The following is a 55,873-nucleotide window of genomic DNA, read 5'->3' as shown; positions in this document are numbered from 1 at the left end:
GCGGCCTCGGCCGCGGGCTGGAGGCCCTGCTGGGGCCGAAGGCGGCCGAGACCGCGCCGGCGCTGGAAGCGCGTCCGGGCGACACCCTGCAGACCCTGCCGATCGACGCGCTGGCGCCGGGCAAGTACCAGCCGCGCCGCACCATGAGCGAGGACAAGCTGGACGAGCTGGCCGAATCGATCAGGGCCCAGGGCGTGATCCAGCCGATCGTGGTGCGCGAGATCCGCTCGGGCAGCGGCCGCACCTGGGAGATCATCGCCGGCGAGCGCCGCTGGCGCGCCTCGCGGCGGGCCGGGCTGAGCGAAGTCCCGGCGGTGGTGCGCGACGTCGACGACCGCACCGTGGTCGCGATGGCGCTGATCGAGAACATCCAGCGCGAAGACCTCAACCCGCTGGAAGAGGCGCAGGCCCTGGCCCGCCTGATCGAGGAATTCATGCTCACCCACGCCCAGGCCGCCGAAGCGGTCGGGCGCTCGCGCGCGGCGGTGTCCAACCTGCTGCGCCTGCTGGAGCTGCCGCCGGCGATCCGCAAGCTGGTCGAGCAGCGCAGGCTGGAAATGGGCCACGCCCGCGCCCTGCTCACGCTGGCCCCGGAGCTGGCCGCCAAGCTGGCCGCCGAGGCCGCCGAGCACGGCTGGTCGGTGCGCGAGGTGGAGCACCGCGCCCAGCAGTTCGCCGACGGCCGGGTGCCTGCGCGCAAGGGCCGCGCCGCCGCCAAGCCGCGCCCGCAGCAGGCCGACATCGCAGCGCTGGAAAACGAACTGGCGCAAAGCCTGGGCGCCAAGGTCAGCATCGCCCACGGCCGCGGCGGCAAGGGCCGGCTGGTGATCCACTACAGCGACCTGGACACCCTGGACGGCGTACTCGAGCGCCTGCGCCGGTAGGAGCGCGCCACGCGGCTTCGCGCGCATGGCGCGCTCCTACGGGACATCACGGGCATCCGGGCGCCGCGCGTGGTCGGTGCGATAATGCGCGTCCCGCCATCGCCGCCAGATCCCGACACGTGACCCGATTGCTGACCGCCTGCCTGCTCGCCCTGCTCCTGTCCACGCCCGCCGCGTGGGCGCAAACCAACGCCGACGCCGCCTTCCAGGCCATCCACGAGAAGGAATGGGCCTGGCGCCAGGCCGAGTACGGCCGCGGCGGCAGCGAGGACGACGACCCCAATTCCAGCGCCCGCAGCATGCCCGACGTCGGCCCCGGGGCGCAGGCGCGGCGCCTGGCCATGTGGGAGGACGTGCTCGCCCAGCTCGACGCCATCGACGCCTCGCAGCTTTCCGCCGACAACCAGGTCAACCTGGCCGTGTACCGCCCGCAGGTGGAAGCGCTGGCGGCCAACGTGCGCCTGCGCAGCTACGAGATGCCGTTCAACTCGGACAGCTCGTTCTGGGCCTCGCTGGGCTTCATGACCCGCGGCGATTTCAGCCGTGCCGATGACTACAGCACCTACGCCGCACGCCTGCGCGACGTGCCGCGCTACTTCGACCAGCAGATCGCCAACATGCGCGCCGGCCTGGCCCGCGGCTTCAGCGTGCCGCGCGCGGTGCTGGACGGGCGCGACGTGTCGATCGCCGCGGTGGCCGAGCTGGACGACCCGGAGCTGGCCGCGCTGTGGAGCCCCTACGCGCGCATGCCGGCCTCGATCCCCGCCGCCGAGCAGGAGGCCCTGCGCGAGGAAGGCCGCGCCGCGATCGCCGAGGCGGTCATTCCCGCCTTCGCCACCCTGCTCGCCTTCTACCGCGATGAATACATGCCGCAGGCGCGCACCACCCTGGCCGCCGAGGCGATGCCGGACGGCGAGGCGTTCTACCGCGCCCAGATCCGCGAATACACCACCCTCGACCTGACCCCGCAGCAGATCCACGACATCGGCCTGGAAGAAGTGGCCCGGATCCGCGCCGAGATGGACGAGGTGATCGCCGACACCGGCTTTGAAGGCGACTTCGACGCCTTCCTGCACTTTTTGCGCACCGACCCGCAGTTCTACGCCGACACCCCGCAGGAGCTGCTCAACCACGCCGCCTGGATCGCCAAGCGCGTGGACGCGGTGATCGGCCGCTACTTCAACCCGCTGCCGCGCGGCCGCTTCACCATCATCCCGGTGCCCGACGACATCGCCCCGTTCTGGACGGCCGGCCGCGGCGGCCTGGGCACCTACTGGGTGAACACCTACGACCTGCCCTCGCGCCCGCTGTACAACCTGCCCGCGCTGACCCTGCACGAGGCCGACCCGGGCCACGCCTTCCAGGCCGCCCTGGCGCGCGAGCAGGACGAGCAGCCCGACTTCCGCCGCCACAGCTACATCTCCGCCTACGGCGAGGGCTGGGGCCTGTACGTGGAGAAGCTGGGCAAGGAAATGGGCATCTACGAAACCCCCTACCAGGACTTCGGCCGCCTGACCTACGAAATGTGGCGCGCCGCGCGGCTGGTGATCGACACCGGCGTGCACCACCTGGGCTGGAGCCGCGAGCAGGCGCTGGCGTTCCTGCGCGACAACACGGCGCTCTCTGAGCACGAGGTCACCACCGAGGTCGACCGCTACATCTCCTGGCCGGCGCAGGCGCTGAGCTACAAGCTGGGCGAGCTGAAGATCTGGGAGCTGCGGCGCGAAGCCGAAGCCGCCCTGGGCGACGGCTTCGACCTGCCCGCCTTCCACCACGCCGTCCTCAGCCTGGGCTCCGTGCCCCTGCCGGTGCTGGAGGAGCAGATCCGCGGTTTCATCGCCGAAAGCAAGGCTGCCGCGCAGGCCCCCTGACGGGTTGCGGGCGGACAGGCGGGGCGCGGCCCTTGGCGGGACACGCCGTAAACCCATCCATGGGGGCTTGTCCGCGCCATCCATGGCGCAGACAGTCCCGCCAAGGGCCGCGCCCCGCCTGTCCCTCATCTTCGTAGGCAGTTGCCCGGATCCCCCCCTTGGGCGATAATGCCCGGCTCGCTGTGCCCTGCCGGTCGTCAAGACCGGCACGGTCGGCTCCCGGAAGCGCGATTCCGGGGCCTCCTGGGCCCAGCCGCCGCATCCCGCGGCACCCTTCCCGAATCGCGCGCCGGCCGTGGATGTCCACGTCGCGGCGGGGCCGAACGCTTTCCTGGCCAAGGAAAGCCCCCATGCGGAGCGATCCGCGACCCACTGAGGTGCTTTATGTCCAGAGTCTGCCAGGTCACCGGCAAGCGCACGACGAGCGGAAACAACGTCTCGCATGCGATGAACAAGACCCGCCGCCGTTTCATGCCCAACCTCCACGAGCGCCGCTTCTGGGTCGCTTCCGAGAACCGCTGGGTGAAGCTGCGCGTTTCCACCAAGGGCCTGCGTACGATCGACAAGAACGGCATCGACGCCGTCCTGGCCGACCTGCGCAAGCGCGGCGAAAAGATCTGAGGAGGATCGAACCATGGCTTCCAAGCGCGACAAGATCCGCCTGATTTCGTCGGCCAACACCGGCCACTTCTACACCACCGACAAGAACAAGAAGAACACCCCGGGCAAGATGGAGATCAAGAAGTACGATCCCGTCGTCCGCAAGCACGTGATCTACAAGGAAGGCAAGATCAAGTGATTTGCAGGCCGCAACGCGGCCAGCCGATGTGTTCCGGGAACCCGCCGCAAGGCGGGTTTCTGCTTTTCAGGCACCAAGAAAATCCGGCCAATGGCCGCAATTCCGATTCCGCGGGCCCGCCGCAATTCACGCGGCTTCGCGCGCATGGCGCGCTCCTACAGAAGAAGCGGCGGCAACCACCGTTGGGGTGAGCCGTGCCCTGGTGCCGGGGGTATCGCGACAAGCAATACAAGGACGTATTGCGCGCGCGTCGGGACACGACGTCCCGCCGCGCGAAAAGCGATACCCCCGGCATCAGGGCACGGCGCCAGCCCGAAGGAGCAGCCCCGACACCGGCGCACGGCATCAGCCCGAACGAGCAGCCCCGGCGCCGAGTCACCCTGCCAGCCCGACGACAAGCCTCCGCCGCGATGGCGCGTTCATCCCCGACCCACCAGAATCGGGCAGATGGAAGGGCATGACTCCCACCTGGGCCTCTGGCTGCTGGCGATCGACTGGCTGATCCGCATCGCCGCCCTGTTCTGGATCCCCACCCGCACCACCCCCGCCGCCGCCCGCAGCTGGCTGCTCCTGGTCGGCTTCCTTCCCCTCGTCGGCCTCCCCCTCTACCTCCTGTTCGGCCACCCCTGGCTCTCGCGCGAACGCGTCCGCCGCCAGGCCGAAGCCTCCAGCGCCATCCGCGAAGGCCAGGAACCCCAGGCCGGCGTGCGCTGGGCCCCCGCCGGCACCGACGCCGACAGCGAAATCGTCCCCCTGGTCGAACGCCTGGGCGGCTTCATGCCCGTGCGCGGCAACGCCGTCGAACTGCTCGACGACTACGACGGCTCCATCCAGGCCCTCATCGACGCCATCGACCGCGCCTCCCACCGCGCCCACCTGCTGTACTACCTCATGTTCGACGACCCCGTCGGCGACGCCGTCACCCGGGCCCTCGTGCGCGCCGCCGGCCGCGGCGTGCAGTGCCGCCTGCTGCTGGACGCCGTGGGCGCCAAGCGCGGACTGCGCGCCTACCGGGACACCCTGCGCAAGGCCGGCGTGGAAGTGCACGACATGCTCCCCGGCGGCCTGCGCTGGCGCCGCAGCGGACGCATCGACCTGCGCAACCATCGCAAGCTGGCGGTGATCGACGACGACATCGCCTTCGTCGGCTCGCAGAACCTGGCCGGCCCCGACTTCGTCGCCGGACACCCCAACCGCGAACTGGTCGCATGCGTGCGCGGCCCCGCCGTGGCCCACGTGGAGGCCATGTTCGCCGTCGACTGGTACATGGAGACCGGCGAAACACTCGGCGTCTCGCCCACCCGCCCGCAGCAGGACGAGGACGTCGCCGTCCAGCTGCTGCCCAGCGGCCCCGCGTTCCCGTTCCCCAACGCCCGCGACACCGTCCAGACCCTGATCCACCTGGCCCAGCGCCGGCTGGTCATCACCACCCCCTACTTCGTGCCCGACGACGGCACCATCGACGCCCTGCGCATCGCCGCCCTGTCCGGCGTGGACGTGCAGCTGATCCTCTCCGCCCGCGACAACAAGTGGCTGGCGCGACTGGCCCAGCAGGCCTGCTACGAGGAACTGCTGGCCTGCGGGGTGAAGATCGCCCTGTACCGGCCGCACTTCCTGCACGCCAAGCACATGAGCGTGGACGAGGACATCGCCCTGGTCGGCTCGCTCAACCTGGACATCCGCTCCTTCGCCCTCAACGCCGAGATCGGCCTGATCTGCTACGACCGGCGGGTGGTGGCGCGCATGCGCGGGATCGAGGCCGGCTACCTGGCCAACGCCGACAGGCTGTCCGCGGACGAGTGGCGCAGGCGCCCGCAGTACAAGCACAGCCTGGAAGGCATCGCCCGCCTGGCCGACTCCTTCCTCTGACCCGCCTGCCGCCACGGCGCCCGTTGCGTACACTGGCCGGGTCCGCGCCGGGGAGGCCGCGCATTGTCGAACCTGGTTCTGCTGCTGGTATCGCTGGGCTACGCCGCGCTGCTGTTCGCGGTGGCGTGGTGGGGTGACCGCAACCCGGGCTTCACCCAGCGCCCGGCGCTGCGGCCAGTGGTCTACAGCCTGGCGCTGGCGGTGTACTGCTCGTCCTGGACGTTCTACGGCGCCGTCGGCACCGCCGCGCGCAACGGCATCGGCTACCTGCCGATCTACCTGGGCCCGCTGCTGTTGCTGCTGTTCGGCTGGCGGATCCTGGAGCGGCTGGCGCTGATCGCGCAGTCGCAGAACACGGTCTCCATCGCCGACTTCATCGGCGCCCGCTACGGCCGCTCGCAGCGGCTGGCGGCGATGGTGGCGCTGATCGCACTGATCGCCGCGGTGCCCTACCTGGCGCTGCAGTACAAGGCGGTGGCGCTGAGCCTGCAGGTGCTGGGCGACGAGATCATGCCGGCCGGCACCTTCGGCGACCCGGCGCTGTACGTGGCGCTGCTGATGGCGCTGTTCGCCGGCCTGTTCGGCACCCGCCAGGTCGACGCCACCGAGCACCGGCCGGGGATGATGCTGGCGATCGCACTGGAGTCGCTGGTCAAGCTGGTGGCGCTGGTGACGGTGGGCGTGTTCGCGGTGTTCTGGTTCAACGGCCGCGAACTCGCCCTGGCCGAGGCCACCCGCGAACTCATGGTCAACACGCCCTCGGTCGGGTTCGCCGGCCAGATGCTGCTCGCGTTCACCGCGATCATCTGCCTGCCGCGCCAGTTCCACGTGGCGGTGGTGGAATGCGTGGACGTGCGCGACATCCGCCGCGCGCGCTGGCTGTTCGGCGGCTACCTGGTGCTGATCAGCCTGATGGTGCTGCCGATCGCCGCCGCCGGCTCCGCCCTGTTCGCCGGTGAGGGCTCGGTGCTGGCCGACACCTACGTGCTGGCGCTGCCGCTGGCCGAGCACCGGGACGCGCTGGCGCTGTTCGCCTACGTCGGCGGGTTTTCGGCCGCCACCGGCATGGTGATCGTGGCCAGCGTGGCGCTGGCGATCATGGTCAGCAACGACCTGGTGATGCCGATGCTGCTGCGGCGCGGCTGGGCCCAGCGCCATGGAGGCGACGTCGCCTCCACGGTGCTGTGGATCCGGCGCATCGCGATCCTGAGCTTCGCCCTGCTCGCCTACGGCTACTACCGCGCCAGCGGCACCGACACCGCGCTGGCCGCCTTCGGGCTGATGGCGTTCGCGGCGGTGGCGCAGTTCGCCCCGGCGCTGATCGGCGGGCTGTACTGGCGCGGCGCCAGCCGCCAGGGCGTGGAGGCGGGGCTGCTGATCGGCTTCGGGGTGTGGATCTACACCCTGCTGCTGCCGACACTGACCGACGCCGGCTGGCTCGCAACGGGCTGGTTGGAACGCGGCCCGTTCGGCATCGGCTGGCTGCGCCCGCGCCAGCTGTTCGGCATCGAGGGCTGGGATCCGCTCACACACGGCACCTTCTGGTCGCTGCTGTTCAACATCGGCGCGCTGCTGCTGGTCTCGGCACGCTGGCGGCCGGGGCTGGAGGAGCGGCTGCGGGCGGCGCCGTTCCTGGATCCGTACGCACAGCGGCGCGCGCTGGGCGCCAGCGACTGGCGCGGGGTGCCGATCGCGGACCTGCAGGCCCTGGCGCGGCGGGTGGTGGGCGCTTCGGCCGCCAAGCGCGCGTTCGCCGATTTCGCCGACAGCCAGGGCATCGAGCTCACCCCCGGCACGCTCGCCGACCGCAGCTGGATCCAGTTCACCGAGCGCCTGCTGGCGGCCGCCATCGGCGCGGCCTCATCGCGCCTGGTGATGACCAGCACCCTGCGCGGCTCGGGCATGGAGCTGGCCGAGGTGATGGCGGTGCTGGACGAGGCCGGCCAGGAGCTGCGCTTCAACCGCGAGATCCTCTCCAGCACCCTGGAGAACATCGACCCGGGCGTGAGCGTGGTCGACCACGACATGCGTCTGGTGGCCTGGAACCGCCGCTACCAGGAGCTGTTCGACTACCCCGACGGCATGCTCTACGTGGGCCGTCCCGTGGCCGACCTGATCCGCTACAACGCCGAGCGCGGCGAGCTGGGCGAGCTCAGCCCCGAGGAGATCCAGGAGGAGATCGACAAGCGCATCGCCTACATGGCCGCCGGCTCGCCGCACTCGTCCGAGCGCACCATCGGCCGGGGCGTGGTGACCGACGTGCGCGGACAGGCGCTGCCCGGCGGCGGCTACGTGACCAGCTACAGCGACGTCACCGACTACAAGCGCGTGGAGCAGGCGCTGCGCGAGATCAATGAGACGCTGGAACAGCGGGTCACCGAACGCACCCGCGAGGCCGAGGCCGCGCAGCAGTCGCGCACGCGCTTTCTGGCCGCGCTCAGCCACGACGTGCTGCAGCCGCTCAACGCCGCGCGCCTGTTCGCCTCCGCCCTGCGCGAGACCGACGAGCCGGCCGAGCAGGAGCGCCTGGCCGAGCGCGTGGACACCTCGCTGCGCGCGGCCGAGGAACTGCTGGACGGCCTGCTGGACGTGTCGCGCCTGGACGCCGGCGCGCTGAACCCGGAGCTGACCAACTTCGACGCCGGCGAGCTGCTGCGCGAGCTGGCGGCGCAGTACGCGCCGATGGCCGCCGCGCGCGGGATCGAGGTGAAGGTGCGCGCGGGCGACCTTGTCGTGCGCAGCGACCGCAGGCTGCTGCGCCGGGTGCTGCAGAACTTCCTCGCCAACGCGCTGCGCTACACCCCCAAGGGCAGGATCCTGATGGCCGCGCGCCCGCGCGGGGACGAGGTCGCGCTGCAGGTCTGGGACACCGGCCCGGGCATCCCCGAGCACCACATGCGCCAGATCTACGACGAGTTCCACCGCTTCCGCCAGCCGTTCGACTGGGACGAGCGCGGGCTGGGCCTGGGGCTGTCGATCTGCCAGCGCATCTCGCGCCTGCTCGACCATCGCCTGGACGCGCACTCGCGGGTGGGCGAGGGCAGCATGTTCTCGATCCTGGTCGAACGCGCCGGGCAGGCCGATCCGGCGCCCGGGCAGCCCGACAGCCTGGACATGGCCGAGCCGCTGGCCGGCCTGCGGGTGCTGTGCGTGGACAACGACCCCGACATCCTGGCCGGGATGGAGGAACTGCTCAAGCGCTGGCAGGTGGAGGTGGCCTGCGCGGCGACGGTGGACCAGGCGGTGGACGGGCTGGCATCCGATCCCCAGGTGCTGCTGGTGGACTACCACCTGCACGACCGCTTCAACGGCCTGCAGACGCTGGAGCTGCTGCGCGCGGCCCGCCCCGGGCTGGCCAGCGCGCTGGTCACCGCCGACGGCAGCGACCGGCTCAAACAGGAGGCCCGCGAACACGGCTACCGGGTGCTGACCAAGCCGGTCAAGCCGGCCTCGCTGCGCGCGTTCCTGGCCGCCCAGGCGCGCCGGCGCTGAGTCCGCGCCGCGTCCGGCCACGCCTGCACGCCCCGGCGACTGCGCCTTAAGGCGGGGTTCCCCCGCACCGGGGCCCGTCGCAGAATGCTGGCATGGATCCGATTCCCGGCCTCGACCTCGACCAGCCGCCGTTCGACCTGCTCGACGCGCCCAGCCGCGAGCGCCTGCAGGCCTCGGTCGACCTGAGCCTGCACCCGCCGGGCAGCACCCTGATCGAGGCCGGGCAGTCCTCGCCGCACGTGTTCGTGATCCTCAAGGGGCTGGTGCATGCCTACCAGCCCGGCGGCCGCGAGGGGCAGCGTCCGTTCGGCGACTACGGCCCCGGCGACCTGTTCGGGGTATGGGCGGTGACGGTCGGGCGCGCGCGCCTGAGCTACCGGGCCGAGGCAGACACCCTGTGTTTTTTGATCCCGGCCGCGCTGTTCCATCGCCTGCTGGCCGACAACCCGGCCTTCGCCGGCTATTTCAGCGAGGGCATGGCCAGCAAGGGGCGGCTGGCCGCGGGCGGGCCCGACCACGGAGAGGCGGCCGAGCTGATGATCACCCAGGTCGCGGACGCGCGGCCGACGCCGCCAGTGCGGGTGAACGCGGACATCACCATCGCCGACGCCACCGCCCAGCTGCACGAGCGCCGGGTGGACTGCCTGCTGGTGGAGGATCCCGCGTATCCGGAGCCGGGCATCGTCACCCGCACCGACCTGCTGGAGGCGCTGGCGCTGGCGCGCGCGCCGCTGGAGGCGCCGGTTGCCCCGCTGGCCAACCGCCCGCTGGTGACGGTGGACACCGGGCAGGCGCTGTTCGAGGCCCTGATCGCGATGACCGAGCGGCGCATCGAGCGGGTGGTGGTCAAGGATCGCGACGTCATTACCGGCACCCTGGGCCTGGCCGAGGTGCTCTCGCACTTCACCAGCCATTCGCACCTGATCGGCCTGCGCCTGGGGCGCGCGCGCACCCTGGAGCAGGTGACCGAAGCCGCACAGGGCATGGAGCAGCTGATCCGCGCCCTGCACGCGCACGGCGCGCGCATGTCCTACGTGATGCGGCTGGTGAGCGCGCTCAACAGCCGGGTGATGGGACGGATCTTCGAGCTGCTGGTGCCGCGCGAGGTGCGCCCGCACCTGTGCCTGCTGGTGATGGGCAGCGAGGGCCGGCGCGAGCAGCTGCTCAAGACCGACCAGGACAACGCGCTGGTGATCGCCGACGACCTGCAGTGGGACGGGCTGGAAGAAGCCATGGAGCGCTTCAGCCAGACCCTGATGGAGGTCGGCTACCCGCCCTGCCCGGGCAAGGTGATGGTCAACAACCCGGCCTGGCGGATGACGGTGAGCGGCTGGCACGAACGCACCGTGCGCTGGCAACGGCAGACCGACGGCCAGGCCTCGCTGGATCTGTCGATCGCGCTGGACGCGCGGCCGGTGGCCGGCAACGCCGAGCTGTTCACCCCGGTCAAGCAGGGCCTGATGGCGCTGGGCGAGGACGAGATCCTGCTCCACCACCTGGCCCGGGCGACGCTCAACTTCGACACCCAGCTGACCTTCTTCGGCCGGGTCAAGACCGTGGAGGAGGGCGTGGACATCAAGAAGGGCGGCATCTTCCCGGTGGTGCACGGGGTGCGCTGCCTGGCCCTGCGCCACGGCATCGCCGAGACCGGCACCTTCGAGCGCTGCCGGCTGCTGGTCGAACGCGGACACCTGGCCGAAGCGCTGGGACGCGACCTGCAGCAGGCGCTGAGCGCGCTGCAGCGCATGCGCCTGCGCACCCAGCTGGCGGCGATCGACGCCGGGGACACCCCCGGCAACTTCATCGACACCGGCAGCCTGGGGCGGCTGGATCGCGAGATGCTGCGCGACGCGCTGCACGTGATCAAGGACTTCCGCGAGTCCATCGCCCGCAGCTTCCGCCTGTCGGCGTGAGCGTGCGCGAGCTCAGGCGCCGGTGGCTGCTCAGGCGGCACCGCGGCAGCGAATGGGAAGGCCTGCTGCAGCCTCCGCCCGAAGGCGAGTGGGTCAGCCTGGACCTGGAGACCACCGGCCTGGAACCCGGCCGCGACCACATCCTCAGCCTGGCGGCGGTGCCGGTGCGCGGGTCGCGGGTGCTGCTTTCGGAGCGGTTCGAGCGCAGGATCCGGCCCGACCGTGCGTTCGGCATCGAGTCCGTGCGCCACCACATGATCACCCCGGACGAGGCCGCCGCCGGCATCCAGGTCACCCGCGCGGTGCGCGAGTTCCTGCACTGGCTGGGCAGCCGCACCATCCTCGGCTACCACATCGGCTTCGACCTGGAGATGCTGGCCCCGCACGTGAAGGCGATCACCGGATTCGGCCTGCCCAACGCGCGGGTGGAGCTGGCCGACGCCTTCGCCAGCCACGTCGCCCGCGCCCGCCCCAACGATCCGCACAACCTGGCCTTCACCCACATCGCCCGCACCCTGGGCGTGCCGGTGCTGGGCCGCCACACCGCGCTGGGCGACGCCACCACGGTGGGGCTGTGCTGGCTGGCGCTGCAGCCGCGGCCGGCACCCCGCAGGTAGGAGCGCGCCATGCGTGCTCCTACCCGGCTGCGTGGTCTTCGAACTCGGTGGGATCGGGCGGGTCGACAGCCAGCCGCCCGGCCACCAGCACCGCCTGGGTGCGGTTGGACGCGCCGAGCTTGCGCAGGATCGCGCTCATGTGGGCCTTGACCGTGGCCTCGGCCACGCCCAGCTCATAGGCGATCTGCTTGTTGAGCAGGCCGGTGCCCAGCATCTGCAGCACCCGGAACTGCTGCGGGGTGAGTTCGCGGATGCGTTCGGCCACGTCCTGTTCGTTGGCGCTGGCGGCCGGGGCCGCGCCCGCCGCGGCCGGTGCCCAGCGGTTGCCGTCGAGCACCTGCCCGACCGCCTCGCCCAGTTCCCGGGCGTCCACCGACTTGGGAATGAAGCCCATCGCGCCGTGATCCAGCGCGCGCCGCATCACCGCCGGCTCCTCGCGCGCGGACACCACCACCACCGGCAGCTCCGGATACTGCGCGCGCAGGTACACCAGGGCGCTGAAGCCGTGGGCACCGGGCATGTTGAGGTCGAGCAGCAGCAGGTCGGCGTCGGGGTCGGCCTCGACCATCGCGTACAGGCCGTCGGTATCCTCCGCCTCGCGCAGCGTGGCGGATGGAAGCAGGCGCTTGATCGCGCCGCGCAGGGCTTCGCGGAACAGGGGGTGATCGTCGGCGATCAGCAGGGTCGGCATCCGCAACGCTTGCTCGGCTGAACGGAGCCCGAGTGTGCACCATGGCGCCGCGCCCGTCACGCCGGCGCCCTTCCCCGGGTGGCGGGGAAGGGCTTGCGATGCCCGGATCAGCCGGGCTGGCGGCGATCCCTGACCAGCGCGTCCACCACCGAAGGATCGGCCAGGGTGGTGGTGTCGCCCAGCTGCTCGGGCGCGTTCTCGGCGATCTTGCGCAGGATGCGGCGCATGATCTTGCCCGAGCGGGTCTTGGGCAGGCCGGGGGCCCACTGCAGGTAGTCGGGCGTGGCGATCGGCCCGATCTCCTTGCGCACGTGCGCCACCAGCTCCTTGCGCAGTTCCTCGGTGCCTTCCTCGTCGCCGATCAGGGTCACGTAGGCGTAGATGCCCTGGCCCTTGATGTCGTGCGGGAAGCCCACCACCGCCGCCTCGGCCACCTTGTCGTGGGCCACCAGCGCGCTCTCCACCTCGGCGGTGCCGATGCGGTGGCCGGAGACGTTGATCACGTCGTCCACCCGGCCGGTGATCCAGTAGTAGCCGTCGGCGTCGCGGCGGCAGCCGTCGCCGGTGAAGTAGGTGCCTGGATAGGTCTTGAAGTAGGTGTCGATGAAGCGCTCGTGGTCGCCGTAGACCGTGCGCATCATCCCCGGCCAGGCATCGGTGATGACCAGGTTGCCCTCGCCCTCGCCTTCCACCGCGTTGCCGTTGGCGTCCACCAGCTCCGGCTTGACGCCGAAGAACGGGAGCGTGGCCGAGCCGGGCTTGAGGTCGAACGCACCCGGCAGCGGCGCGATCAGGATGCCGCCGTTCTCGGTCTGCCACCAGGTATCCACGATCGGGCAGCGGCCCTCGCCGACGACATCGAAGTACCAGCGCCAGGCCTCCGGGTTGATCGGCTCGCCCACCGTGCCCAGCAGGCGCAGCGACTTGCGCGAGGTCTTCTTCACCGGCTCCTCGCCCTCGCGCATCAGCGCGCGGATCGCGGTCGGGGCGGTGTAGAAGACGGTGACCTGGTGCTTGTCCACGACTTCCCAGAAGCGCGAGAAGTCCGGATAGCTGGGCACGCCCTCGAACACCAGGCTGGTGGCGCCATTGGCCAGCGGCCCGTAGACGATGTAGCTGTGGCCGGTGACCCAGCCCACGTCGGCGGTGCACCAGTAGACGTCGTCGTCGCGGATGTCGAAGATCATCTCGTGGGTGTAGGCCGCGTACAGCAGGTAGCCGCCGGTGGTGTGCAGCACCCCCTTGGGCTTGCCGGTGGACCCGGACGTATAGAGGATGAACAGCGGATCCTCCGCGTTCATGCGCTCGGGCTCGCACTCGGCCGGCTGGCTGTCCACCACGGCGTCGTACCAGCGGTCGCGCGGCATCTGCATGTCGACCGCGCCGCCGGTGTGGCGCACCACCAGCACCGTCTCGACGGTCTCGGTGCCGGGCATCTTGAGGGCGGCATCCACGTTGGCCTTCAGCGGCACCTTTTTGGTGCCGCGCAGGCCCTCGTCGGCGGTGATGATCAGCTTGGCACCGCAGTTGCCGACCCGGTCGGCGATGGAGTTGGGCGCAAAGCCGCCGAAGACCACCATGTGGATCGCGCCGATGCGCGCGCAGGCCAGCATCGCGATCGCGGCCTCGGGGATCATCGGCAGATAGATGGTGACCCGGTCACCCTTCCTGATCCCCAGCGCGCGCAGCGCGTTGGCCAGCTTGCACACGCGCTCATGCAGTTCGCGGTAGCTGATGTTCTGCGCCGGGGTGTCGGGCGAGTCCGGCTCGAAGACGATCGCGGTCTTGTCGCCGCGCTCGGCCAGGTGCCGATCCAGGCAGTTGACGCTGACGTTGAGCTCGCCGTCGTCGAACCAGCGGATCCGGAAGTCGTCCAGGTCGAAGCTGGTGTCCTTGATCCGCGTCGGCTTCTTCATCCAGTCCAGGCGCTCGGCGGCCCTGGCCCAGAACGCATCCGGATCGGCCAGCGACTGCTCGTACAGGCGCTGGTACCCGTCCTTGTCGATGCGGGCTTTGGCGGCGAAATCCGCCGGTACCGGATAGATCTCCCGGGGCGTGGTCATGCGTGGATCCTCCCGAAAAAATGGCTCTTCCCCAGTGTGCCGCATCCACCGGGAGCGGGGCGACCTACCTTGGTCTTACCGGCGGCTATTCGACCAATGGCGAATTGGCCCGACTGCGCGCTGCACGCAGTCTCGGCAGGCAGGCCATCTTTCGGCCGCATCTCTTGGGAGGGAGCATGCAGCAGTCCTTGACGTGTCAGACGTCGGCGCCCGCGCGCCGTCCGCTTGCCGCCGCGCTACTGGTCGCCCTGCTGGCGCCCGGGTTGGCGCTTGCCCAGACCCCGCGCGAAGCCGAGCTCGAAGCCCGCGTGGCCGAGCTCGAACGGGTCGTCCAACAGTTGCTTTCACAGCAGGAGCAGACCACCAGCCAGGTCGAGGAGGTACGCACCACCCAGGCGCGGCTCGACCAGACCCGGGTGGCCGGCGCCGATGACGCGCCACGGGCGCAGTCCAAGCCGATCCTGGGCAATCCGGACGCGACCTTCAGCTACGGCGGCTTCATCAAGTTCGACGCCATGGTCACCGACACCAGCGACGGCGCGATCGCCGAGGGCTCGGCGGGTCGCCTGTTCTACGTGCCCTCCACGATCCCGGTGGTCGCCGACGGCGCCGAGCCGGACGTGGATCCCTACACCGACTTCCACGCCGCGTTCTCGCGCTTCTGGTTCGCCGCCGACCACACCACCGACGGCGGCGACAAGTTCCGCGCCTTCATCGAAGCCGACATGTACGGCGGCGGCAGCTCGAACCTGGGCAACGAGGTCAACACCAACACCCACGGCCTGACCGTGCGCCACGCCTACGTGAGCTGGAACCAGTGGCTGGCCGGCCAGACCTGGTCGAACTTCCAGGACGTCGCCGCGCTGCCAGAAGCGGTGGATTTCGTCGGCGTCACCGAAGGCACCACCTTCGTCCGCCAGGCCCAGATCCGCTACACCAACGGGCCGTTCTCGGTCGCGCTGGAAAACCCGCACACCACGGTCGGCAACGTGGCCACGGGCGCGCGCAACAACGCCGGCGGCAACGACTGGATGCCCGACGTGACCGCACGCTACGTGATGAACGGCGACTGGGGCCACTTCAGCGCCGCCGGCCTGCTGCGCCAGCTCAAGTCCGGCGACGAGAGCGAGACCGGCATCGCGGTCAGCCTGTCGGGCAAGTTCAACATCGGCGCCAACGACGACATCCGCTGGATGGCCAGCTACGGCAGCGGCATCGGCCGCTACCTCGGCTTCGGCGTGGGCCCGGACTCGGTGGTGGACGCCAACGGCAACCTGCACGCGCAGGACGGCGGCGGCGGCTTCGTGGCCTGGCGCCATGCCTTCAGCGACAAGCTGCGCAGCAACCTCATGTACGCCGTCGCCGAGTTCGACAACGACCGCAGCCTGGCGGGCTGGGGCAGCGTCGTCGATGGCAACGGCTACCTGCAGAGCTTCGGCGTGACCGAGCGCTCGCAGTCCTTCCACGCCAACCTGATCTATTCGCCGTTCCCCAAGCTCGACATCGGTGCGGAGATCGGCTGGGCCCAGCGTGAACTTGAAGACAACCGCAAGGGCGACCTCAAGCGCATCCAGACCACCGTCAAGTACAGCTTCTGACCAAGGGGAAGACAGACATGTCCGAGAAATCACCCGCCAACTACTGGAAAGCGAATCTCAGGATCATCTTCATATGCATGGGCATATGGGCGCTGGTCTCCTACGGCTTCGGCATCATCCTGCGCCCGCTGCTGGCAGGCATCCGCATCGGCGGCACGGATCTGGGCTTCTGGTTCGCCCAACAGGGCTCGATCCTGACCTTCATCGTGCTGATCTTCTACTACACCTGGTACATGAACCGGCTCGATCGCGAGTACGACGTGCACGAAGACTAAGGGGCCGACCATGGATCAGTTCACTCTCAATCTCATTTTCGTCGGCGGCTCCTTCCTGCTCTATATCGCGATCGCGATCTGGGCCAAGGCGGGTTCGACCTCCGAGTTCTACGCCGCCGGGCGCAGCGTGCACCCGGTCACCAACGGCATGGCCATCGCCGCGGACTGGATGTCGGCGGCCTCGTTCATCTCGATGGCGGGCCTGATCGCCTTCGTCGGTTACGGCAACTCGGCCTACCTCATGGGCTGGACAGGCGGCTACGTGCTGCTGGCGATGCTGCTGGCGCCCTACCTGCGCAAATTCGGCCGCTTCACCGTGCCCGACTTCATCGGCGACCGCTACTACAGCCGCACCGCGCGCCTGGTGGCGGTGACGTCGCTGCTGATGATCTCGATCACCTACGTGATCGGGCAGATGACCGGCGCCGGCGTGGCGTTCTCGCGCTTCCTGGAGGTGGACACCAACACCGGCCTGCTGATCGCCTCGGCGGTGGTGTTCGTGTACGCGGTGCTGGGCGGCATGAAGGGCATCACCTACACCCAGGTGGCGCAGTACATCGTGCTGATCATCGCCTACACCATCCCGGCGATATTCATCTCGCTGCAGCTGACCGGCAACCCGATCCCGCAGCTGGGCCTGTTCTCCACCCATACCGAATCGGGCATGCCGCTGCTGGCCAGGCTCGACCAGATCCTGGTGGACCTGGGCTTCAACGACTACACCGGGCTGCATGACTCCACCCTCAACATGACCCTGTTCACGCTGTCGCTGATGGTCGGCACCGCGGGCCTGCCGCACGTGATCATCCGCTTCTTCACCGTGCCCAAGGTGTCCGACGCCCGCAAGTCGGCCGGCTGGGCGCTGGTGTTCATCGCCCTGCTGTATACGGTGGCCCCGGCGGTGGGATCGATGGCGCGCCTGAACATCCTGACCACCATCTATCCGGAGGGCACCCAGGCCACCCCGCTGGCCTACGACGAGCGCCCGGAGTGGATGCACACCTGGGAGGAGACGGGGCTGCTGGCGTTCGACGACAAGAACGGTGACGGCCTGATCCAGTCCTACAACGACACCAACCCCGAGTTCGCCGCGGTGGCGGCCGAGCGCGGCTGGCAGGGCAACGAGATGGTCACCTTCAACCAGGACATCCTGGTGCTGGCCAACCCGGAGATCGCGCAGCTGCCCGGATGGGTGATCGGCCTGATCGCCGCCGGCGGCCTTGCGGCGGCGCTGTCAACTGCCGCGGGCCTGCTATTGGCGATCTCCTCGGCAGTCAGCCATGACCTGATCAAACGGACATTCAAGCCCGACATCAGCGACAAGGGGGAGCTGCTGGCCGCGCGCGTGTCCATGGCGGTCGCGATCGTGGTGGCCACCTGGCTGGGCATGAATCCACCCGGATTCGCGGCGCAGACGGTGGCCTTCGCCTTCGGACTGGCGGCAAGCTCGCTGTTCCCGGCGATCATGATGGGCATCTTCTCCACGAGGATGAACTCCACCGGCGCCATCGTGGGCATGCTGGTCGGCCTGATCTCCACCAGCGTCTACCTGTTCACCTACAAGGGCTGGTTCTTCATCTCCGGCACCAACATGCTGGCCGACACGCCGGACAACTGGCTGTTCGGGATCTCGCCGCTGAGCTTCGGCGCGGTCGGCGCGATCCTGAACTTCGCCGCCGCCTACATCACGATGAAGATGACCAAACCGGTGCCCGAGAACATCCGGCACCTGGTCGAGGACATCCGCGTCCCGCGCGGCGCGGGGGAGGCCACGGGTCACCATTGACCGCGGCCCTGTGCTGACCACGGCCCGCTCCCCCCGGGGGGCGGGCCGTTTTCTTTCCACCCGGTGGAACGGCCGGCCGGCAGCCCGGCATACAATCGCCGCTCCGCTCCATCACCGCCCCGACGGGAGCCCCGATGTTCCTTGAACTGATCGCCATCTTCGCCGCCGGCTTCGGCCTGGCCGGCATCGCGCTCTCGCTCAACCTGCTGCTGCGCAAGCGGCTCCCCAAGTGGATCATCCCGGCCTCGGCCGGCGCCGGCATGCTGCTCATGGCGATCTGGCTGGAGTACTCGTGGCTGGAGCGCACCACGGGCGCCTTCCCGGAAGGCGTGGAGGTCGCCTCCACCAACCAGACCCGCTCCTGGTACCGGCCCTGGACGTACGTGGTGCCGCTGACCACCCGCCTGGTCGCCATCGACCGCCGCTTCAACCGCGAACATGACGACATGCCCGGCCAGGTCATGGCCCAGGTGCTGCTGGCCGGGCGCTGGGAGCCGACCCGGCAGTTCAGCGCGGTCTTCGACTGCCGGGGCCACCGCCGCGCCGACCTCGTCGGCGACGTCGTGCTCAACGACGACGGCCAGCTGGAGAACGCGCGCTGGGTGAGCCTGGCGGCCGACGACCCGCTGCTGCACATGGCCTGCACCCCGCTGGCAGGTACCTGACGGCGGGGCCGGTCACGCGCCGACCCGCTACCATGGGCTGACCACCCGAGGGGAGTGAATCACATGTACAAGCACATCCTGATCGCCACCGACGGCTCCGAGCTGGCCTCCAAGGGCCTGGAACACGGCCTGCGCGTGGCCGCGGCCACCGGCGCGGAGGCGACCATCGTCACCGTGTCCGAGCCCTGGCAGTCGGTCGACGCCGGCCAGGTCTGGGGCGGCTCGGCCAGCCTGCTGGACGAGTACCGCACCCACGCCCGCGAAGCCTCCACGAAGATCCTGGGTGCGGCCGCCCAGCGCGCCAGCGCCCTGGGCGTGGAGCACCGGACGCAATACGTCGCCGACGCCTATCCGGCCGACGCGATCCTCGCCACCGCCCAGGAACACGGCGCCGACCTGATCGTCATGGCCAGCCACGGCCGCCGCGGACTCAACCGCCTGCTGCTGGGCAGCCAGGCCAACGCGGTGATCACCCACAGCGAGATCCCGGTGCTGGTGGTGCGCTGACAGCCGCACGGGATGCGTTGATACGGCGCCGGGCACCTCCACCCGGCGCTCCGGATCTCGCGGGCGCAAGCCAGGGGACATGGAGCGCAAACGCCTCCCGACCACGGCGGGGCCCGTCAGGTCACCGCAAGCCAAAGCAAAGCGAAGATCCAGCCCGGGCCTGGGAAAAGAACCAGGATGCCGGGCCGCCACGAAAAGGCCGGCCGGGGAACCCAGTCGACCCAGGTCTTAGGGGTCTTGCTTGCAACTTCAGGAAATCACTGGATTTTTCAGCGCGGCGGGGCGGCCAGCTCGCGGGCATCCAGAAACCCGTCGCCGTTGGCGTCCTGGCGGTTGAAACGGTCGGTCAGCCGCGCGCGGTGCTCGGCCAGCGTCACCGGCCTGCCCTTGCCGCCGGGCAGCTCGGCGCTGTCGAGCACGCCGTTGCCGTTGCGATCCATGCGTTCGAACGCATAGCCCATCCAGGCCAGGTATTCGTCCAGCGAAACCCGGCCGTCGCCGTCGCTGTCCATCAGCGCCAGGTAGTCGCCGCTGGCGGCCACCTGTGCCGGCGCATCGGGCGGCACCCCGGCCAGCAGCAGCAGGCCGAGCACGCATCCGGCCGCGTCAGGCCTGCAGCGCATAGCCCTTCAGGCGGGCCGAGTAGTCCTGCAGCGCGCGGATGCCGCTGGCCTCGGCCTCCTGGCACCAGGCCTGCAGCTGGCGCAGCCGCTCCGAAGCGTCGTGGCCGCGCGTCTCCAGCACCGCCCGCAGGCGGGCGCGGTACTCGATGAGGGTGCGGATCCGCGGCCGCTGCTCCACCCACTGCTCCAGCTGCGCGCGGGCCTCGGGCTTGAGCCAGCGGCCATCATCCGCCAGACCCTTGCGCAGCTTGCGCGGCAGCAGCGCGCGCATCTTCTCGCCCGCCTGCCTGGCTTCCTCGCGCAGCGCCGGCTTGAGCACCCTGCGCTGGTAGTCGGTCATGGCCTGGAAGCGGTGCGCCAGCAGCGCCTTGACGGTGTCGGTGTCGGGCACGTTGATGTTGGGCCGCACGTCCAGCGAGGGCGCCACCCGCAGCACCCTGGCCAGGCCGATCTTTTCCAGCCCCTTGATCACCGTCCAGCCGATGTCGAACTCCCAGCGGCGCAGGGCGAACTTCGCCGAGCTCGGGAACGCGTGGTGGTTGTTGTGCAGCTCTTCGCCGCCGATCCACACCGCCCACGGGGTGAGGTTGGTGGCGGTGTCGGTGGTCTGGAAGTTGCGGTAGCCCCACCAGTGACCCAGGCCGTTGACCACGCCGGCGGCCCAGAACGGGATCCACGCCATCTGGATCGCCCACATCGCCACGCCCCAGGAACCGAACAGGGCGAACTGGATTACCAGCAGCACCACCGGGCCCAGGGTGGCCAGCGGCGTGTACAGGCGCCGCTCGATCCAGTCGTCCGGCGCGCCCCGGCCGTACTGTTCGATGTCCGCGCGCATCCGGCGCGCGTCGCGATACAGCTCCACCCCGCGCCAGAACACGGTACCGATGCCCTTGTGCATGGGGCTGTGCGGGTCTTCCTCGGTCTCGCACTTGGCGTGGTGCTTGCGGTGGATGGCCACCCACTCGCGGGTGATCATCGAAGTGGTCAGCCACGTCCAGAAGCGGAAAAAGTGGGCGATCACCGGGTGGAAATCGACGCCGCGATGGGCCTGGCTGCGGTGCAGGTACAGGGTGACCGCGAAGATCGTGAGCTGGGTGCACACCAGCAGGACAAGGCCAAGCTGCCAGAGGCTGGCCTGGAGCAGGCCGCCGGCAAGGAAATCGAGCAGGGAGGAGGGCATCAGCGGCGGAACCGGGAAGACATGACGGCCATCCATGATGGCGGCTGCGGATGTCGATTGCCATCCTGCGGCGGCCGCGCGGCGCAGCGCATTCAGCGGCGGCCTTGCGCTGGCGCGCCGGCGCCACCACCTTGCTCCCATGCCCGAGCTGCCCGAAGTCGAAACCACCCGCCGCGGCCTGGCCCCGCACGTGGCCGGCCGCGAAGTCGGCCAGGTGGTGCTGCGCCGCCCCGACCTGCGCTGGCCAATCCCCGGCGAGCTGGGCGCGCTGCTTCCCGGCCAGCGCATCGACGCCGTGCGCCGGCGCGCGAAGTACCTGTTGTTCGATACCGCCGCCGGCAGCGCGCTGGTGCACCTGGGCATGTCCGGCAGCCTGCGCCTGGTGCCCGCGGCGACCCCGGTGCGCGCGCACGACCACTTCGACCTGGTCATGGACGACGGCCGCGCCCTGCGCTTCAACGACCCCAGGCGCTTCGGCTGCCTGCTGTGGCAGCCGCCGGACGAAACCCACCCGCTGCTGCAGTCGCTGGGGCCCGAGCCGCTGTCGGACGATTTCGACGGCGCCTGGCTCTGGCACCGCTCGCGTGGGCGGCGGGCGCCGGTCAAGACCTTCCTGATGGATCAGGCGGTGGTGGTCGGGGTGGGCAACATCTACGCCGCCGAGGCGCTGTTCATGGCCGGGATCTCGCCCCTGCGCGCCGCCGGCCGGGTGTCACGCGCGCGCTATGACGCGCTGGCCGATGCGGTCAAGGCGATCCTGCTGGCGGCGATCGAGCGCGGCGGCACCACCCTGCGCGACTTCCTTGCCCCCGACGGCGCCCCCGGCTACTTCGAGCAGGAGCTGTCCACCTACGGCCGCGGCGGCCAGCCCTGCCAGCGCTGCGGCACCCCGCTCAGGCAGGGCCTGGTCGGCCAGCGCACCAGCGTGTGGTGCGGCCGCTGCCAGCGTTGACGCACCGCAACGTGGCGCACGCTTCCGGTATATAGTGGCCGATCACCGCGGGGGAAAACGATGGCGGATACCGCAGACATCACCCGGTGGCTGGACGCGGCGCGGGAAGGGGATCGCGCGGCGCTCGACCAGGTACTGGCCACCCTTTACCAGGAACTGCACGCGATGGCCCGGCGCCAGCTGTCCGGCCAGTACGGGCAGACCCTGGACGCGACCGCGCTTGTCCACGAGGCCTACCTGAAGCTGATCGGCGGACGCGGCGCCAAGTTCGAAGACCGCACCCACTTCTTCGCCTATGCCGCCTCGGCCATGCGCTCGGTGGTGGTGGACTACGCCCGCCAGCGCATGGCCCGCAAGCGCGGCGGCGACCAGCACCGGGTCACCGACCTGCCCGAAGACCTGCCCGGCGGCCTGCACCTGGACGAGAACATGCTGGCGCTGGACGCGGCCCTCAACAACCTGGCCCAGGCCGATGAGCGGCTGGCCCGGGTGGTGGAGCTGCGCTACTTCGCCGGCCTGTCCGAACTGGAGATCGCCAGCCTGATGGAACGATCCGAGCGCAGCGTGCGCCGGGACTGGCAGAAGGCCAGGATGTTCCTGCTGGCGGCGCTGCAGGATGAACCGGCCGACTGAGCCGCGGCCCTGCGCCGGCGGCCGTCGCGGCGGCTGAGCGCACATGGACGCCGACCGCTGGCGCAGGCTGTCACCGCTGCTCGATGCGCTGCTTGAGCTCGAGCCGGCGGTACGCCGGGCCAGCCTCGCCTCCACCCGCGAAGAAGACCCCGCCCTGGCGGACGAACTGGAGGCCCTGCTGGCGCTGGAGGAGCAGGACGGCTTCCTCGACACGCCGCTGGTCGCCCCGCTCCCCGGCGCGCGCCCGGGCAACGAGGTCGGGCCCTACCGGCTCGAGCGCATGCTCGGCGAGGGCGGCATGGGCCAGGTCTGGCTGGCCAGCCGCGCCGACGGCCTGTACCAGCGCCGGGTGGCGCTCAAGCTGCTGCGCCCGGGCCTGGCCGATCCCGGCCTGCGCCTGCGCTTCACCCGCGAGCGCGAGATCCTGGCCCGGCTCGAGCACGCCCACATCGCCCGCCTGCTGGACGCCGGCATCAGCGCCGACAACCAGCCCTACCTGGCCCTGGACTACGTCGACGGCGAGCCGATCAGCGACTGGTGCACCCGCCTCAACCCGGACGTGCCGCCGCTGGTGCGGCTGTTCCTGCAGGTCTGCGACGCGGTCAGCCACGCCCACGCCAACCTCATCGTCCACCGCGACCTGAAGCCCTCCAACATCCTGGTCACGCCGCTGGACGAAGTGCGCCTGCTCGACTTCGGCATCGCCAAGCTGCTCGACAGCGCCGAGATGCCCGACCACACCCGCACCGGATCGCGCGCCTTCACCCTGCACTACGCGGCGCCCGAGCAGATCCGCGGCGAACCGGTCTCCACCCTCACCGACGTCTATTCGCTGGGCGTGGTGCTGTACGAGCTGCTGGCCGGAACCAAGCCGTACCAGCCCAGGCGCAAGAGCGATGCGCAGTGGGAGGAGGCGATCCTGCACGGCGACCCGGTGCGCCCCTCGCTGGCGCTGCAGCGGCGCGTGGAGGGCGCCGCACCCGACGAAGCGGCCGCCATGCGGCGGCGCGCGCGCGCCGTGGCCGGCGACCTGGACAGGATCGTGCTCAAGGCGCTGTCCAAGCGCTACGAACAGCGCTACGCCTCGGTCGAGGCGATGGCCCAGGACCTGCAGCGCTACCTGGACGGCAAGCCCGTGCTGGCCCGCCCGCAGCGGCTGGCCTACCGCGCCGGCAAGTACCTGCGCCGGCACCGCTGGCCGCTGGCCACCGCCGCGCTGGTGGTCGCGGTGCTGGCAACCGCGCTGGGACTGGTGGCGTGGCAGTCGCGGCAGTCGCTGCAGGACGCCGAGCGCGCCCAGGCCATGCAGAACTTCGTGATCAGCCTGTTCCAGGATGCCGGCAACAGGCCGGGCGAGGAGGCGCTGGACATGCGCCAGCTGCTGGAGGCGGGCGTGGAGCGCGGCGAGGTGGAGCTGGAGCGGCAGCCGGTCGCGCGCGCGGCGCTGCTGGGCGTGATCGGACGCCTGCGCCTGGGGCTGGGCGACCATGCCCAGGCGCTGGAGCTGCTCAGCCGCCAGTCACGGCTGCTGGACGGGGTGGATCGCGCCCCCGCCGGCCTGCGCCTGGACTCGGCCGCCGACCTGGGCCACGCCCTGCGCCTGGACAGCCGCGCCGGGGAGTGCGTGGCGCACATGCGCCCGGCCCAGCCGCTGGCCCGCCAGCAGGAACGGCGCCTGCCGCGCCAGGCGGCCGGGTTCTACTCCGAGCTGGGCCGCTGCCACCGCGCGCTGGGCGAGCGCGAACAGGCCGCTGTACAGTTCCGGCGCGCGCTGGCCGTGCGCCGCGACCGCCTGCCCGGCACCTCCGGGATCGCCGAGAACCTGGTCGACCTGGCCGGGCTGGACGCCGACGCCGGCCGGCCCCTGGCCGCCCTGCAGGGCCTGCAGGCCGCCCACGCCCAGCTGCAGGACACGGTGGGCGAGCGCAACCCGCTCACCATCCGCGTGCTGCGCGAAACCTGCGCCCTGCGCGCCGGCACCGGACAGCTGCAGGCCGCCTCGGAAGCATGCGCCGATGCGCTCTCGACGGCGGCGGGCCTGCTCGGCCCCGGGCACCGCACCACCCTGGAAGTCCGCGACGAACATGCGGCCGTGCTGGCCCGGCTCGCGTCCCCCGCCGACGATGCGGCCGCGCCGGCGTCCGACGAGGCGCAGGATGCCGACGCCGGCCTCAGCCCAGCGGAAGATCCGGCTGCAGCGGCTCGATCCGCCCCTCGCCCCGCATCACCTTCTTGAACTCGGCCCGGCTCACCGACACATAGCGCTCGTTGCCGCCGATCTCCACCTGCGGCCCGTCCTGGACGGCAAAGCCATTTTCATCCACCCGCACCGTCATCGTCGCCTTGCTGCCGGTGTGGCAGATGGTCTTGATCTCCGCCAGCTCGTCCGCCCAGGCCAGCAGGTAGCGGCTGCCTTCGAACAGCTCGCCGCGAAAATCCGTGCGCAGCCCGTAGCACAGCACCGGGATGCGCAGCGCGTCGACCACCTCGCTCAGCTGCCACACCTGCGGGCGCGACAGGAACTGCGACTCGTCCACCAGCACGCAGTGCAGCGGCCCGCAGGCGGCGATGTCGGCCTCCACCAGCCGCTGCAGGTCGGTATCGGCATCGAAGCCCACGCCCTCGGCCTGCAGCCCGATCCGCGAGGCCACCTTGCCGCCGGCGCGATCGTCCAGGCGCGGGGTCAGGATCAGCGTGCGCATGCCGCGCTCGCGATAGTTGTGCGCCGACTGCAGCAGGGTGGTGGTCTTGCCGGCATTCATCGCCGAATAGTAGAAATAGAGCTTGGCCATGGGCGCATTCTAGGCGCCCCGGCCATCGCCACGTCAGTCGTCGTCGTCCGGCACATCGCGGCGCATCGGCTCCACGTCGCCGATGCTCACCCGCCCCTCGTTGGGCTCCATCCATACCGCGTCGTGCCAGGCCTGGTAGAGCTCCGGGTCCCAGAACTTCCTGTCGTAGAAGCGGGTGCCGTCGATCGACTGCATCTGCCCGCCGGGCCCGGGGATGTGGACGGTGAGGAACCCCACGTACCCGAGCCGGCTGCCGGTCGTGCGCCGCTTTTCACGGCGCAACACGTTGGCGATCCGCGGCTTTGCGACTTCGTCGCCGAACTCGGCATAGACCGCTTCGCCGCGCGCCACCGCCGCTTCGCGCTCGCGCTCGTCCAACTGCGCCCAGTAGCGCTCGCGCAGCACGGTGAAGCCGGGGTAGCCGCGCTCGGCCGCCAGGTCCATCCAGGCATAGGCCAGGGGCCGATCCTGCGGGCCACCCTCGCCCTTCCACAGCATCTCGGCCACCATCGCCTGGGACGCCTTGTCCGCGTAGCGCGCCCCGCGGCGGAAGTAGCTCATCGCTTCGGGGTAGCGCCCGTCCTCATAGGCCTGCATGCCACGGTGCCGGTTGTTGAGGTCCGGGTGCGCGGCCAGGAACCCCTCCGAGCTGATCACCAGGTCTTCGTCGACTCCCCCTGCACTCTGGGCAAGTGCGGGCGAGGCACCCGTCGTGAGCGCAAGGGCCAGCGCGCCAGCCAGAATCATTGTCCGCATCTCAGATCTCCATCCGTGTTTGCCGGGCGAGCGCGCTCACTTGTCTCTGTCACCGTGCGGCACCGTGACCGGCGCGCCTACATCCACATGGCCCTCCCGGTTTGGGGCCTCCCACATCTCGTCCTGCATGCGCCAGTAGGCCTCGGGCTTCCAGTACTCGTCTGCGAAGTACTCGTCGCCGCGGATGAAGTTCGCGGCCTGGAGGTTCAACTCGCCGAATCCGGCGTTCTTGCCAGGGCCCGTCATCGGGATGACCCGCAACATGCCCAGCGAGGCGCCGGTGCGGCTGCCGGTCCCGCGTCGGCGCTCGCGGGCCATGACCCTCTCCAGCCGCGGCTTGGCCACGGCGTCGCCGTACTCGTGGAGGATCTCGCGCCCCCGGACCAGCGCATCTTCGCGCTCACCCCGGTCCAGTTCCGCCCAGTACACCTCACGGAACCGTACCAGCGACGGGTACGCCCGCTCGGCTGCGATGTCCATCCACGCATAGGCGAGCGGTCGGTCGACGGCCACGCCGTGTCCCTCCCAGTACATGTTGGCGATCATGGCCTGGGACAGCTTGTCGGCGTGCAGGGCAGCACGCCGGAACTGCTTCATTGCCATCTCGTAGCGACCCAGTTCGAAAGAATTCATGCCTTCACGTTGCCAGCGGATGTCCGGGTGGGCGACCAGGAACCCCTCGGTCAGCATGTGCCGGTCGAGTTTCATCTGCAGACCCGCCTCCTGCGCGCCCACGACCTGCACGCATGCCAGCAGACCCGCCAACAACCATGTCCGCTTCATTTCGCTCTCCAGGCATCCTGTTGGCGACAGGGTACGGTACGGCAGGGCGGATCGTCGCAGCCTGTACACTTGCCCGGCCCCGTGGCCGCCGTACCGCCTTGAACACCCTCAACCCCCAACAACAGGCCGCCGTCCTGCACTGCGACGGCCCGCTGCTGGTGCTGGCCGGCGCCGGCAGCGGCAAGACCCGGGTGATCGTGGAGAAGATCGCGCACCTGGTCTCATCCGGCCGCTACCCGGCCCGGCGCATCGCCGCGATCACCTTCACCAACAAGTCGGCGAAGGAAATGCGCGAGCGGGTGGCGCGGCGGATCCGCGGTGACGGCGCCGAAGGGCTGACCGTTTGCACCTTCCACGCGCTGGGGCTGCGCCTGCTGCAGATTGAACACGCCAAAGTGGGCCTGCGGCGCGGATTCTCGGTGTTCGACAGCGACGACTGCATGGCCCAGTTCCGCGACCTGATGCCCGGCGCCAAGCCCGACGCGGTGCAGGCGATGGTGCAGCTGGTATCGCGGGCCAAGAACGGCGGGCTGTCGCCGGAAGAAGCCCAGGCCGCCGCGCGCAGCACCCGCGAGCTGGAGGCGGCCGGGCTGTACGCGCGCTACCAGGCGCGGCTGCAGGCCTTCAACGCGGTCGATTTCGACGACCTGATCCGGCTGCCGGTGCAGCTGCTGGAAGCCGACGAGGACGCGCGCCTGGCGTGGCGCGAGCGCATCGGCTACCTGCTGGTGGACGAATGCCAGGACACCAACGACGCCCAGTACCGGCTGCTCAAGGCGCTGGCCGGGCCGGCCGGCAACTTCACCTGCGTGGGCGACGACGACCAGAGCATCTACGCCTGGCGCGGCGCCAACCCGGAGAACCTGTCGCAGCTGGGCCAGGACTACCCGGCGCTGCGGGTGGTCAAGCTGGAACAGAACTACCGCTGCTCCAGCCGGGTACTGCGCGCGGCCAACGCGCTGATCGCCAACAATCCGCACGAGCACCCCAAGACCCTGTGGAGCGCGCAGCCGGACGGCGAGCGGATCCGGGTGTGGGAGTGCCGCGACGCCGCCCACGAGGCCGAGCGCGTGGCCGCCGAGATCGACTTCCTGCATACCGCGAAGGAAATCCCCTGGAGCGACTTCTGCGTGCTGTTCCGCAGCAACTTCCAGTCGCGGGCGCTGGAGAAGGCGCTGCAGATGATCCGGGTCCCCTACCACCTGTCCGGCGGCACCGCGTTCCTGGAGCGCGCGGAGGTCAAGGACGCGCTGAGCTGGCTGCGGCTGGTGGCCAACCCGGATGACGACGCCGCGTTCCTGCGCGCGGTGCAGTCGCCGCGGCGCGAGGTCGGCGCAACCACGCTGGCCAGGCTGGCCGAGCTCAGCCGCCACGCCAACGTGCCGATGTCGCGGGCGATCGAATCGATCAGCCTGCTCAAGCAGCTGCCGGCGCGTGCGGCCAACGCGCTGGGCGGCTTCGCCGATATCCTGCGCCGGCTGCGCGCCGACGCCGCGCGGCTGCCGCCGGCCGAGCTGGTGCGCGCGCTCAACGAGCGTTCCGGGCTGCTGGCGGCGCTGCGCGCGCAGTGCAGGAACGAGGCCCAGTTCGCGATGCGCCGCGGCAACCTGGACGAGCTGGCCGACTGGTTCGACGGCCCGCGCGGCGGCGCCGGGCCGGGCGAGCTGGCCGCGCAGCTGGCCCTGCTCACCCACGCCGACCGCGACGAGGGCGGCAACCAGGTGCGGCTGATGAGCATGCACGCGGCCAAGGGTCTGGAGTTTCGCTGCGTGTTCGTGATCGGGGTGGCCGAGGGCACCCTGCCGCACGAGGCCAGCGTGGACGAGGGCAGCCTGGACGAGGAGCGGCGCCTGCTCTACGTGGGCATTACCCGGGCCAAGGAGCGGCTGTGGCTGTCGTACCCGCGCGAAGTGCAGAAGTGGGGCAGCCGGATGCGGCTGGAGCCCAGCCGCTTCATCGACGAGCTGCCGGCCGCCGAGCTGCAGCGTGACGGCGCCGACCCCGCGGCCGACGCGGAGCGCAAGCAGGAGCGTGCCAGCGCCGGCTTCGCCGCGATCCAGGCCCTGCTCGGCGACTGAGCAGGGGCTGGATCGCAATCCGGGTTGGGTACACTCGGCGACCCGACCCGACCCGGAGCACGCGATGGACATGCAACCGCCCACCCGGCGCCTGTTGCCCGCATTGGCAATGGCGCTGTCGTTCGCCCTTGCCGGCTGCGCCACCTCGCCCGCCGTCGCGCCCGCGGCGCCGGCCGCCGCGCCAGCCGCCCACGCCGCCGACGACAACCTCAACGCGGTGCTGTGGGTGCAGCGCTCGCAGGAATACCGGGCCAGCGCGGTGTCGCTGTACCGCGGCGCGATCGCCCACCTGGACGCCGCCCTGGCCGACCCGCAGTGGGACGCGCTGGTGCCCGCCGAGCGTGACAACGCCGGCGCCTGGAACGCGCTGCCGCCTGCGGTGATCCTGGACATCGACGAGACCGTGCTGGACAACTCGATCTACCAGGCCCGGCTGGTGCGCGACGGCCTGGAATACGACGACGATACCTGGGCCGACTGGGTCGCCGAGCGCCGGGCGACCCCGGTGCCGGGCGTGGCCGAGTTCGCCCGCGCCGCGACCGAGCGCGGCATCACCCTGTACTACGTGACCAACCGCGAGCAGCGGCTGGAGGAAGACACCCTGGCCAACCTGCGCGCGTTGGGCCTGCCGGTGGCGCACGAGGGCGTGTTCCTGGGCAAGGGCACCCGGGTGGAAGGCTGTGAGCAGCCGGGCAGCAGCAGCGGCAAGCTGTGCCGCCGCCAGCTGGTCGGGCGCAGCCACCGGGTGCTGATGCAGTTCGGCGACCAGCTCGGCGACTTCGCCCAGCTGCCGGCCAATACCGCCGCAGATCGCAACGCGGCGGTCGGCGAGCACGGCGGCTGGTTCGGCCAGCGCTGGTGGATGCTGCCCAACCCGACCTACGGCGGCTGGGAGCCGGCGCTGTTCGACAACCAGTGGGATCGGTCGCGCGAGCAGCGGCGGGCCGCGAAGCGGGCTATTCTGGTGACCGGAAATTGATTTAATTCAATTACTTGGATCATAGTTCCTCAGGTATTGCATCAGCTTCATCGGCGGGGTAACCTTGCTCCGCCACAACATGGTCCTCCCGGCTCCGGCCGGTTCAACGGGAAATCCACGGATTTCCCGTTTTTTATTGCCGGATCGAGGCCGGGTCGTACCTAGGGTCAACCCCAGCTTCCTCACTGTGACAGACGGTGTAGCGTGGGAACTCGGCGCAAACGGGGAGCGCCACCGGTCCCATTGGAGCCCCGCGTGCCCCCCTCGTTACCAGGAATCGGTCATCCAAGCCCACCGTTTCCCAGCTTCGGGCGCGGAAACGGCAGCCCATTGCTGGATCTGCGCGCGTCCCTGACCTCGCCGCTCTTCCTGCACATCCAGCGCGGTGGCGGCCCGGATATCCCCAGGTCGGCCGCAGCCCTGCTGTCAGGGAACGGAACCGGCCCGCCGGGATTCGTGCCGCCCGGCCAGCTCGTCGCCGCCAGCGCCGTTCCATTCAATGCCTCCGGACAGGCCGCGCAGTCCGCTCCGAACCCGCCACTGGCGAACTTTGCCATCCCTGCGCCGCCGGTGGCCGCGCATCCGCCAGGCCCGGCCTTTCCGCCAGGCGCGCCCACCGAAGGGCGGCCCGCGCATGCCGGCGGCCCCCACGCCGGGAGGCCCTTCTCCGGAAACGGCCATCATCCGGTGCACGGGGGCCATCACCCGGCACACGGGGCGCAGCATCCGGGACACGGAGCCCAGCATCCGGCCAGTGCCACAACCGGTACCGGCCTGGCAGCCGCGCCCCATGGCCCGCTCGGCCACGTGGTGTCGACCGTGGCCTCGACGGCTGGACACACCGTCGCGGTTGCCGCGACCGTTGCCCAGGCGTTGCTTGGCCGCAGCTCCTCCCCCGCATCCCAGCTTCCGGCGCAGGCACAGGCCCAGGCCTCCGGTGAAGCGCAGGCGCAGCAGGCCGGCCGGGCCCCTGTTGCAGGCTCTCCCCATTCCGCTGGCCAGCCAACCCAGGCGGGCACTCTCCATTCCATCGGCCAGCCGATCCAGGCAAGCATCCCCAATGCGCCGCCGTCGGGCCGTCCGGCAGCATTCGGGCAACCCGCAGCCGGACTGCCCGTATACCCGGGCGGAGCGGCAGTGGCGGCCGGCCCGGCCGCAACGGCATCGCTGGCGCTGGCCGCAGGCCCGGCCGGGACGGCCCAGCCGATGGCGGCAACCCCTGGCGCGCCGCTGTCGCCGTCGGCGGCCGCAGCCACGAACACCCCGCTTTCGTCAGCCACATCCTTGCCGCAGCCGCCGGTCGCGGTCAGGGCCGAAGGCATGGCGATCGCCGACCGCGCGGCGCTGCAATCCCCCGCAGCAATGCCGGTCACCGCGGCCACCCCGCAATCCCCCGCAGCGATGCCGGCCAACCCGGCCGCCCCGCAAACCACCGCGCCGGCCCCGGCCACCGCGGCGGCGCCGGCACTGTCGGCCCCGGGCAATCCGCAGGCCACCAACGCATCGATGAACCCGGCAGCCCAGCAGGTCGTCCCGGCGACCCAGGGCGCGGAGGCCCGCGGCAACACCATGCTCACCGGCACCGGCGCTGACCGGAGCCACGTGCGCAGCGATGGGCCGCTGCCGCAGGGCCACACCGTGGAGCGCGCCCAACGCGGCCGCATGCGTACCCTCGGCGCCACCATCCTGGCTGCGCTGGGTCAGGCCCGTGATGAGGAAACCCGGATCAGGGAGCAGGCCGACGCCACATTCCGCTGGCTGTACTGGGCCCTGACCATCACCGCATGGCTGTGCGTCGTGCTGCTGGTGGCGGCTGTGGTTCCGACCTTCAGCACATCCGGCATGGCGCCGGCGCCCTGGCAAACAGCACCCCGCACCTTTGCCGGCGTGATCGGCCTGGGCATTTGCACAGGATTCGCGGCCTGGCTGATGACACGCCGCCGTAAATAAGCGGGCCGGATAAACCGGCCCCGCTACGCCGCTGCGCGAACGGGCAATCCTTTCCAGGCCGGGCCTTCGCGGGCCACCACGGCTCTTCTGTACCGGTTTCGATGCCAGCAGACGGGCAGCGGGCAATGACCCCGCATTTCAAACCGGCCCGGTCGCGGCGGCCGATGAACCAGCACGACCCAAGGCCGCTGCCTTCTTCAGCAGCCGTAGCGGTTTCCAACCGGCCGGCCTGCCCGTGCGCCTGCACGATGATTCGCCCAAACGAAAGAGCCCCGGACAAGTCCGGGGCTCCTTCGTGGAGCGGAGGCAATCCGCTCCGGCGTTGTCCGCAGCGCTTACTGCTTGCGGGCCACCGAGGAGTTGCCTTCACCAATCGCCTTGACCACGGTGCTCGTGGTCTCCGACTGGATCTTGAACATCTGGGCCTCGCCCTGCAGGCGGGCGTTGAGCACGTTCGCCTCGGCCGCAAGGGCCTGCCGCTTGTTGTTGTCGGACGGGCTGTCACCCAGCTTCGCGGTGGCGCGCGCGTTGGCGTCCAGCTTGTCCGTGATGTTCATCATGTTCGCCGCGGTCTGACCCTGGATCTTGCCCAGGGCGATGGCGATGGCCGCGAGCCACGAGGTCTTGCCGCCATTGGTGCTCTCAATGGCGTGGTTCATGGCGCGCTCGACGTTCGCAACGTGGGAAAATTCAAAAGACATGATTTGGATTCCTTGAGGTTGTATGAAACAGCATCTGTATGAAGACTGGAAAATCTGCAGCGTAAAACCGGTCTTCAGCCTCTGGGCGGGCCTCGCAGACGCCGGGACTTCGACCTTGTGATCGAATGAGGCGCGATTTCCGCCATTCCCTGCTCATTGACCTGGGCGGAAACCTTTGCCGTTTCCTTCTCCGCCTGCCGGCTTGCAAGCCAAGCCACGGCGGCTTCTTCACCATGTTCCTGCAGGCGCTGGACGTACTCCAGCGCAACCTGAAGGTCATGGTTCTGGAACGAATTCTTCAGATCCCCGATCTGACGGAGCAGCGCGTTGCGCTCGTCCTCCTCCGACGCGTCCTGGTCAGCCAGGATGGTGTCTTCCAGAACCTGGATCCAGCTGAGCATGTCAACCGGCGTCGTGGCACTCGGCTCCAGCGATGCATCTGCGATCGCGGCACGGAAGTGCTCCATCACCTGGTCGATTTCACCGCTGTCGAGCGATTTCTGATCCTTCAGCTGCCCGTGGATGTCCTTGAGCAGGTCTTCGCGCGTGTCCTGCACGGCAGAGGCCGAAGGGGCCTGGCCCTCTTCAGTCGGGACGTCGCCCGGCACGGTGCCAGCCACCAGCTGCGCGACTCCGCCCGAGGGGGCGTTGCGCTTGCGGGATGCTACCGGGCGGCGAATGGACGACATCGGAACAAGGTCTCCAGTGATCAGGCAACCGGGGGTGGGAAAGCTGTCACCCGGTTGTGTCTTGCCAACGACTCTAGGGGATCGGCGGGCGGGTCGACACTAGGGCGTACCCTAGGAATTCATCCGTGGAACTGCGAATCGATCTCGAGCGTGCCCAGGTTGCGCTCGGCAAAGCGCTTCGCCAGCTCCGGCGCCGCCTCGCGGATCGCGTCGTAGCTGTCGCGCGAGCGCACGTCGGCGCGCAGCATCCAGCCATCTGCGGTCTTGCTGAGCATCAGGTCGGTGCCGGGCAGGGTGGCGTCGGCCATGCGCAGCAGCACCTGGCCGTCGCGCTCGTCCACGCCGTTGCCGCCAACCGCCAGCTGGCGCACGTGGCGCTCGATCAGCTCGGTGAAGGCGGCCGGGTTGGCCGGCGCCGGAGCGGCAGGCGCGGCCTGGGCCATGTGGGCGCCGTCGCGCAGCGCCGACTGCGCCTGCATCATCGCCAGCAGCTCGGCCGGGTCGGTCTTCATCTGCATGCCGGTGCCGGGGTCGTCGGCGGGCTGCCGGCCGGCATCGACCGCCTCGGCGGTGACTGCCTGGCGCGCCGCGGCCTGGGTTTCCTCGCGCTGCTGCCCCCCCAGCTCGCCGGCACCCTTGCCACGCGCGGCGGCGAACTCGTCGCGCGCCTCCTGCCGCGCCTGCATCACGTTGCGGAACTGCTCGATGTCCTCGCGCGCGGGCGGCTCGCGCCCGGTGCGGGAGGCGTCGGCCTTGCGGGTTTCCTGCACCGAGTCCGACAGCTGGCTGCGATCAATGCTCATGGCTCACCTCATCCTGGTTCGTGCATCATCCGCGCGGCCCTGGCCTGGACCAGGTCCGCGGCGGCTTCCTCTTCCCTGCGTCCTTCCAGCGCCACCTGCTCGCCGCGCCACGCGTCCCGGCGCTTTGACAGGGCGTCCTCGCGGGCCTGTGCGCGCACCCAGGCCTGGCGGGCCTGGTCGAGTTCCAGCTCGGCGGCGCGCAGCTGCTCGTTCGCCTTCTGCAGGTTCGCCTGCTCGATGACGATGCGCTCGCCCAGCAGTTCGACATGCGCCTCGCGCTGCTCCATCGCCACCGGCCACGGCTGGCCGGCGGGCGGCGGGTCGAGCAGGCGCCGGCGCTGCGCGGCACGCTCCTCGCCCAGCGCCTGGATGCCCGCCTCGATCCGCGCGCACTGCTCGCGGCAGGCACGCGCGGCCGCCTGCTTCTCCAGCATATGCGTACGCGCCAGCTCGGTGCGGTGGGCGCGCAGCTTGACCAGCGTCTGCAGGGGATAGCGCTTCATCGGAACAGCCTGCGCAGGGATTCGGAGGACTTGTTGAAATCGGCCAGCTCGGTCGAGCCCTGCTGCAGCAGCTTGCGGATCGGCCCGATCTTCTCGATCGCCACGTCGGCCTCGGGATCGCTGCCGCGCTTGTACTCGCCCAGCTGCAGCAGCATCTCGATGTCGTCGTACTTGGCCAGGTACTTGCGCAGCTGGCCGGCCGCGCGCAGATGGGCCTCGTCCACCACCCGCGGCATGGTGCGGCTGAGGCTGGTGAGCACGTCGATGGCCGGGTAGTGGTAGGCGGCGGCGAGCTTGCGCGAGAGCACGATGTGGCCGTCCAGGATCGAGCGCACCTCTTCCACGATCGGGTCGCCGCCATCCTCGTCCTCGGCCAGCACGGTGTAGAAGGCGGTGATCGAACCGTGCTCGTTGTTGCCGGCGCGCTCGAACAGCCGCGGCAGCGCGCTGAACACCGACGGCGGGAAGCCGCGCCGCGCCGGCGGCTCGCCGATCGCCAGGCCGACGTCGCGCAGCGCGCGGGCGAAGCGGGTGACCGAATCGACCAGCAGCAGCACGCGCCTGCCGCGGTCGCGGAAGTGCTCGGCGATCGCGGTGCCCACCCAGGCCGCGCGGCTGCGCTCCAGCGCCGGCCGATCCGAGGTGGCCACCACCACCACCGAGCGGGCCAGGCCCTCGTCGCCAAGGTTGTCGTAGATGAATTCGTTGACCTCGCGGCCGCGCTCGCCGACCAGCACGATCACGTTGACGTCGGCGTCGCCGCCGCGCGCAAGCATGCCCAGCAGGGTGCTCTTGCCGCCGCCGGCCACGGCGAAGATGCCCAGCCGCTGGCCTTCGCCGGCGGTCATCACCGCGTCGATCGCGCGCACGCCGGTGGCGAAGGGGCGTTCGATCAGGCTGCGGGTGAGCGGGTTGGGCGAGGCGGCGTAGATCGGCGCCTCCACCGTATGCCCCAGCGGGCCCTTGTCGTCGATCGGCTCGCCGTGGGCGTCGAGCACCCGGCCCAGCAGGCCGTCTCCGGCGCGCACCGCGGCCTGGCGGCCGGTCGCGTAGACCTCGGTGGTGGCGGAAATGCCGTCCAGCGCGCCCAGCGGGGTCAGCAGGGTGTGCTGCCGGGACACGCCGACCACTTCTGCCGCCAGGCTGAAGCCCGGATCGCCGGTGCCCGGCGGGTTGCGCAGGTGGCACAGCTCGCCGATGGAGGCCTTCAGCCCGGTGGCGCGGATCATGGTGCCGTAGGCATCGGCGACCTTGCCCACGCGCTGCACGCTGGTGACCGACGACAGCGCGCTGAGCAGCGGGTCGTTGGCAGGCGCGCTCATGACAGCTCCCCGCCCCTGGCCCCGGCCAGCGCGGTGCGGATGGCCTCGATCTGCTGGGCCACGCCGGCACGCACTTCGCCGGCCTCGGACACCACCACGCAGCTGAGCGGATCCAGGCTCTCGTCATCCACCAGTTCGATGACGCCCACCGCCGGATGCGCCTGGCGCACCGCGCCCAGGCCCTGCTCCACCGTGGCGCGGGCCTTGGGGTGCACCCGGATCAGCAGGAACTGCTCGGCCTGGGCCGCTTCCACCGCCTGCATCACCAGCGGCGGCACCACGCTGGCGGCGTCGAAGCCGGGGGCGATGCGGGCGACGATCGCGCAGGCCAGGTCCGAGACCCGGCTGGCGGCATCGGCCAGCACCCGGGCGCGGCGCTCGTTGAGCGCGGCCAGGTTCTCGGTCATCTGCTGCTGCGCGCGCGCCAGGCCTTCGGCGAAACCGGCCGCCTGGCCTTCTTCGCGGGCGCGGGCGACTTCCTGTCCGGCCTGCTCATGCAGGGCGTTGACCTGCTCCAGCAGGTCGTCCAGTTCTTCCAGCCGGGCCCAGGCGCTTGCCTGCACCACCGGCGCGGTAACCGCGCGCGCGAAGGCGCGCCTGTCGGTCACCACCACCGCATCGGCGGCGACCCGCGTGGACTGGCGGCGTGGGGGCGATCCCGCCTGCGTGCTCATGCCGCCTCCCGGCTGGTTTCATGATGGGTGGCCAGCAGCAACACCGGCTTTTCCGGCAGGTGCGACGGGCCGGCGACTTCGGGCGGGTGCAGCAGCGCGACCCATTCGCCCAGCGGCGGATCCCGCCGTGCGGCCCAGTGGCGCAGTTCGTTGCGGCCCTGGCGCTCGAGCACCGCGTAAAGACGGGCATCGACCGGCGGGCCGTCCCGGCCGCTCCACAGCGGTTCCCACTCCTGCGCCAGCCTGTGTTGCACGTCGCGCTCGACCCGTGCGTTCCAGATGGTCGGATCAAGCGCCAGCAGATAGCTTCCCGCCAGCGCCTGCTTGAGCCTGCGCACCGGTTCGCGCCGGACTTCGGCGCGGATCAGCGGGGCATAGGCCAGCACGCCCAGGTCCCTCACCAGCCGCGCCAGCTTGGCGCGCGGCCAGCGCAGGATCGCGGTGGGCGTGGCCGCGCCCGGACGCGGTGCCAGCAGCGTCTCGGCGCCGCCATCGCGCAGCAGGCTGCGCCCAAGCAGCCGCAGCCCCAGCCGTGAGCGGCGGGCGGCGTCCAGCAGGCGCGGATCCAGCGGCTCGCCGCTGCGCGCGTACCAGCCCGGGTCGACCTGGGTGAGCAGGGCCTGCAGCGGCATCGCCGGTCCTCAGCCCTTCCAGATCCGTTCGTCCGGCGCCTGCTTGCCCTGCAGCCGGACCCGCAGCCGGTTGCCGAATGCCACCAGCAAGGCCAGCACGGCGATCACCCCCGCCGCGATGACGAGCGTGACCGGGCTCATGGCCGACATGACGGGTGCCGGGCTGCGCTGTTCGGGGATCATTTCACCGGGAGCGGGGAGGGTCGCGAACTTGACCGACACCTGGTTGGGGCTCTCCAGCCCGCTCACGGCGTCCTTCACCATCACCTTGAAGTGATGCTCCTGGTTGCGCACGTTGGCGCCGGCCTGTTCGAAGATCAGCACCGCGGCCGATGCCTCGCCCGAGGTGCCGCCGATGGGATCGCGCTCGGCCAGGGCCAGGTGCACGCGCGCCTCGGCCACCCCCGGATACATCGACAGCGTGTGGGCCAGGCTTTCTTCCCACGCGCACTGCTGGCGCGAACGCTCCTCCGTGGCCGAGGACACGAAGCCCTTGCGCTCGAACACGTCACACAGCGTGTGCAGCTTGGGACGCGGCAGCCCGCGCGCCCTGAGCATGGCCATCGCGCGCGGCATGTCGGACTTGCCGACCCGGATCTGGTAGCCGGTATCGCTGGCGATGGAGTTGCGCTTGTCGGCGTCCACGCCGTTGGCAAGCAGCACCGCCAGAACGTCGTTGGCCTGTTGCTCGTCCAGGTTGGCCCACAGCTCTACGCGGCCGCAGGCGGCCAGCAGCAGGCAGGCCGCCACTACCAGCGCGATCCTGCCCGGCCCGACGGCGTGTTTCCTGCTCACGGTCATGGTCTCGTCCCCTGTGCCCGGGTCACGACTGCTGGCGGAACAGCTGCTGCACGCCATCGGAAGTCCGGTTGGCGACGTTGGAAGTCAGCTGCGACTGGAACAGGAACTTGTGTGCCTGCATGGTCATCTCGAACATCTGGCTGGGCATGAGCTCGCCGTTGGTGCTGCTGATCTCGCTCGCCAGCCGCTGCATGTTGGTGGCGTTGGCGTTGAGGTTGTCGAATGCCGAAGCCAGCATCTTCGCTCCCTCCGACGGCCCCGCCTCGGCGGCACCGGAGACCGCCTCGGCACCGCTGGCCTGCGGCGGCTGGGTGACCCCGGCCGCGCGCAGCTGCGCCTGGCCGAAATCGCGCACTTCGATCGCCGATGCCTGCGGCTGCGCCGCTGCGCCGGCCCCGGCACCGCCGGCGGCGCCGGTGGCTGCGTCGAGTCCGGCTACCTGGATGGCTTCCATCATTTTCGTTCTCCCGTGAACGTGGGCGCTTGCGGTTACTGGCGCTTGCCCAGGGTTTCCAGGGCCTGGCCGGTGGCGTTCTGCGAGGTGGCGGCGTTGTTGGACATGAACTGCATCTTCAGGCTCGCCGCGGTCAGCTGGACCATGTTGGAAGGCTGGTCGCCGCCGGTGCGGATGGCCGCCGACATCTCGGTGATCTGCGCCGCCTGGCCGTCAAGGGCCGAGCCCCAGGCGCGCGACATGGCTTCGTACCAGCTGTTGCCGGTGGACGAGGACACGCTGCCGCGGCCGTTGTTGGCGCCCGGGCCGTTGGCGAACGTGGCGTGGCCGATGAAGTTGTTGAGTGCGGACTGGTCGATGCTCATGGTGCTCTCCTTTCCTGGATGGATGCTGCTCTGGCGGCCGGGATTCCGGGCCTCGTACGTACTCGCTTTACTGGCGGTTGCCTGCGGCGCGCGCCTGTTCGGCGGCCCAGGCACGCGAGCGTGCCGGGGCCGGGGTGTCTTCGTTCTCCTGCGCGGCCGTTGCGGTTTCACGGCGCTTCTTTTCCTCGGCGGTGACCGGGCGGACCTCGACCGTCTTGATCGTGCCGTCTTCGGTCGCAACCATGGCGACCCTGCCCAGGGCGCTGAGCGTGCCCTCGCCGGGGATGAACTCGCCGGCGCGGTACTGCTTGCCGTCCTCGTCCACCAGATGCGGGTCGTCGCCGCGATGGTGGGCGACGATCCGCACCGCCTCCAGCTCCGGCGCCTCGGCTTCCTCCACCTCTTCGGCCAGGTTGATCGGCCGGATCAGCCGCACCCCGGTGTCCAGCACCGCGGGCGTGCGCACGTAGGCCTCGAAGGCCTGCATGTCTTCAAAATACCCGGTCGCTTCAACCTCGCCGCGGCCCAGGTAGCGGGTCTTGGCCGGGAATCCACCCGAGCGCAGCAGTTCGCCGACGTTGATCGCCATGTCCTCGCCGATCGACAGGGCCAGCGAGACCGGAAGCGCTTCCTCCTCGATCTGCTGCTGGATCTGCCTGCGGGTCGCGGCGTCGTTGACCATGCCCACCAGCACCGGCTGGTTGCTGACGTCGCGCTCGATCTTGCGCTCGGAGACGCCGTACTGGCGGGCGATCTCGAGCAGCCGGGCCTCCGGGTCGATCCGCGACTCGGCCTCCGGCACCACGGCGACGATGATCGCCAGCGAGGCCAGGCCCAGCACCGCGACCGCGGCGAACAGCGGCAGCCTGCGGGTGAGCGGCTCGATGAGCCGGCGCGCGCGCGACGCGGCGGGCTGGTCGCCGTCGGGTGCCAGCGCCAGCCAGGCCGGGTCGTCCTGGAGGCCGAACGCCAGCGCCGCCTCGCCCAGGCCGACCCGCTGCAGGCGATCCATTTCCACCGGGTCACCCGGGTGCAGCAGCCGACCTTCCAGCTGCAGCGGCGCATCCAGCGCGCGCAGCTGGAACTGGCCGTCGACCACGCTGATCAGGGCGTGGCGGGTGGCCACCCCGGCATCGGCCAGGACGATGTCGCAGTCGTCGCCGCTGCCGACCAGGATCATCTCGCGCTCGGCCAGCTCGCGGCTGGCGCCCGCGTGCAACCCGGACACGATGCGCAGCAGCCTGCGCTGTTCCGGTTCGTCCACGTTGGACATTGCGTCATTCATTCGCGACTCCATGGCCTCAGGCATTGACCTGCCCGGACTGGACGATGCGCAGGTCGGGAGCAAGCTCCTGATACGAGAGCACCGGCAGTTCGAAGAAATCGACTTCCATCAGCTTGCGCAGGTGGCGCCTCACGTCGAGTGAGCACAGCAGCACCGGGCGCACGCCCTGGCCCATGCGGCCAAGGTGTCCACGCACCTCGTTGCCCAGGCGCGCGGCCAGTTCGGGCGAGATGGCCAGTTGGCTGGCGCCGCCGGCAACCCTGACGGATTGACGCAGCTTGTCTTCCAGCTCTGGATGGATCAACAGTACGTGCAAGTTGCGGTCGCTGTCTGAATAGCGGTCGGCGATCTCGCGCTTGAGCGCCACGCGCACGTATTCGGTCAGCAGCACCACGTCCTTCTCGCGCCCGCCCACGTCGGTGATGGCCTCGAAGGCGTCGCGCAGGTTGCGGATCGGCACGCCCTCCTCGGCCAGCCGGCGCAGCACGTCGGCCACCCGCTGCGGCGCGACCACGCGCAGCATCTCCTTGACCAGATCCGGGTAGTCGCGCTGCATGCGGCCGAACAGGTTGGAGGTTTCCTGGATGCCCAGGAAGCCGCCCAGGCGGCGCTGCAGCGCGCCGCGGCAGTGGTCGACCAGCACCTCCAGCGCCGGCCGCGCGTCCTCGCCCTGCTCGCCCGTCCATTCGCCCGACACCGGCGGGAAGAACCCGGGCAGGCGGGCGTCGGCGGTACCCGGACGCGCCGGCCTCAGCCGGGCGTCTGCCTGCAGGCGTCCGGACGCGACCCGCGCGCCGAAGGCCGTCAGCCGGTACTCGCCTTCCTCCAGGCCGGCGCTCACGCGCAGCTCCGGGGAAGGCACCGGCACGCCGTACTCCTCGCGCAGGCGGCGGGCGACGTCGGCGATGCGTGTGCGCAGCGGTTCCTGGCCGAAGGCCACCGCCAGCGACGGCGCCACCTCCAGCTGCAGCGGCGCGGGCGGCGCCATGTCGTCGCTCTGCACGGTGACCTGGCTGGTCGCCAGCTCCTCGTCGCTGACCCGGAACAGCTTGCGCAGGGTCTCGAACTGGTAGCGGTACTGCCAGCCGGCGGCCGCGAACAGCAGCAGGCTCAGCGCCGCGAACACCAGCTTCGGGAAGCCCGGCACCAGCATCATCAGGAAGGCGAGGATGGCGGTGATCAGCAGCACCCGCGGCTGGTTGGACACCTGGCGGGTGATCGCCTCGCCCAGGTGCCTGTCGTCCACGTCGCTGGCGGTGCGGGTGACCACCAGGCCGGCCGCGATCGTGGCCAGGATCGCCGGGATCTGCGACACCAGGCCGTCGCCGATGGTGAGGATGCTGTAGGTGCGCACCGCCACGTCCAGCTCCATGCCCTTCTGCAGCACGCCAATCGTCAGGCCGCCGAGCAGGTTGATGATGATGATGACGATGCCGCAGATGGCGTCGCCCTTCACGAACTTCATGGCGCCGTCGAGGCTGCCGTAGAGCTGGCTCTCGGTTTCCAGCAGGCGGCGCTTGCGGCGCGCCTCGTCCTTGTCGATCAGGCCCGCGCGCAGATCCGAGTCGATCGACAGCTGCTTGCCGGGCATGGCGTCCAGGGTGAAGCGCGCCGCCACCTCGGCCACGCGCTCGGCGCCCTTGGCGATGACGATGAACTGCACCACGGTGATGATCAGGAACACCACCAGGCCGACCACGAGGTTGCCGCCGGCCACCAGCGCGCCGAAGGTCTCCACGATGTGCCCGCCCTCGGCGTTGAGCAGGATCGAGCGGGTGATGGCGACCGAGATCGCCAGCCGGAACAGCGTGGTCAGCAGCAGCACGCTGGGGAAGCTGGAGAACGCGACCGGGCTGGGAATGTAGATGCCCAGCAGCAGCAGGCCGAAGCCGATGGAGACGTTGACCGCGACCAGCGAGTCGATCAGCACCAGCGGCAGCGGCAGGATCATCACGGTGATGATCAGCACCGCGCCGAATGCGAGGAAGACGTCGCTGTAGCCCAGGCGCTTGCGCGGCGCCGATCCCTCGGGCGCGGCGAACAGGTTGGCGATCAGCGCGCGCATGTCGCGGCCGCCTCCGCGCGGTGGAAACAATGGCTGGCGGCGACCCGAACCACGGGCAGCCGCGCTCCGGAGAACGACTCCGTGATCCGCCGCGAACGACGTGCTGTCCGAATCACCCCTGACCTCATGCGTCACTTTGTGCCAAGGAACGATAGCCGTGTAAAGTGCACACGGCGTAAAATTTATGTTTCAGGACATGCGTTTGCTGTCACAAACCCCTGGAAGGGTGCCGTAACGTGACAAATTCCCCAGTTTAGGGCTGTATCACGCGGGCTTAACGCCGCAGCAGCACATCTAGGGGAGACTTCGCGACGCGGGTGGCGTCTGCCGGATCGGTTCCGGTGTCCGGATCGGCGGCCACATCGTCCTGCTCCAGCCGCGTGATCAGGTTGACCGATTGCGCGCTGACCCCGATGGCCAGGATGCGCCCGGCACGGGTTTTCAGCAGGACGACGCGCTCGCGGGGCCCCACCGGAAGAATCTGCAGGACGGACAGGTGGGCGCCGCTGCCCGTCATCCCGTAGCGGCGGCGCAGCAGGCGCAACACCAGGAGCAGGGCAAGGATCATGAACCCCAGGGGCAGCAGGATCGAAAGCAGCTCGCGAACGTACGAAGGCGCCGGCGCGGCGGCCCCGGGCGTGGCGGCGAGCGCGCTGCCTCCGGCCAGGATCAGGACGAGCGCACACGCGGCGGCAAGGCGGGAGACTGCGGTTCGATCAGGCATGGCGGGGGCGATGGCGTGACGGGGACGGGGGGGCGCGGGCTGCGCGCGGCTGCAGGGTATCCCATCGCGCTGGAAACGATGCTGCAGGCGGTGCCTTTCGCGTGCGCCGCGTTCGCGGCCGGTGACGGCGCGCTGGTGGCCGCCAACGGCCTGTACCGGCAGGAGTTCGGCGCCCTCACCGGCCACGACAGCCGCGCCGGACTGCTTGATTCGCTGCGCACCAGCGGCCTCGACATCGACGCCGGGCGCGAGGTGCGCGCCCCGCACAACGGTCGCTGGTATTCGCTGTACTGGCGGCAGCTGGAGCAGGACGCGCAGGCGCTGAGCCTGCTCACGGCGGTGGACATCAGCGAGAGCATCGAGGTGCTCGACTCGCACCGGAGCCGCCAGGAAAAGCTGCTGTTCACCTCGCGGCTGATGTCGGTCGGGGAAATGGCCGCGACCCTGGCCCACGAGCTCAACCAGCCGCTGGCGACGATCGTCAACTACCTCAACGGCAGCCTGCGCCTGGTCGGCCAGGCCGGCGGGCCGGCCCAGGTGGAGCGCGCGCTGGTCGCCGCGCGCACCCAGGCCGAGCATGCGGCGGCGGTGATCGCGCGGGTGCGCGAATTCGTGCGCGCCCGCGAGCCGCGCCGCGACGCCCACGACCTGGCCGCCATCGCCAGCACCGTGCTGGAGCTGCTGCGGCTGGAGGCCGAGCGCCAGCAGCTGACCATCAAGGTCTCCCTGGCCGACACCCTGCCGCCGGTGTACGCCGACAGGGTGATGGTGGAGCAGGTGCTGCTGAACCTGGTCAAGAACGCGATCGAGGCCATGCGCGAGGTGGACGCCACCGGGCGCGAGCTGGACATCGAGGGCCGGGTGAACCTGGACGGCGAGATCGAGGTGCGGGTCTGCGACCGCGGGCCGGGCCTGACCCCCGCCGAGGGCGAGCAGCTGTTCTCGCCGTTCTACACGACCAAGTCGGACGGGCTGGGCATCGGCCTGGCGATCTGCCGTTCGATCATCGAATACCACGAGGGCCGGCTGTTCTTCGAGCCGCGCCAGGGCGGCGGCAGCGTGTTCGGTTTCACCCTGCCGCCCGCCGAAGGGAGGGCATGAGATGGAGCAGGTGCTGGTGTACCTGGTGGACGACAACGACGGGTTCCGCGATTCCACCGCCTGGCTGCTGGAAACGGCCGGCTACCAGGTCCAGGCCTTCGCCTCGGGGCCGGAGTTCCTGGAAGCCTGGGACGCGGGGCGCGCCGCCGGCGAGGCCTGCCTGGTCTCCGACATCCGCATGCCGCGCATGAGCGGGCTGCAGCTGCAGGACGAACTGTCGCGACGCGGCAGCACCCTGCCGCTGGTGTTCGTGACCGCGCACGGCGACGTGCCGCTGGCGGTGGAGGCGATGCGCAAGGGCGCCACCAACTTCCTGGAAAAGCCCTTTGCCGACGACACCCTGATCGAGGCGATCCGGGCAGCGCTGGCCAACGCCCGCAACCGCGGCGACGGCGCCATCAACAGCGCCGCGCTGGAGCGCCTGAGCCCGCGCGAACGCCAGGTCCTGGACCTGGTGGTGGCCAGCAAGCCGAACAAGATCATTGCCGACATCCTGGGGATCAGCATCAAGACCGTGGAACTGCACCGCTCGAACATGATGAACAAACTCGGGGTACGCTCGCTGCCCGAACTGATGAAGGTGGCGCTGGGACATGGTTGAGGAAGCGAACGCACAGTCCGCCCCGGCCAGGCCGCGCCGGCGCCGCAAGCCGGCCGCTGCAGGGGCGGCGGCCAGGGCGACCCCGCTGCGCGGACGCATCCCGGCGATGCCCGCGGCCCGCGCCCAGGCGCTGCGCGCGCTGTTCGCCAGCCCGCACGGATGGCTGCTGGGCGACAACGGCCTGCTCCAGCTCATGCCCGGCCGGCCCGCCGCCGCGGGAGAGGCCTTCGAACTGGAGGCCGAAGGCGGCCGCATCGGCCTGCGCCTGCAGGCCACGGCCGTTGCGCTCGGCGACGGCCTGCACTGGAGCGACTTCAGCGGCCGCTCGCGGATCCTGGCCTGGAGCCTGGCCCACGAAAGCCACCTGATGCGCCTGAGCGAAGCGCTGGGGGTGGCGCTGACGCCGCTGATCGACGCCGATGCCGCGGATGCGCAGGCGGAGGGCGACACCCTCTGGCTGGACTTCCTGATCGAGGACGAACACCCCGACCACGACCCGGACGCGGCACGCCGCGCACCGGCCCTGCATGGCTCGCTGCGCCTGCCGGTGGCGTGGATCGAGCGCCTGCTGGTGCGCGCCGAGCCGCCGTTCGAGGACGATGCCCCGCAGCCGCTCGGGCGCTGGGCCCGGCTGCCGGCCACGGTCTCGCTGCAGTTCGGCATTCCGCCACTCACGCCCGGCGACCTGGATGGGCTGTCGCCCGGCGCGGTGTTCGTGGTCGGCCGCAGCGGCCGCCGGCCGGCGTTCCAGGCCCGCGCCTGTGGCCAGGCGTGGCCGGTGGTGCCGTCCGCCGGCGGCTGGCGCGTGGAAGGGCCGGCGCAACCCGTTTCAACCACCCAGGAGAGCAATCCGATGAGCGAGAACCAGCCCCCCGCGGGCGAGGGCGAGGGCGAGGCACAGGAGCCCGCGTCCGCGCCGGCCGACCCGGAGGCGGGCACCCGCAAGCTGCCGGTCGACGTCTGCTTCGAGATCGGGCGCCTGCAGATGCCGGTGGGCAAGCTGGCCGAGCTGCAGGCCGGCTATGTGTTCCCGGTGCCGGCGCAGCTGGAAGGCGCCAACGTCACCATCCGCGCCAACGGCGAGGCGGTCGGGCAGGGAGAGCTGGTTTCGGTCGGCGACACCCTGGGCGTGCGCCTGCTGTCCTGGAAATAGGCCCCGCGCATGGATCTGAGCAACTATTCCCCGGCGCTGGTCATCGTCATCGTGGTGTGCCTGGCGCTGGCGCCGTTCGTGGCGGTGATGGTGACCTCGTTCACCAAGATGGTGGTGGTGCTCAGCCTGCTGCGCAACGCGCTCGGGCTGCAGCAGGTGCCGCCCAACGTGGTCATCAACGGCCTGGCGATCGTGCTGTCGATCTACGTGATGTATCCGGTGATCCTGGACACCCATGCCGCGATAAGCGCGCGCATGGACGGCCGGCCGCCGCCGGCCTCGGTGCAGGCCCACATCGACAGGCGCGCCGCCAGCCAGGCGGCGCGGCAGCGGCAACAGGCCGAAGCCGCGCTGCTGGCCGACACGCAGTCAACGGCCGGGGAGCCTGGCGACCCGGCCCCGGCCAGCCCGGCCGCGGCGGATGCGCTGCAGGCCGAGGCCCGGGCGCGCACCGCGCCGCCAGCGGCCGAACCCGAACGCGGCGAGCTGTTCGCCGGCATCACCGGCGGGGTCGGGCCGCTGGCAGCGCAGGCGGAACCCGCGACGGAGCCGGAGGCCGGGGCCACGGACACCGGCCCGCGGGTGATCGGCCCCGGCCCCGCGACCGGCCCCCTGCCCGCACCCGAAGGCGGCATGGATGCGGCCTACCTGCTGGCGCTGGCCGACGCCGGCAAGGAGCCGCTGCGCACGTTCCTGATCACCCACTCCAGCGGTGCCGAACGCCAGTTCTTCCTGCGCAGCGCCCAGCGGCTGATGCCGCCCGAGCGCCACGGCTCGCTGTCGCTGGACGACTTCATCGTGGTGATCCCGGCGTTCACGGTGAGCGAGCTGACCGCGGCCTTCCAGATCGGCTTCCTGATCTTCCTGCCGTTTTTGATCATCGACCTGGTGGTGGCCAACATCCTGCTGGCGCTGGGCATGATGATGATGTCGCCCACGATCGTGTCGCTGCCGTTCAAGCTGCTGCTGTTCGTGCTGGTGGACGGCTGGGCCAAGCTGGTGCACGGCCTGGTGCTGACCTACGCGATCGTATGAACGCCGCCCCCGCCACCACCGGAGTGAACCGCCATGGGTGAAGTGCTTGAACTGACCCGCCAGGCGCTGTGGCTGGTGCTCGCCCTGTCGGGGCCGCCGATCGCCGGGGCCGCCCTGGTCGGGCTGCTGGTGGCGTTCCTGCAGGCCGCCACCCAGCTGCAGGAGCAGACGTTCGCCTACGCGCTCAAGTTCGTGACCATCGTGGTGATGCTGTTCGTGACCGCATCGCTGATCGGCGGCACCCTGTACACCTACACCAACCACATCTTCACCACCTTCCCGGGGATGGTCCGGGGCTGACGGTGGAGGCGTTCGAATCGATCGGCGACATCATGCTGGCGCTGGGGCTGACCCTGCCCCGGATCATCGGCGCGTTCGTGATGCTGCCGCTGATCACCCAGTCGAACATGCCGGCGATGGTGCGCAACAGCTTCCTGGTCAGCCTGGCGATCGTGGCCCTGCCGGTCGCCATCGCCGCCGCGCCCAGCGCCGCGATGGACACCCTGCAGTGGCCGATGATGGTGCTCAAGGAGCTGTTCATCGGGATCGCGATCGGCTACCTGTTCGGGCTGGTGTTCTGGGCGTTCTCGGCCGCCGGCACGGTGATCGACAACCAGGTCGGCATGGGCATGGCGCAGGCGTTCGATCCCATCCAGGGCCACCAGGTGACCCTGCACGGGCAGTTCCTGTCCGAGTTCGCGATGTGGCTGTTCATGGCCAGCGGCGCGTTCATGATCTTCCTGGGCCTGCTGATGAACAGCTACGCCATCTGGCCGCCGACCTCGTTCTTCCCCGACCTGCCGCAGGCCGGGATGAACCTGTTCATCGGCCAGCTCGGCTGGTTCATGGCGACCCTGCTGGTGCTGGCGGCGCCGGTGATGGTGATCCTGCTGATCATCGACCTGTCCTTCGGGCTGATGAACCGCTTCGCGCCGCAGCTCAACGTGTTCGCGCTGACCCTGCCGATCAAGGCCTGGCTGGCCACCGCCATCCTGCTGCTGCTGCTGGGCGTGTACATCGAGATCCTGATCGGCCGGCTGCTCGACAGCGAGGGGCTGATCGACGTGCTGCAGCGCACGTTCGGGGTCTGAGCGCTACTGCCCGGCCGGGTCGGGATCCGGCTCGCCGGCGGGCGTCGCAGGCCCGTCGACCCCGCGGCGCACGCCCTCGGCCCAGAACAGCACCTCGGCCACGGCGTCGAAGAATTCCGTGCTGATGTAGTCGTCCAGCTCGACCTTCTCGTTGAGTCCGCGCGCCAGCGGCACGTTCTGCAGGATCGGCACCCCGGCCTCCTCGGCGGTCTTCTTGATCAGCTCGGCCATGGCGCCCTCGCCCTTGGCCACCACCACCGGCAGCTCGGTCTCGCCCTGCTCGTACTGCAGGGCCACGGCGATGTGGGTGGGGTTGGTCACGACCACGTTCGACTTGCGCACGGAGGAGAGCATGTTCTGCTGTGCCCACTCCTGGTGCAACTGCTTGCGCCGCTGCTTCACATACGGGTCGCCCTCGTTCTCCTTGACCTCGCGCTTGATGTCGCGCCGGCTCATGCGCAGCTTCTTGGTGTAGGAGAACTTCTGGTACCACACGTCCAGGGCGGCGACGAAGAAGAACACCACCACCGTCCAGACCATGATCCACTTGATGCCGTGCCAGACCGCCCCCGCCATCGCCGACGGGTTGCCGTGGGGCAGCATCATCAGCCGCTCGAGCATGCCCTTGAGCACGATGTAGCCGATGCCGATCATCGCCGCGCACTTGACCACCGACTTGATCAGCTCGATCAGGTTGTCCATCGAGAACATCTTCTTGATGCCCTCGACCGGGTTCATCTTGTCCAGCTTGGGGGTCATCTTCTTGAAGGTCGCGATCGGGCCGATCTGCAGGAACTCCACCAGCACCCCCAGCAGCAGCGCCAGCAGCATCAGCGGCAGCACCAGCCACAGCAGCGTCTGCAGCGCCAGCCAGCCCAGCTGCGGCAGGACCTGGAAGAACGGCTGCGACACCGCGCCCAGCGAACGGTCGAACAGCTCGCCCAGGCGCGCGCCCATCATCCCCATCATCATCCAGGCACCGGCCACCCAGCCCATCACCAGCACGGTGCTGGTCAGATCCTTGCTCTTGGCGACGTTGCCTTCCCGGCGCGCGTCGCGCAGCTTCTTCGGGGTCGGTTTTTCGGTCTTGTCGCCGCCCTGTTCCTGGTCGGACATCCGCTGGCCTGCATTGCCCGGTCGGGGGCTCGAGGCTAGCATGGGATCCGGCTGCACACCGTGGCACGGCGCCCACTCCGCCATTCGCACCTGAACAGGCGGAAACTCCTGCCCGGAACCTAGGGTCGCCCCGAGGTGACAGTCCCGTGACGCGGTCTTACATTGGATCCGTCCCAAAGTTGCGAACAGCAGAGAGTCCCGCATTCATGAGCAGCATCGGTTCCGATCCGCACCTCAACCTCACCGGCCTTGGCGGGCTGGACGGGCAGGTTGCGTTCGACCAGCTGCAGGGACGCCAGCAGCAGGGCGCACAGCCGCTCCAGGCCGATGCGCTGCGCGACGCCGGCCTGCACGCTCCCGCCGCGCCGCAGGTCGATGCCGGGGAACTGGTGCTCCAGGCCGACGCCTGGGAAGGCGCCGCCGACGGCAGCCGCATGCTGCCCGGCGACCAGGCGTTCGAGAACATGCTCGGCGCGATGGAGCTGTCGAGCGCCGCCGACGGCGCCGTGGACGCGATCTTCGCCGGGCTCGACGCCGCAGCCTGAACGCGCGGCCGGCCGGCCTTCGCGATACGCTGGGCAGCACCTGCCCGCCCCGCGTGACCCGCCCCGTCCATGAACGCCGCCGCCCCCGATCCCGCTTCCCTGCGAGCCGCCGCCGACCGCCTGGTGTCCGCGCTGGCCGCGCACAGCGACCCGGAATACCGGCTGACGGTGCTCAAGCGGCTGTCGCGGCGCCTGGGCGAGGAGTACTACCCCATGTTCCTGCGCCTGCTGGGAGTGGTGGCCGAAAGCGACGACGGGCGCGCCAAGCGGCTGCTGGCCGACACCTTGGGCGTGGCCCTGCGGCGCATGGATCTGCCCGGCGGCGCGCTCAGCTCGTGGGGCGCGACCGGCCTGCCCGACAACGCCGGCCCGATCCCGGCCGGGGCCCTGTCCGGGCACTTCTTCGGCGCCACCCCGCGGCGCCTGCTCGGCCCGGTCGAATACCTCACCGTCTGGCACCTGCAGCGCACCCAGCGCACCCGCCTGGGGGCGGACACCTTCCGCACCAGCCTGGAGCACCTGGTCGACCTGCTCAACCACAGCGAAGAGGCCCGCACCCTGTACCCGCAGAAGCTCGCCGCCGACGCCCAGAACGAGCTGGAAGGCGCCTACACCCGCGCCACCCGCGAGCGCCTGGCCGCGGTGGCCGCGGCGTGGAAGGCCGGCAGGACGCCGGCCGAAGTGGCCCAGGCCGCGCTGGACGCCGGCGACGCCCAGCCGCCCGGCAGCTGGGTCGTGCGCGACCTGTAGCCGCCCGCCGGCGCCCGGCCCGCATGGCCGCAACCGTCGCTGGGTGATAATGCCGCCATGTCGCAGACTCCCGACCAGTCCCGCCTGCCCTTCCCCGACGCCACCGATCCGGACGCCGGCGCCGAAGCCGCCGCAGCGCCCGCCCGCGCCCCGCGCCCGCCCAAGCGTCCGCTGTGGGCGCGGGTGCTGGGCCGCCTGCTGGGCCCGTGGATCGGCCTGAAGACCGAGCCGGCCGACCCGGAACGCTTCGTCGACGGCCGCCCGGTCTGCTACGTGCTCGAGGATTACGGCCTGTCCAACGCCCTGATCCTGGAGCGCGCCTGCATGCAGGCCGGCCTGCCCTCGCCGCTGCACCCGCTGCCCGGCGACCCGCTGGGACGCAAGCGCGCCTACGTGGCCCTCTCGCGCCGCAATGCCGGCACCACCCTGGGCGCGCTGGCGCCGGGCAAGCGCCCGCCCAAGAAGACCCATTCCGAATCGCTGGCGCGCCTGCTCGACGCCCACCGCGAGGATCCGGCGCTGGACGTGCTGCTGGTACCGGTGTCGATCTTCGTGGGCCGCTCGCCGGACAAGGCCAGCGGCTGGTTCTCGGTGCTGTTCTCGGAGAACTGGGCGCTGGTGGGCCGCTTCCGCCGGCTGCTGGCGATCCTGCTCAACGGCCGCGACACCCTGGTGCGCTTCGCCGCGCCGGTGGAGCTGCGCGCCAGCGTCGAGGAGGGGCTGCCGCCCGAGCGCACCGTGCGCAAGGTCTCGCGGGTGCTGCGCACCCACTTCAACCGCATCCGCACCGCGGTGATCGGCCCGGATCTGTCCACCCGCCGGCTGCTGATCGACAAGGTGCTCTCGGCGCCGGCGGTCAAGGACGCGATCGCCGACCAGGCCCGGCGCGACGACAGCAAGCCGGAGGACGCCTGGAAGAAGGCCCACGCCTACGCCTGGGAGATCGCCGCGGACTACTCGCATCCGCTGGTGCGCTCGGCCAGCTTCCTGCTCACCACGGTCTGGAACCGGATCTACCGCGGCGTGCTGGTGCACCACCTGGATCGGCTCAAGGCGGTGGCGCCGGGCAACGAGATCGTCTACGTGCCCTGCCACCGCAGCCACATGGACTACCTGCTGCTGTCCTACCTGCTGTACGCGCGCGGGATCGTGCCGCCGCACATCGCGGCGGGCATCAACCTCAACCTGCCGGTGATCGGCACCATCCTGCGCAAGGGCGGGGCGTTCTTCATCCGCCGCAGCTTCCGCGGCAACGCGCTGTACTCGGCGGTGTTCACCGAGTACGTGGCGCAGCTGGTGGCCGGCGGCTATTCGATCGAGTACTTCATCGAGGGCGGGCGCTCGCGCACCGGCCGGCTGCTGGCACCCAAGGGCGGGATGGTGGCGATGACGGTGCGCGCGTTCCTGCGCCAGCCCTCGCGCCCCGTGCTGTTCCAGCCGGTGTACATCGGCTACGAGAAGCTGATGGAGGGCGGCAGCTACCTGGACGAGCTGAGCGGCAAGCCCAAGCAGAAGGAGTCGGTGTGGGCGCTGCTGTGGGGCATCCCGAAGGTGCTGCGGCAGAACTACGGCCAGGTGGTGGTGAACTTCGGCGAGCCGATCGCGCTCACCGACATGCTGGCCGACCACGCCCCCGGCTGGGACGGCGGCTCGATCGACGACGACGACAAGCCCGGCTGGCTGTCGGACACCGTGGAGGCCATCGCCCACCGCATCCAGGTCAACATCAACCGCGCCGCCGACGTCAATCCGGTCAACCTGCTGGCCCTGGCGCTGCTGTCCACGCCCAAGCACGCGATGAGCGAGTCGGATCTGCTGGCACAGATCGCGCTCTCAAGGACGCTGCTGTCGGAGGTGCCCTACAGCGAGCTGGTGACGGTGACCCCGCACGCGCCGGGCGAGATCGTCGCCCACGCCGAGGAGATCGGCATCCTCAGGCGCATCGCCCATCCGCTGGGCGACGTGCTCAGCGTGGATGGCGACACCGCGGTGCTGCTCTCGTACTTCCGCAACAACTCCGTGCACCTGTTCACCGCCTCGGCCTGGATCGCCTGCTGCTTCCTGCACAACCGGCGCATGGGCCACGACAACCTGCTGCGGCTGGGCCGGGCGGTGTACCCGTTCCTGCAGGGCGAGCTGTTCCTGCCGTGGGACGCGGATGAATTCGCCTCGCGCATTTCCAGCACGCTGGAAGTATTCGTGCGCGAGGGCCTGTTGCAGCGGGTCGGCGAGGACGACGGCGGCATCTACCAGCGCAGCGCCGGCCAGACCGACGAGGTGTTCCGGCTGCGCGCGATCGGCCATCCGCTGCAGCAGGCGTTCGAGCGCTACTACATCGCCATCTCGGTGCTGGCCAAGAACGGGCCGGGCACCCTGGGCGCGGGCGAGCTGGAAAGCCTGTGCCAGCTGGCCGCGCAGCGGCTGAGCCTGCTGTACGCGCCGGCGGCGCCGGAGTTCTTCGACAAGAGCCTGTTCCGCGGCTTCATCCAGAAGCTGCGCGAGCTGGAGCTGGTGAAGCTGGACGCCAACAGCAAGCTCACCTTCGACGAGCGCCTGGATGCCTGGGCGCGCGACGCCAAGGTAATCCTGGGCCGCGAGCTGCGCCACACCATCGAGAAGGTCAGCCCGGAGGCGGCCAGGCCGGACGTGGCCGCGGACGGGGAAGCCGCTTCCTGACGCGCGCCGGCGTGGCCGCGGCTACGCCGGCTCGTCGGGGATCTGCGCCGACTCCAGGCGCGCGATCGCATCCCTGAGCTGCAACTTGCGCCGCTTCAGGCGCTTGATCGCCAGCTCGTCGCTGGCGATGTCCATCTGCAGGCCCGAGATCGCAAGATCCAGATCCCGGTGCTCGAGCCGGAGCCGGGCCAGCCTGCGGGTGATTTCCGCCGGATCCTCAGGGGTCATCCCGGCAGCTTACACCCGGCCGCTACTGCGGGGGGCGCTCGCCGCCGGCCGCGTCGTGTTCGGCGTGGTAGCGGCAGGCCTGCTCCACTTCCCGGCGCGAGCCCAGGAACACCGGCACCCGCTGGTGCAGTTCGTCGGGCTGGATGTCCATGATCCGGCGGCGGCCGTCGCTGGCCGCGCCGCCGGCCTGCTCGACCAGCATGCCCATCGGGTTGGCCTCGTACATCAGCCGCAGCTTGCCGCGCTTTTCCGGCTCGCGCCGATCCCAGGGATAGATGAAGATGCCGCCGCGGGTGAGGATGCGGTGCACGTCGGCCACCATCGAGGCCACCCAGCGCATGTTGAAGTTCTTGCCGCGCGGGCCCTGCGCGCCGGCCAGCAGGTCGTTCACGTAGTCCTGCATCGGCGCCTCCCAGTGGCGCTGGTTGGACATGTTGATCGCGAACTCCTTCGTCTCCTCCGGAATCCGGATATCGCTGCGGGTCAGGGTGAACGCGCCCAGCTCGCGATCCAGGGTGAAGGCATGGGTGCCGTTGCCCACGGTCAGCACCAGCAGGGTGCTGGGCCCGTAGATGCAGTAGCCGGCGGCGACCTGCTCGCTGCCCGGCTGCAGGAAGTGCTCGTCGCGCGGCTCGCCGGCGTCGTCGGGCGCCTTGAGCACCGAGAAGATGGTGCCGATCGAGACGTTGACGTCGATGTTGGAGCTGCCGTCCAGCGGATCGAACAGCAGCAGGTAGTTGCCGCGCGGGTAGGCGTCGGGGATCGGCGTGCAGTGCTCCATCTCCTCCGACGCGCAGGCCGCCAGGTGGCCGCCCCAGGCGTTGGCGTCGAGCAGGATCTCGTTGGACAGCACGTCCAGCTTCTTCTGCGCCTCGCCCTGCACGTTGATGCTGCTGGCGCCCTCGCCGCTGACCGCATCGCCGAGCACGTCGCCCAGCGCGCCCTTGCCCACCGCCACCGAGATGCGCTTGCAGGCGCGGGCCACCACCTCGACCAGCAGCCGCAACTCGGGGTTGAGGTGGCCTTCGCGCTGGGCCTCGATCAGGAACCGGGTCAGGGACGTTTCGGACATGGATCCGGGCACTCTCGGCGGTGGAAGGGTGCCCATTGTCGCCGTTTCCGCCGCCGATTTCCCACCGGGCCGCCGGCGGGCCGGGGCTACACTATGCGCACCATGAGCACCGTCATCCCCCTGCCCGAACCGCTCCTGCGCCGGCGCGCGCCCGACCCCGGGCAGGCGCGCGGCGAAATCGCCCGGCTCGGCAAGCGCCTGCGCCACCAGGCCGGCCGCGCAATCGCCGAATACGACATGATCGAGAACGGCGACCGGGTGATGGTGTGCCTGTCCGGCGGCAAGGACAGCTACACCCTGCTGGACGTGCTCCTGCAGCTGCAGAAGAAGGCCCCGGTGGAGTTCTCGATCACCGCGGTCAACCTCGACCAGAAGCAGCCCGGCTTCCCCGAACACGTGCTGCCCGGATACCTGCGCTCGCTGGGCGTGGATTTCCACATCATCGAGCAGGACACCTACTCGGTCGTCTCGCGCGTGGTGCCCGAGGGCAAGACCATGTGCTCGCTGTGCTCGCGCCTGCGCCGCGGCGCGCTGTACACGTATGCCGCCGAGCACGGCTTCACCAAGATCGCCCTGGGCCACCACCGCGAGGACATGGTGGCCACGTTCTTCCTCAACCTGTTCTTCCACGCCAAGCTGAGCGGCATGCCGCCCAAGCTGCTCAGCGATGACGGCCGCCACGTGGTGATCCGGCCGCTGGCCTTCGCCTGCGAGGAGGACATCGTCGAATATGCGCGGCTCAAGGAGTTCCCGATCATCCCCTGCAACCTGTGCGGCTCGCAGGAGAACCTGCAGCGCAAGCAGGTGCAGCGGATGATGGCCGACTGGGAGCGCGAAACCCCGGGACGGATCGAGACCATCGCCCGCGCCCTGGCCGACATCCGCCCCTCGCAGCTGGCCGACCCGAAGCTGTTCGACTTCATCGGCCTGGCCGCAGGCGACATCTCCGGCCGCGAAAGCGGCTGACCCGCCCTTTCCCCGGCGCCGGCTTCCCGCACGCTTCGGGAGGGCGTCGCCGATGCTTCAAACACCCCCGCAGACAACAAGACGGCCCCACTGAATGTTCTTCCGCAACCTCACCCTGTTCCGCTTCGCCCCCACCCTGGACATCTCCCACCTGGACGAAGGCCTGGCCGAGACCGCGCTCAAGCCGGTCGGCCCGCTGGAGCTGTCCTCGCGCGGCTTCATCCCGCCCTTCGGCCGTGATTCGGACGCCTATTCGCACCGCATCGGCGACGCCCTGTGGCTGACCGTGGGCGGCGAAGACCGGCTACTGCCCGGCGCGGTGGTCAACGACCTGCTGGGCAAGAAGATCGCCGAGTTCGAGGAGCAGCAGGGCCGCAAGCCCGGCGGCCGCCTGCGCAAGCAGATGAAGGACGACCTGGTGCAGGATCTGCTGCCGCGCGCGTTCGTGCGCCCCGTCCGCACCGACGCCCTGCTCGACCTGGAGTCGGGCGTGTGCGCGGTGGACACCTCCAGCCGCAAGACCGCCGAGAGCGTGGTGTCCGAGATCCGCCGCGCCCTGGGCAGCTTCCCGGCCCTGCCGCTGAACGCCGAGATCGCCCCGCGCGCGGTGCTGACCGGCTGGATCGCCGGCGACCCGCTGCCCGAGGGCCTGAGCCTGGGCGAGGAGTGCGAGCTCAAGTCCGCCGACGACAACGGTGCGATCGTGCGCTGCCAGCGCCAGGACCTGGAGTCGGACGAGATCGCCCGCCACCTGGAATCCGG

At 70.4% G+C, this 55,873-nt stretch carries 53 protein-coding genes (2 of these 53 running past the window's edge); 30 read left to right on the top strand and 23 right to left on the bottom strand.

Features of this window, described 5'->3' with window-relative positions:
- From ACOZ90_RS04000 to ACOZ90_RS03965, 8 genes are all read left to right on the top strand, one after another.
- Window positions 1–884 carry the 3' portion of a ParB/RepB/Spo0J family partition protein gene (locus ACOZ90_RS04000; RefSeq protein WP_422892338.1) on the top strand. Its footprint begins 67 nt before the window's first position, so 884 of the gene's 951 nt are visible here — the last part of the coding sequence; its start codon lies beyond the left edge, outside the window; its stop codon occupies window positions 882–884.
- Between the two features lie 119 nt (window positions 885–1,003).
- Entirely contained in the window at window positions 1,004–2,755 is a 1,752-nt protein-coding gene (locus tag ACOZ90_RS03995; RefSeq protein WP_422892337.1) for a DUF885 domain-containing protein, read from the top strand.
- Between the two features lie 384 nt (window positions 2,756–3,139).
- Window positions 3,140–3,376 (top strand): 50S ribosomal protein L28, encoded by a 237-nt coding sequence (gene rpmB / locus ACOZ90_RS03990; RefSeq protein WP_422892336.1) that lies wholly within the window; start codon window positions 3,140–3,142, stop codon window positions 3,374–3,376.
- Window positions 3,377–3,389: 13 nt separating this feature from the next.
- Window positions 3,390–3,554, top strand: a complete 165-nt coding sequence (gene rpmG / locus ACOZ90_RS03985) for a 50S ribosomal protein L33 (RefSeq protein WP_027070918.1) — start codon at window positions 3,390–3,392, stop codon at window positions 3,552–3,554.
- 447 nt (window positions 3,555–4,001) lie between these two features.
- A complete protein-coding gene (gene cls / locus ACOZ90_RS03980) occupies window positions 4,002–5,423 on the top strand; it encodes a cardiolipin synthase (protein ID WP_422892335.1) in 1,422 nt (473 codons plus the stop codon).
- 63 nt (window positions 5,424–5,486) lie between these two features.
- Window positions 5,487–8,915 carry a hybrid sensor histidine kinase/response regulator gene (locus ACOZ90_RS03975; RefSeq protein WP_422892334.1) on the top strand — a complete coding sequence of 1,143 codons (3,429 nt, stop codon included), beginning with the start codon at window positions 5,487–5,489 and terminating at the stop codon, window positions 8,913–8,915.
- A gap of 92 nt (window positions 8,916–9,007) precedes the next feature.
- Window positions 9,008–10,828 (top strand): putative nucleotidyltransferase substrate binding domain-containing protein, encoded by a 1,821-nt coding sequence (locus ACOZ90_RS03970; protein WP_422892333.1) that lies wholly within the window; start codon window positions 9,008–9,010, stop codon window positions 10,826–10,828.
- A complete protein-coding gene (locus ACOZ90_RS03965; RefSeq protein ID WP_422892332.1) occupies window positions 10,825–11,445 on the top strand; it encodes an exonuclease domain-containing protein in 621 nt (206 codons plus the stop codon). Before ACOZ90_RS03970 ends, ACOZ90_RS03965 begins: the two co-directional genes overlap by 4 nt.
- Before the next feature lie 19 nt (window positions 11,446–11,464).
- On the opposite strand, the gene ACOZ90_RS03960 is transcribed toward ACOZ90_RS03965, so the two are convergent.
- Window positions 11,465–12,136, bottom strand: a complete 672-nt coding sequence (locus ACOZ90_RS03960; RefSeq protein WP_422892331.1) for a response regulator — start codon at window positions 12,134–12,136, stop codon at window positions 11,465–11,467.
- Window positions 12,137–12,243: 107 nt separating this feature from the next.
- A complete protein-coding gene (gene acs / locus ACOZ90_RS03955) occupies window positions 12,244–14,199 on the bottom strand; it encodes an acetate--CoA ligase (protein ID WP_422892330.1) in 1,956 nt (651 codons plus the stop codon).
- 188 nt (window positions 14,200–14,387) lie between these two features.
- On the opposite strand from acs, the gene ACOZ90_RS03950 reads away from it, so the two are divergent.
- The 5 genes from ACOZ90_RS03950 to ACOZ90_RS03930 all read left to right on the top strand — a co-directional run bounded on the left by ACOZ90_RS03950 (window position 14,388) and on the right by ACOZ90_RS03930 (window position 19,030).
- Entirely contained in the window at window positions 14,388–15,797 is a 1,410-nt protein-coding gene (locus tag ACOZ90_RS03950; protein WP_422892422.1) for a DcaP family trimeric outer membrane transporter, read from the top strand.
- A gap of 17 nt (window positions 15,798–15,814) precedes the next feature.
- On the top strand, window positions 15,815–16,072 hold the full coding sequence (locus ACOZ90_RS03945) for a DUF4212 domain-containing protein (RefSeq protein ID WP_422892329.1): 258 nt from the start codon (window positions 15,815–15,817) through the stop codon (window positions 16,070–16,072).
- Between the two features lie 10 nt (window positions 16,073–16,082).
- Window positions 16,083–17,858 (top strand): sodium:solute symporter family protein, encoded by a 1,776-nt coding sequence (locus tag ACOZ90_RS03940; protein WP_422892328.1) that lies wholly within the window; start codon window positions 16,083–16,085, stop codon window positions 17,856–17,858.
- 134 nt (window positions 17,859–17,992) lie between these two features.
- Window positions 17,993–18,523: a hypothetical protein gene (locus ACOZ90_RS03935; RefSeq protein ID WP_422892327.1), complete on the top strand. Its 531-nt coding sequence runs from the start codon at window positions 17,993–17,995 to the stop codon at window positions 18,521–18,523.
- 63 nt (window positions 18,524–18,586) lie between these two features.
- Window positions 18,587–19,030 (top strand): universal stress protein, encoded by a 444-nt coding sequence (locus tag ACOZ90_RS03930; RefSeq protein WP_422892326.1) that lies wholly within the window; start codon window positions 18,587–18,589, stop codon window positions 19,028–19,030.
- Window positions 19,031–19,299: 269 nt separating this feature from the next.
- Here the strand turns inward: ACOZ90_RS03930 and ACOZ90_RS03925 are convergent, their stop codons facing one another.
- Entirely contained in the window at window positions 19,300–19,653 is a 354-nt protein-coding gene (locus ACOZ90_RS03925; RefSeq protein WP_422892325.1) for an EF-hand domain-containing protein, read from the bottom strand.
- Window positions 19,637–20,836 carry a DesA family fatty acid desaturase gene (locus ACOZ90_RS03920; RefSeq protein ID WP_422892324.1) on the bottom strand — a complete coding sequence of 400 codons (1,200 nt, stop codon included), beginning with the start codon at window positions 20,834–20,836 and terminating at the stop codon, window positions 19,637–19,639. Before ACOZ90_RS03920 ends, ACOZ90_RS03925 begins: the two co-directional genes overlap by 17 nt.
- 139 nt (window positions 20,837–20,975) lie before the next feature.
- On the opposite strand from ACOZ90_RS03920, the gene mutM reads away from it, so the two are divergent.
- Genes mutM through ACOZ90_RS03905 form a run of 3 tightly spaced genes read left to right on the top strand, consistent with a single transcriptional unit; the run spans window position 20,976 to window position 24,657 of the window.
- Entirely contained in the window at window positions 20,976–21,788 is an 813-nt protein-coding gene (mutM, locus tag ACOZ90_RS03915) for a bifunctional DNA-formamidopyrimidine glycosylase/DNA-(apurinic or apyrimidinic site) lyase (protein WP_422892323.1), read from the top strand.
- Between the two features lie 60 nt (window positions 21,789–21,848).
- Window positions 21,849–22,421, top strand: a complete 573-nt coding sequence (locus ACOZ90_RS03910; protein WP_422892322.1) for an ECF-type sigma factor — start codon at window positions 21,849–21,851, stop codon at window positions 22,419–22,421.
- A 43-nt stretch (window positions 22,422–22,464) separates the two neighbouring features.
- Window positions 22,465–24,657 carry a serine/threonine-protein kinase gene (locus ACOZ90_RS03905; RefSeq protein WP_422892321.1) on the top strand — a complete coding sequence of 731 codons (2,193 nt, stop codon included), beginning with the start codon at window positions 22,465–22,467 and terminating at the stop codon, window positions 24,655–24,657.
- Here the strand turns inward: ACOZ90_RS03905 and ACOZ90_RS03900 are convergent.
- Genes ACOZ90_RS03900 through ACOZ90_RS03890 form a run of 3 tightly spaced genes read right to left on the bottom strand, consistent with a single transcriptional unit; the run spans window position 24,593 to window position 26,752 of the window.
- Window positions 24,593–25,213, bottom strand: coding sequence for a thymidine kinase (locus ACOZ90_RS03900; RefSeq protein WP_422892320.1), 621 nt, complete (start codon window positions 25,211–25,213; stop codon window positions 24,593–24,595). The two genes, ACOZ90_RS03905 and ACOZ90_RS03900, sit on opposite strands and share 65 nt — an antisense overlap.
- Before the next feature lie 33 nt (window positions 25,214–25,246).
- The gene (locus tag ACOZ90_RS03895) at window positions 25,247–25,969 is read right to left on the bottom strand and encodes an SEL1-like repeat protein (protein WP_422892319.1); all 723 of its coding nucleotides are present in this window, start codon (window positions 25,967–25,969) and stop codon (window positions 25,247–25,249) included.
- A gap of 36 nt (window positions 25,970–26,005) precedes the next feature.
- Window positions 26,006–26,752 (bottom strand): SEL1-like repeat protein, encoded by a 747-nt coding sequence (locus ACOZ90_RS03890; RefSeq protein WP_422892318.1) that lies wholly within the window; start codon window positions 26,750–26,752, stop codon window positions 26,006–26,008.
- A 98-nt stretch (window positions 26,753–26,850) separates the two neighbouring features.
- Here ACOZ90_RS03890 and ACOZ90_RS03885 point away from each other — a divergent pair, with 98 nt between their 5' ends.
- From ACOZ90_RS03885 to ACOZ90_RS03875, 3 genes are all read left to right on the top strand, one after another.
- The gene (locus ACOZ90_RS03885; protein WP_422892317.1) at window positions 26,851–28,830 is read left to right on the top strand and encodes a UvrD-helicase domain-containing protein; all 1,980 of its coding nucleotides are present in this window, start codon (window positions 26,851–26,853) and stop codon (window positions 28,828–28,830) included.
- A 70-nt stretch (window positions 28,831–28,900) separates the two neighbouring features.
- Window positions 28,901–29,809: a 5'-nucleotidase, lipoprotein e(P4) family gene (locus ACOZ90_RS03880; RefSeq protein ID WP_422892421.1), complete on the top strand. Its 909-nt coding sequence runs from the start codon at window positions 28,901–28,903 to the stop codon at window positions 29,807–29,809.
- 330 nt (window positions 29,810–30,139) lie between these two features.
- A complete protein-coding gene (locus ACOZ90_RS03875) occupies window positions 30,140–31,759 on the top strand; it encodes a hypothetical protein (protein WP_422892316.1) in 1,620 nt (539 codons plus the stop codon).
- 335 nt (window positions 31,760–32,094) lie between these two features.
- Here the strand turns inward: ACOZ90_RS03875 and ACOZ90_RS03870 are convergent, their stop codons facing one another.
- From ACOZ90_RS03870 to ACOZ90_RS03810, 13 genes are all read right to left on the bottom strand, one after another.
- A complete protein-coding gene (locus tag ACOZ90_RS03870; RefSeq protein WP_422892315.1) occupies window positions 32,095–32,460 on the bottom strand; it encodes a hypothetical protein in 366 nt (121 codons plus the stop codon).
- A 74-nt stretch (window positions 32,461–32,534) separates the two neighbouring features.
- A complete protein-coding gene (locus ACOZ90_RS03865; protein ID WP_422892314.1) occupies window positions 32,535–33,149 on the bottom strand; it encodes a hypothetical protein in 615 nt (204 codons plus the stop codon).
- Between the two features lie 119 nt (window positions 33,150–33,268).
- The gene (locus tag ACOZ90_RS03860) at window positions 33,269–33,952 is read right to left on the bottom strand and encodes a hypothetical protein (protein WP_422892313.1); all 684 of its coding nucleotides are present in this window, start codon (window positions 33,950–33,952) and stop codon (window positions 33,269–33,271) included.
- An 8-nt stretch (window positions 33,953–33,960) separates the two neighbouring features.
- Window positions 33,961–34,455 (bottom strand): hypothetical protein, encoded by a 495-nt coding sequence (locus tag ACOZ90_RS03855; RefSeq protein WP_422892312.1) that lies wholly within the window; start codon window positions 34,453–34,455, stop codon window positions 33,961–33,963.
- Window positions 34,452–35,777, bottom strand: a complete 1,326-nt coding sequence (locus ACOZ90_RS03850) for a FliI/YscN family ATPase (protein WP_422892311.1) — start codon at window positions 35,775–35,777, stop codon at window positions 34,452–34,454. The genes ACOZ90_RS03855 and ACOZ90_RS03850 overlap by 4 nt, the downstream gene beginning before the upstream one ends.
- Complete coding sequence (locus ACOZ90_RS03845; protein WP_422892310.1) at window positions 35,774–36,451, bottom strand: FliH/SctL family protein; 678 nt, start codon at window positions 36,449–36,451, stop codon at window positions 35,774–35,776. Before ACOZ90_RS03845 ends, ACOZ90_RS03850 begins: the two co-directional genes overlap by 4 nt.
- Window positions 36,448–37,083 carry a hypothetical protein gene (locus ACOZ90_RS03840; RefSeq protein ID WP_422892309.1) on the bottom strand — a complete coding sequence of 212 codons (636 nt, stop codon included), beginning with the start codon at window positions 37,081–37,083 and terminating at the stop codon, window positions 36,448–36,450. The genes ACOZ90_RS03845 and ACOZ90_RS03840 overlap by 4 nt, the downstream gene beginning before the upstream one ends.
- Window positions 37,084–37,092: 9 nt before the next feature.
- Window positions 37,093–37,884 carry a hypothetical protein gene (locus tag ACOZ90_RS03835; protein WP_422892308.1) on the bottom strand — a complete coding sequence of 264 codons (792 nt, stop codon included), beginning with the start codon at window positions 37,882–37,884 and terminating at the stop codon, window positions 37,093–37,095.
- A 22-nt stretch (window positions 37,885–37,906) separates the two neighbouring features.
- Window positions 37,907–38,341, bottom strand: coding sequence for a hypothetical protein (locus ACOZ90_RS03830; protein ID WP_422892307.1), 435 nt, complete (start codon window positions 38,339–38,341; stop codon window positions 37,907–37,909).
- Between the two features lie 32 nt (window positions 38,342–38,373).
- On the bottom strand, window positions 38,374–38,703 hold the full coding sequence (locus ACOZ90_RS03825) for a hypothetical protein (RefSeq protein WP_422892306.1): 330 nt from the start codon (window positions 38,701–38,703) through the stop codon (window positions 38,374–38,376).
- 67 nt (window positions 38,704–38,770) lie between these two features.
- The gene (locus ACOZ90_RS03820) at window positions 38,771–39,988 is read right to left on the bottom strand and encodes an FHA domain-containing protein (RefSeq protein ID WP_422892305.1); all 1,218 of its coding nucleotides are present in this window, start codon (window positions 39,986–39,988) and stop codon (window positions 38,771–38,773) included.
- A 16-nt stretch (window positions 39,989–40,004) separates the two neighbouring features.
- Entirely contained in the window at window positions 40,005–42,053 is a 2,049-nt protein-coding gene (gene sctV / locus ACOZ90_RS03815; protein ID WP_422892304.1) for a type III secretion system export apparatus subunit SctV, read from the bottom strand.
- Between the two features lie 274 nt (window positions 42,054–42,327).
- Entirely contained in the window at window positions 42,328–42,777 is a 450-nt protein-coding gene (locus tag ACOZ90_RS03810; RefSeq protein WP_422892303.1) for a flagellar biosynthetic protein FliO, read from the bottom strand.
- Between the two features lie 15 nt (window positions 42,778–42,792).
- Here ACOZ90_RS03810 and ACOZ90_RS03805 point away from each other — a divergent pair, with 15 nt between their 5' ends.
- From ACOZ90_RS03805 to sctT, 6 genes are read left to right on the top strand one after another with little or no spacing between them, the layout of a single operon-like run.
- Entirely contained in the window at window positions 42,793–43,878 is a 1,086-nt protein-coding gene (locus ACOZ90_RS03805; RefSeq protein WP_422892302.1) for a sensor histidine kinase, read from the top strand.
- 1 nt (window position 43,879) lies between these two features.
- Complete coding sequence (locus tag ACOZ90_RS03800) at window positions 43,880–44,479, top strand: response regulator transcription factor (protein WP_422892301.1); 600 nt, start codon at window positions 43,880–43,882, stop codon at window positions 44,477–44,479.
- The gene (sctQ, locus tag ACOZ90_RS03795) at window positions 44,472–45,632 is read left to right on the top strand and encodes a type III secretion system cytoplasmic ring protein SctQ (RefSeq protein WP_422892300.1); all 1,161 of its coding nucleotides are present in this window, start codon (window positions 44,472–44,474) and stop codon (window positions 45,630–45,632) included. The genes ACOZ90_RS03800 and sctQ overlap by 8 nt, the downstream gene beginning before the upstream one ends.
- 9 nt (window positions 45,633–45,641) lie before the next feature.
- Complete coding sequence (locus ACOZ90_RS03790) at window positions 45,642–46,667, top strand: hypothetical protein (RefSeq protein ID WP_422892299.1); 1,026 nt, start codon at window positions 45,642–45,644, stop codon at window positions 46,665–46,667.
- A gap of 33 nt (window positions 46,668–46,700) precedes the next feature.
- A complete protein-coding gene (sctS, locus tag ACOZ90_RS03785) occupies window positions 46,701–46,967 on the top strand; it encodes a type III secretion system export apparatus subunit SctS (protein ID WP_422892298.1) in 267 nt (88 codons plus the stop codon).
- Window positions 46,968–46,969: 2 nt separating this feature from the next.
- Window positions 46,970–47,758 (top strand): type III secretion system export apparatus subunit SctT, encoded by a 789-nt coding sequence (gene sctT / locus ACOZ90_RS03780; RefSeq protein WP_422892297.1) that lies wholly within the window; start codon window positions 46,970–46,972, stop codon window positions 47,756–47,758.
- A 3-nt stretch (window positions 47,759–47,761) separates the two neighbouring features.
- Here sctT and sctU read toward each other — a convergent pair whose 3' ends face one another.
- Window positions 47,762–48,874 (bottom strand): type III secretion system export apparatus subunit SctU, encoded by a 1,113-nt coding sequence (gene sctU, locus ACOZ90_RS03775; protein WP_422892296.1) that lies wholly within the window; start codon window positions 48,872–48,874, stop codon window positions 47,762–47,764.
- 206 nt (window positions 48,875–49,080) lie between these two features.
- Between sctU and ACOZ90_RS03770 the strand changes: the two genes are divergently transcribed.
- The 3 genes from ACOZ90_RS03770 (at window position 49,081) to plsB (ending at window position 52,845) form a co-directional block, all read left to right on the top strand.
- Window positions 49,081–49,419: a hypothetical protein gene (locus ACOZ90_RS03770; RefSeq protein WP_422892295.1), complete on the top strand. Its 339-nt coding sequence runs from the start codon at window positions 49,081–49,083 to the stop codon at window positions 49,417–49,419.
- Between the two features lie 69 nt (window positions 49,420–49,488).
- Complete coding sequence (locus tag ACOZ90_RS03765; RefSeq protein ID WP_422892294.1) at window positions 49,489–50,169, top strand: hypothetical protein; 681 nt, start codon at window positions 49,489–49,491, stop codon at window positions 50,167–50,169.
- A 57-nt stretch (window positions 50,170–50,226) separates the two neighbouring features.
- Entirely contained in the window at window positions 50,227–52,845 is a 2,619-nt protein-coding gene (gene plsB / locus ACOZ90_RS03760) for a glycerol-3-phosphate 1-O-acyltransferase PlsB (RefSeq protein ID WP_422892293.1), read from the top strand.
- Between the two features lie 21 nt (window positions 52,846–52,866).
- Here plsB and ACOZ90_RS03755 read toward each other — a convergent pair whose 3' ends face one another.
- Entirely contained in the window at window positions 52,867–53,073 is a 207-nt protein-coding gene (locus tag ACOZ90_RS03755; RefSeq protein ID WP_422892292.1) for a YdcH family protein, read from the bottom strand.
- A 22-nt stretch (window positions 53,074–53,095) separates the two neighbouring features.
- Window positions 53,096–54,145, bottom strand: coding sequence for a class 1 fructose-bisphosphatase (locus ACOZ90_RS03750; protein WP_422892291.1), 1,050 nt, complete (start codon window positions 54,143–54,145; stop codon window positions 53,096–53,098).
- Window positions 54,146–54,238: 93 nt separating this feature from the next.
- On the opposite strand from ACOZ90_RS03750, the gene ttcA reads away from it, so the two are divergent.
- A complete protein-coding gene (ttcA, locus tag ACOZ90_RS03745; RefSeq protein ID WP_422892290.1) occupies window positions 54,239–55,111 on the top strand; it encodes a tRNA 2-thiocytidine(32) synthetase TtcA in 873 nt (290 codons plus the stop codon).
- Window positions 55,112–55,205: 94 nt separating this feature from the next.
- Window positions 55,206–55,873 carry the 5' portion of a recombination-associated protein RdgC gene (locus ACOZ90_RS03740; protein WP_422892289.1) on the top strand. 238 nt of this gene lie beyond the right edge of the window, so 668 of the gene's 906 nt are visible here — the first part of the coding sequence; its start codon is at window positions 55,206–55,208; its stop codon lies beyond the right edge, outside the window.

This window comes from Luteimonas dalianensis (genome assembly GCF_049339425.1).
In the GTDB taxonomy this organism is placed as follows: Bacteria; Pseudomonadota; Gammaproteobacteria; order Xanthomonadales; family Xanthomonadaceae; genus Luteimonas; species Luteimonas dalianensis.
The sequence above is the reverse complement of the archived record's forward strand: the minus strand, read 5'-3'. Positions and strand labels throughout refer to the sequence as shown.

Coding starts and splice junctions, on each gene's coding strand:
- cls (WP_422892335.1), top strand. CDS start 4,002: ATGGAAGGGCATGACTCCCACCTGGGCCTCTGGCTGCTGGCGATCGAC.
- ACOZ90_RS03800 (WP_422892301.1), top strand. CDS start 43,880: ATGGAGCAGGTGCTGGTGTACCTGGTGGACGACAACGACGGGTTCCGC.
- ACOZ90_RS03860 (WP_422892313.1), bottom strand. CDS start 33,952: ATGAGCATTGATCGCAGCCAGCTGTCGGACTCGGTGCAGGAAACCCGC.
- ACOZ90_RS03840 (WP_422892309.1), bottom strand. CDS start 37,083: ATGCCGCTGCAGGCCCTGCTCACCCAGGTCGACCCGGGCTGGTACGCG.
- rpmB (WP_422892336.1), top strand. CDS start 3,140: ATGTCCAGAGTCTGCCAGGTCACCGGCAAGCGCACGACGAGCGGAAAC.
- ACOZ90_RS03930 (WP_422892326.1), top strand. CDS start 18,587: ATGTACAAGCACATCCTGATCGCCACCGACGGCTCCGAGCTGGCCTCC.
- ACOZ90_RS03845 (WP_422892310.1), bottom strand. CDS start 36,451: ATGAGCACGCAGGCGGGATCGCCCCCACGCCGCCAGTCCACGCGGGTC.
- ACOZ90_RS03960 (WP_422892331.1), bottom strand. CDS start 12,136: ATGCCGACCCTGCTGATCGCCGACGATCACCCCCTGTTCCGCGAAGCC.
- ACOZ90_RS03825 (WP_422892306.1), bottom strand. CDS start 38,703: ATGAGCATCGACCAGTCCGCACTCAACAACTTCATCGGCCACGCCACG.
- ACOZ90_RS03925 (WP_422892325.1), bottom strand. CDS start 19,653: ATGCGCTGCAGGCCTGACGCGGCCGGATGCGTGCTCGGCCTGCTGCTG.
- ACOZ90_RS03750 (WP_422892291.1), bottom strand. CDS start 54,145: ATGTCCGAAACGTCCCTGACCCGGTTCCTGATCGAGGCCCAGCGCGAA.
- ACOZ90_RS03945 (WP_422892329.1), top strand. CDS start 15,815: ATGTCCGAGAAATCACCCGCCAACTACTGGAAAGCGAATCTCAGGATC.
- ACOZ90_RS03910 (WP_422892322.1), top strand. CDS start 21,849: ATGGCGGATACCGCAGACATCACCCGGTGGCTGGACGCGGCGCGGGAA.
- ACOZ90_RS03880 (WP_422892421.1), top strand. CDS start 28,901: ATGCAACCGCCCACCCGGCGCCTGTTGCCCGCATTGGCAATGGCGCTG.
- ACOZ90_RS03765 (WP_422892294.1), top strand. CDS start 49,489: ATGAACGCCGCCGCCCCCGATCCCGCTTCCCTGCGAGCCGCCGCCGAC.
- ACOZ90_RS03855 (WP_422892312.1), bottom strand. CDS start 34,455: ATGAAGCGCTATCCCCTGCAGACGCTGGTCAAGCTGCGCGCCCACCGC.
- sctU (WP_422892296.1), bottom strand. CDS start 48,874: ATGTCCGACCAGGAACAGGGCGGCGACAAGACCGAAAAACCGACCCCG.
- mutM (WP_422892323.1), top strand. CDS start 20,976: ATGCCCGAGCTGCCCGAAGTCGAAACCACCCGCCGCGGCCTGGCCCCG.
- ACOZ90_RS03770 (WP_422892295.1), top strand. CDS start 49,081: ATGAGCAGCATCGGTTCCGATCCGCACCTCAACCTCACCGGCCTTGGC.
- ACOZ90_RS03850 (WP_422892311.1), bottom strand. CDS start 35,777: ATGAGCGCGCCTGCCAACGACCCGCTGCTCAGCGCGCTGTCGTCGGTC.
- ACOZ90_RS03920 (WP_422892324.1), bottom strand. CDS start 20,836: ATGCCCTCCTCCCTGCTCGATTTCCTTGCCGGCGGCCTGCTCCAGGCC.
- ACOZ90_RS03830 (WP_422892307.1), bottom strand. CDS start 38,341: ATGATGGAAGCCATCCAGGTAGCCGGACTCGACGCAGCCACCGGCGCC.
- sctS (WP_422892298.1), top strand. CDS start 46,701: ATGGGTGAAGTGCTTGAACTGACCCGCCAGGCGCTGTGGCTGGTGCTC.
- sctV (WP_422892304.1), bottom strand. CDS start 42,053: ATGCGCGCGCTGATCGCCAACCTGTTCGCCGCGCCCGAGGGATCGGCG.
- ACOZ90_RS03900 (WP_422892320.1), bottom strand. CDS start 25,213: ATGGCCAAGCTCTATTTCTACTATTCGGCGATGAATGCCGGCAAGACC.
- ACOZ90_RS03790 (WP_422892299.1), top strand. CDS start 45,642: ATGGATCTGAGCAACTATTCCCCGGCGCTGGTCATCGTCATCGTGGTG.
- ACOZ90_RS03865 (WP_422892314.1), bottom strand. CDS start 33,149: ATGTCGTCCATTCGCCGCCCGGTAGCATCCCGCAAGCGCAACGCCCCC.
- ACOZ90_RS03755 (WP_422892292.1), bottom strand. CDS start 53,073: ATGACCCCTGAGGATCCGGCGGAAATCACCCGCAGGCTGGCCCGGCTC.
- ACOZ90_RS03835 (WP_422892308.1), bottom strand. CDS start 37,884: ATGACCGTGAGCAGGAAACACGCCGTCGGGCCGGGCAGGATCGCGCTG.
- ACOZ90_RS03940 (WP_422892328.1), top strand. CDS start 16,083: ATGGATCAGTTCACTCTCAATCTCATTTTCGTCGGCGGCTCCTTCCTG.
- sctQ (WP_422892300.1), top strand. CDS start 44,472: ATGGTTGAGGAAGCGAACGCACAGTCCGCCCCGGCCAGGCCGCGCCGG.
- ACOZ90_RS03895 (WP_422892319.1), bottom strand. CDS start 25,969: ATGCGGACAATGATTCTGGCTGGCGCGCTGGCCCTTGCGCTCACGACG.
- ACOZ90_RS03935 (WP_422892327.1), top strand. CDS start 17,993: ATGTTCCTTGAACTGATCGCCATCTTCGCCGCCGGCTTCGGCCTGGCC.
- ACOZ90_RS03820 (WP_422892305.1), bottom strand. CDS start 39,988: ATGAATGACGCAATGTCCAACGTGGACGAACCGGAACAGCGCAGGCTG.
- ACOZ90_RS03810 (WP_422892303.1), bottom strand. CDS start 42,777: ATGCCTGATCGAACCGCAGTCTCCCGCCTTGCCGCCGCGTGTGCGCTC.
- ACOZ90_RS03905 (WP_422892321.1), top strand. CDS start 22,465: ATGGACGCCGACCGCTGGCGCAGGCTGTCACCGCTGCTCGATGCGCTG.
- plsB (WP_422892293.1), top strand. CDS start 50,227: ATGTCGCAGACTCCCGACCAGTCCCGCCTGCCCTTCCCCGACGCCACC.
- acs (WP_422892330.1), bottom strand. CDS start 14,199: ATGACCACGCCCCGGGAGATCTATCCGGTACCGGCGGATTTCGCCGCC.
- ACOZ90_RS03970 (WP_422892333.1), top strand. CDS start 9,008: ATGGATCCGATTCCCGGCCTCGACCTCGACCAGCCGCCGTTCGACCTG.
- rpmG (WP_027070918.1), top strand. CDS start 3,390: ATGGCTTCCAAGCGCGACAAGATCCGCCTGATTTCGTCGGCCAACACC.
- ACOZ90_RS03870 (WP_422892315.1), bottom strand. CDS start 32,460: ATGTCTTTTGAATTTTCCCACGTTGCGAACGTCGAGCGCGCCATGAAC.
- ttcA (WP_422892290.1), top strand. CDS start 54,239: ATGCGCACCATGAGCACCGTCATCCCCCTGCCCGAACCGCTCCTGCGC.
- ACOZ90_RS03890 (WP_422892318.1), bottom strand. CDS start 26,752: ATGAAGCGGACATGGTTGTTGGCGGGTCTGCTGGCATGCGTGCAGGTC.